General features: G+C 38.3%; 53 protein-coding genes (2 of these 53 running past the window's edge). 24 read left to right on the top strand and 29 right to left on the bottom strand.

Annotated elements, in window-relative coordinates:
- The 9 genes from J4Q03_RS10050 to J4Q03_RS10010 all read left to right on the top strand — a co-directional run.
- Positions 1-1,950 carry the 3' portion of a prolyl oligopeptidase family serine peptidase gene (locus J4Q03_RS10050; protein ID WP_426048052.1) on the top strand. Its footprint begins 153 nt before the window's first position, so only the last 1,950 of its 2,103 coding nucleotides appear in the window; its start codon lies beyond the left edge, outside the window; its stop codon occupies positions 1,948-1,950.
- A 134-nt stretch (positions 1,951-2,084) separates the two neighbouring features.
- Positions 2,085-5,039: a reprolysin-like metallopeptidase gene (locus J4Q03_RS10045; protein WP_426048051.1), complete on the top strand. Its 2,955-nt coding sequence runs from the start codon at positions 2,085-2,087 to the stop codon at positions 5,037-5,039.
- A gap of 138 nt (positions 5,040-5,177) precedes the next feature.
- Positions 5,178-7,295 (top strand): methylmalonyl-CoA mutase, encoded by a 2,118-nt coding sequence (gene scpA / locus J4Q03_RS10040; RefSeq protein ID WP_426048050.1) that lies wholly within the window; start codon positions 5,178-5,180, stop codon positions 7,293-7,295.
- A gap of 56 nt (positions 7,296-7,351) precedes the next feature.
- Positions 7,352-7,852: a hypothetical protein gene (locus J4Q03_RS10035; RefSeq protein WP_426048049.1), complete on the top strand. Its 501-nt coding sequence runs from the start codon at positions 7,352-7,354 to the stop codon at positions 7,850-7,852.
- Positions 7,853-8,317: 465 nt separating this feature from the next.
- Positions 8,318-9,709, top strand: a complete 1,392-nt coding sequence (locus tag J4Q03_RS10030) for an RtcB family protein (protein ID WP_426048048.1) — start codon at positions 8,318-8,320, stop codon at positions 9,707-9,709.
- Positions 9,710-9,899: 190 nt separating this feature from the next.
- Positions 9,900-10,448: a nucleotidyltransferase domain-containing protein gene (locus J4Q03_RS10025; protein ID WP_426048047.1), complete on the top strand. Its 549-nt coding sequence runs from the start codon at positions 9,900-9,902 to the stop codon at positions 10,446-10,448.
- A 4-nt stretch (positions 10,449-10,452) separates the two neighbouring features.
- Positions 10,453-11,136: a peptide chain release factor H gene (gene prfH, locus J4Q03_RS10020; protein ID WP_426048046.1), complete on the top strand. Its 684-nt coding sequence runs from the start codon at positions 10,453-10,455 to the stop codon at positions 11,134-11,136.
- Between the two features lie 404 nt (positions 11,137-11,540).
- Positions 11,541-14,129, top strand: a complete 2,589-nt coding sequence (locus tag J4Q03_RS10015) for a T9SS-dependent M36 family metallopeptidase (protein ID WP_426048045.1) — start codon at positions 11,541-11,543, stop codon at positions 14,127-14,129.
- Between the two features lie 59 nt (positions 14,130-14,188).
- Positions 14,189-15,181: an enolase C-terminal domain-like protein gene (locus J4Q03_RS10010; protein ID WP_426048044.1), complete on the top strand. Its 993-nt coding sequence runs from the start codon at positions 14,189-14,191 to the stop codon at positions 15,179-15,181.
- Between the two features lie 69 nt (positions 15,182-15,250).
- On the opposite strand, the gene J4Q03_RS10005 is transcribed toward J4Q03_RS10010, so the two are convergent.
- Both J4Q03_RS10005 and J4Q03_RS10000 read right to left on the bottom strand, forming a co-directional pair.
- Positions 15,251-15,538 (bottom strand): c-type cytochrome, encoded by a 288-nt coding sequence (locus J4Q03_RS10005; RefSeq protein WP_426048043.1) that lies wholly within the window; start codon positions 15,536-15,538, stop codon positions 15,251-15,253.
- Positions 15,539-15,559: 21 nt separating this feature from the next.
- Positions 15,560-15,850: a c-type cytochrome gene (locus J4Q03_RS10000; protein ID WP_426048042.1), complete on the bottom strand. Its 291-nt coding sequence runs from the start codon at positions 15,848-15,850 to the stop codon at positions 15,560-15,562.
- Between the two features lie 141 nt (positions 15,851-15,991).
- On the opposite strand from J4Q03_RS10000, the gene meaB reads away from it, so the two are divergent.
- Complete coding sequence (gene meaB, locus J4Q03_RS09995; protein ID WP_426048041.1) at positions 15,992-16,975, top strand: methylmalonyl Co-A mutase-associated GTPase MeaB; 984 nt, start codon at positions 15,992-15,994, stop codon at positions 16,973-16,975.
- Here meaB and J4Q03_RS09990 read toward each other — a convergent pair.
- Positions 16,972-17,523: a DUF4251 domain-containing protein gene (locus J4Q03_RS09990; protein WP_426048040.1), complete on the bottom strand. Its 552-nt coding sequence runs from the start codon at positions 17,521-17,523 to the stop codon at positions 16,972-16,974. The two genes, meaB and J4Q03_RS09990, sit on opposite strands and share 4 nt — an antisense overlap.
- Before the next feature lie 109 nt (positions 17,524-17,632).
- Between J4Q03_RS09990 and J4Q03_RS09985 the strand changes: the two genes are divergently transcribed.
- Together J4Q03_RS09985 and J4Q03_RS09980 are read left to right on the top strand one after the other, a co-directional pair.
- Complete coding sequence (locus tag J4Q03_RS09985; RefSeq protein WP_426048039.1) at positions 17,633-18,439, top strand: M48 family metallopeptidase; 807 nt, start codon at positions 17,633-17,635, stop codon at positions 18,437-18,439.
- 93 nt (positions 18,440-18,532) lie between these two features.
- Complete coding sequence (locus tag J4Q03_RS09980; protein WP_306841510.1) at positions 18,533-18,841, top strand: hypothetical protein; 309 nt, start codon at positions 18,533-18,535, stop codon at positions 18,839-18,841.
- A gap of 35 nt (positions 18,842-18,876) precedes the next feature.
- Here J4Q03_RS09980 and J4Q03_RS09975 read toward each other — a convergent pair whose 3' ends face one another.
- From J4Q03_RS09975 to J4Q03_RS09920, 12 genes are all read right to left on the bottom strand, one after another.
- Positions 18,877-19,491 carry an outer membrane beta-barrel protein gene (locus tag J4Q03_RS09975; RefSeq protein WP_426048038.1) on the bottom strand — a complete coding sequence of 205 codons (615 nt, stop codon included), beginning with the start codon at positions 19,489-19,491 and terminating at the stop codon, positions 18,877-18,879.
- Positions 19,475-20,290, bottom strand: coding sequence for an ABC transporter ATP-binding protein (locus tag J4Q03_RS09970; RefSeq protein WP_116015028.1), 816 nt, complete (start codon positions 20,288-20,290; stop codon positions 19,475-19,477). The genes J4Q03_RS09975 and J4Q03_RS09970 overlap by 17 nt, the downstream gene beginning before the upstream one ends.
- On the bottom strand, positions 20,290-21,042 hold the full coding sequence (locus J4Q03_RS09965) for an MlaE family ABC transporter permease (protein WP_111958471.1): 753 nt from the start codon (positions 21,040-21,042) through the stop codon (positions 20,290-20,292). Before J4Q03_RS09965 ends, J4Q03_RS09970 begins: the two co-directional genes overlap by 1 nt.
- Before the next feature lie 117 nt (positions 21,043-21,159).
- A complete protein-coding gene (locus J4Q03_RS09960; protein WP_426048037.1) occupies positions 21,160-22,530 on the bottom strand; it encodes an exopolysaccharide biosynthesis polyprenyl glycosylphosphotransferase in 1,371 nt (456 codons plus the stop codon).
- Positions 22,531-22,575: 45 nt separating this feature from the next.
- The gene (locus J4Q03_RS09955) at positions 22,576-23,205 is read right to left on the bottom strand and encodes a 7-carboxy-7-deazaguanine synthase QueE (protein ID WP_426048036.1); all 630 of its coding nucleotides are present in this window, start codon (positions 23,203-23,205) and stop codon (positions 22,576-22,578) included.
- A gap of 7 nt (positions 23,206-23,212) precedes the next feature.
- Positions 23,213-24,097 (bottom strand): bifunctional 5,10-methylenetetrahydrofolate dehydrogenase/5,10-methenyltetrahydrofolate cyclohydrolase, encoded by an 885-nt coding sequence (locus J4Q03_RS09950; protein WP_426048035.1) that lies wholly within the window; start codon positions 24,095-24,097, stop codon positions 23,213-23,215.
- A gap of 20 nt (positions 24,098-24,117) precedes the next feature.
- Positions 24,118-24,942: a class I SAM-dependent methyltransferase gene (locus tag J4Q03_RS09945; RefSeq protein WP_426048034.1), complete on the bottom strand. Its 825-nt coding sequence runs from the start codon at positions 24,940-24,942 to the stop codon at positions 24,118-24,120.
- A 3-nt stretch (positions 24,943-24,945) separates the two neighbouring features.
- Positions 24,946-26,586 carry a glucose-6-phosphate isomerase gene (pgi, locus tag J4Q03_RS09940; RefSeq protein WP_426048033.1) on the bottom strand — a complete coding sequence of 547 codons (1,641 nt, stop codon included), beginning with the start codon at positions 26,584-26,586 and terminating at the stop codon, positions 24,946-24,948.
- A 203-nt stretch (positions 26,587-26,789) separates the two neighbouring features.
- Positions 26,790-27,398, bottom strand: a complete 609-nt coding sequence (locus J4Q03_RS09935; protein WP_426048032.1) for a hypothetical protein — start codon at positions 27,396-27,398, stop codon at positions 26,790-26,792.
- The gene (locus J4Q03_RS09930) at positions 27,388-27,822 is read right to left on the bottom strand and encodes an RNA polymerase sigma factor (RefSeq protein WP_426048118.1); all 435 of its coding nucleotides are present in this window, start codon (positions 27,820-27,822) and stop codon (positions 27,388-27,390) included. Before J4Q03_RS09930 ends, J4Q03_RS09935 begins: the two co-directional genes overlap by 11 nt.
- A gap of 100 nt (positions 27,823-27,922) precedes the next feature.
- Positions 27,923-28,792, bottom strand: a complete 870-nt coding sequence (locus J4Q03_RS09925; RefSeq protein ID WP_426048031.1) for a TraB/GumN family protein — start codon at positions 28,790-28,792, stop codon at positions 27,923-27,925.
- Positions 28,793-28,952: 160 nt separating this feature from the next.
- Entirely contained in the window at positions 28,953-29,858 is a 906-nt protein-coding gene (locus J4Q03_RS09920; RefSeq protein ID WP_426048030.1) for a DUF4349 domain-containing protein, read from the bottom strand.
- Between the two features lie 205 nt (positions 29,859-30,063).
- Here J4Q03_RS09920 and J4Q03_RS09915 point away from each other — a divergent pair, with 205 nt between their 5' ends.
- Positions 30,064-31,422: an acyl-CoA dehydrogenase family protein gene (locus J4Q03_RS09915; protein WP_426048029.1), complete on the top strand. Its 1,359-nt coding sequence runs from the start codon at positions 30,064-30,066 to the stop codon at positions 31,420-31,422.
- Positions 31,423-31,481: 59 nt separating this feature from the next.
- Here the strand turns inward: J4Q03_RS09915 and J4Q03_RS09910 are convergent, their stop codons facing one another.
- Positions 31,482-31,859: a MauE/DoxX family redox-associated membrane protein gene (locus J4Q03_RS09910; protein ID WP_426048028.1), complete on the bottom strand. Its 378-nt coding sequence runs from the start codon at positions 31,857-31,859 to the stop codon at positions 31,482-31,484.
- A gap of 156 nt (positions 31,860-32,015) precedes the next feature.
- Between J4Q03_RS09910 and J4Q03_RS09905 the strand changes: the two genes are divergently transcribed.
- Complete coding sequence (locus tag J4Q03_RS09905; protein WP_426048027.1) at positions 32,016-32,261, top strand: bacteriocin-like protein; 246 nt, start codon at positions 32,016-32,018, stop codon at positions 32,259-32,261.
- Between the two features lie 120 nt (positions 32,262-32,381).
- Here J4Q03_RS09905 and J4Q03_RS09900 read toward each other — a convergent pair whose 3' ends face one another.
- The gene (locus tag J4Q03_RS09900; RefSeq protein ID WP_426048026.1) at positions 32,382-33,494 is read right to left on the bottom strand and encodes an AI-2E family transporter; all 1,113 of its coding nucleotides are present in this window, start codon (positions 33,492-33,494) and stop codon (positions 32,382-32,384) included.
- Positions 33,495-33,888: 394 nt separating this feature from the next.
- The gene (lon, locus tag J4Q03_RS09895) at positions 33,889-36,294 is read right to left on the bottom strand and encodes an endopeptidase La (protein ID WP_426048025.1); all 2,406 of its coding nucleotides are present in this window, start codon (positions 36,292-36,294) and stop codon (positions 33,889-33,891) included.
- A gap of 260 nt (positions 36,295-36,554) precedes the next feature.
- Between lon and J4Q03_RS09890 the strand changes: the two genes are divergently transcribed.
- From J4Q03_RS09890 to J4Q03_RS09865, 6 genes are all read left to right on the top strand, one after another.
- Positions 36,555-38,708 carry a peptidylprolyl isomerase gene (locus J4Q03_RS09890; protein ID WP_426048024.1) on the top strand — a complete coding sequence of 718 codons (2,154 nt, stop codon included), beginning with the start codon at positions 36,555-36,557 and terminating at the stop codon, positions 38,706-38,708.
- Between the two features lie 127 nt (positions 38,709-38,835).
- A complete protein-coding gene (locus J4Q03_RS09885; RefSeq protein WP_426048023.1) occupies positions 38,836-39,786 on the top strand; it encodes an MlaD family protein in 951 nt (316 codons plus the stop codon).
- Between the two features lie 7 nt (positions 39,787-39,793).
- On the top strand, positions 39,794-41,134 hold the full coding sequence (locus J4Q03_RS09880; RefSeq protein ID WP_426048022.1) for a 4Fe-4S dicluster domain-containing protein: 1,341 nt from the start codon (positions 39,794-39,796) through the stop codon (positions 41,132-41,134).
- An 11-nt stretch (positions 41,135-41,145) separates the two neighbouring features.
- Positions 41,146-41,769, top strand: coding sequence for a hypothetical protein (locus tag J4Q03_RS09875; protein WP_426048021.1), 624 nt, complete (start codon positions 41,146-41,148; stop codon positions 41,767-41,769).
- Positions 41,759-42,538 carry a (Fe-S)-binding protein gene (locus tag J4Q03_RS09870; protein ID WP_426048020.1) on the top strand — a complete coding sequence of 260 codons (780 nt, stop codon included), beginning with the start codon at positions 41,759-41,761 and terminating at the stop codon, positions 42,536-42,538. Before J4Q03_RS09875 ends, J4Q03_RS09870 begins: the two co-directional genes overlap by 11 nt.
- A 101-nt stretch (positions 42,539-42,639) precedes the next feature.
- On the top strand, positions 42,640-43,128 hold the full coding sequence (locus tag J4Q03_RS09865; protein WP_426048019.1) for a hypothetical protein: 489 nt from the start codon (positions 42,640-42,642) through the stop codon (positions 43,126-43,128).
- 33 nt (positions 43,129-43,161) lie between these two features.
- On the opposite strand, the gene J4Q03_RS09860 is transcribed toward J4Q03_RS09865, so the two are convergent.
- Positions 43,162-43,971: a class I SAM-dependent methyltransferase gene (locus J4Q03_RS09860; protein ID WP_426048018.1), complete on the bottom strand. Its 810-nt coding sequence runs from the start codon at positions 43,969-43,971 to the stop codon at positions 43,162-43,164.
- A 54-nt stretch (positions 43,972-44,025) separates the two neighbouring features.
- On the opposite strand from J4Q03_RS09860, the gene J4Q03_RS09855 reads away from it, so the two are divergent.
- The 4 genes from J4Q03_RS09855 (at position 44,026) to serS (ending at position 48,274) form a co-directional block, all read left to right on the top strand.
- A complete protein-coding gene (locus J4Q03_RS09855; protein ID WP_426048017.1) occupies positions 44,026-45,162 on the top strand; it encodes a glycosyltransferase family 4 protein in 1,137 nt (378 codons plus the stop codon).
- Positions 45,159-46,403 carry an oligosaccharide flippase family protein gene (locus tag J4Q03_RS09850; RefSeq protein ID WP_426048016.1) on the top strand — a complete coding sequence of 415 codons (1,245 nt, stop codon included), beginning with the start codon at positions 45,159-45,161 and terminating at the stop codon, positions 46,401-46,403. Before J4Q03_RS09855 ends, J4Q03_RS09850 begins: the two co-directional genes overlap by 4 nt.
- A gap of 26 nt (positions 46,404-46,429) precedes the next feature.
- On the top strand, positions 46,430-46,939 hold the full coding sequence (locus J4Q03_RS09845; protein WP_426048015.1) for a hypothetical protein: 510 nt from the start codon (positions 46,430-46,432) through the stop codon (positions 46,937-46,939).
- 66 nt (positions 46,940-47,005) lie between these two features.
- A complete protein-coding gene (gene serS, locus J4Q03_RS09840) occupies positions 47,006-48,274 on the top strand; it encodes a serine--tRNA ligase (RefSeq protein ID WP_426048014.1) in 1,269 nt (422 codons plus the stop codon).
- 72 nt (positions 48,275-48,346) lie between these two features.
- Here the strand turns inward: serS and J4Q03_RS09835 are convergent, their stop codons facing one another.
- From J4Q03_RS09835 to J4Q03_RS09790, 10 genes are all read right to left on the bottom strand, one after another.
- On the bottom strand, positions 48,347-49,123 hold the full coding sequence (locus J4Q03_RS09835) for a hypothetical protein (RefSeq protein ID WP_426048013.1): 777 nt from the start codon (positions 49,121-49,123) through the stop codon (positions 48,347-48,349).
- 79 nt (positions 49,124-49,202) lie between these two features.
- The gene (locus tag J4Q03_RS09830; protein ID WP_426048012.1) at positions 49,203-49,943 is read right to left on the bottom strand and encodes a hypothetical protein; all 741 of its coding nucleotides are present in this window, start codon (positions 49,941-49,943) and stop codon (positions 49,203-49,205) included.
- A gap of 17 nt (positions 49,944-49,960) precedes the next feature.
- Positions 49,961-50,716: a sulfite exporter TauE/SafE family protein gene (locus tag J4Q03_RS09825; protein ID WP_426048011.1), complete on the bottom strand. Its 756-nt coding sequence runs from the start codon at positions 50,714-50,716 to the stop codon at positions 49,961-49,963.
- Positions 50,707-51,159: a FixH family protein gene (locus J4Q03_RS09820; protein ID WP_426048010.1), complete on the bottom strand. Its 453-nt coding sequence runs from the start codon at positions 51,157-51,159 to the stop codon at positions 50,707-50,709. Before J4Q03_RS09820 ends, J4Q03_RS09825 begins: the two co-directional genes overlap by 10 nt.
- 61 nt (positions 51,160-51,220) lie before the next feature.
- On the bottom strand, positions 51,221-52,675 hold the full coding sequence (gene ccoG, locus J4Q03_RS09815; protein WP_426048009.1) for a cytochrome c oxidase accessory protein CcoG: 1,455 nt from the start codon (positions 52,673-52,675) through the stop codon (positions 51,221-51,223).
- A 97-nt stretch (positions 52,676-52,772) separates the two neighbouring features.
- On the bottom strand, positions 52,773-53,654 hold the full coding sequence (locus J4Q03_RS09810) for a cbb3-type cytochrome c oxidase N-terminal domain-containing protein (RefSeq protein ID WP_426048008.1): 882 nt from the start codon (positions 53,652-53,654) through the stop codon (positions 52,773-52,775).
- Positions 53,655-53,664: 10 nt separating this feature from the next.
- Positions 53,665-53,865 carry a cbb3-type cytochrome oxidase subunit 3 gene (locus J4Q03_RS09805; protein ID WP_062652071.1) on the bottom strand — a complete coding sequence of 67 codons (201 nt, stop codon included), beginning with the start codon at positions 53,863-53,865 and terminating at the stop codon, positions 53,665-53,667.
- Between the two features lie 16 nt (positions 53,866-53,881).
- On the bottom strand, positions 53,882-56,143 hold the full coding sequence (ccoN, locus tag J4Q03_RS09800) for a cytochrome-c oxidase, cbb3-type subunit I (protein ID WP_426048007.1): 2,262 nt from the start codon (positions 56,141-56,143) through the stop codon (positions 53,882-53,884).
- Between the two features lie 5 nt (positions 56,144-56,148).
- Complete coding sequence (gene ccoS, locus J4Q03_RS09795; protein WP_116013027.1) at positions 56,149-56,376, bottom strand: cbb3-type cytochrome oxidase assembly protein CcoS; 228 nt, start codon at positions 56,374-56,376, stop codon at positions 56,149-56,151.
- Positions 56,377-56,485: 109 nt separating this feature from the next.
- Positions 56,486-57,671, bottom strand: partial view of a heavy metal translocating P-type ATPase gene (locus J4Q03_RS09790; protein ID WP_426048006.1) — the 3' end only. Its footprint extends 1,190 nt past the window's final position; 1,186 of the gene's 2,376 nt are visible here — the last part of the coding sequence; its start codon lies beyond the right edge, outside the window — the gene reads right to left on this strand; it ends in the stop codon at positions 56,486-56,488.

Below are 57,671 nucleotides of genomic sequence, written 5' to 3'. Positions count from 1 at the left end.
GATTCTGATGCGACAAAGAAATGGGTAGATGATGAAGTATCCTACAGCCAGAATTATCTTTCAAAGATTCCGTTCAGAAATAAAATCAAGGAGCAGCTGACAGAGATCTGGAACTATGAGAAAATTTCAGCCCCTTTCAAAGAAGGAGACTATACCTACTATTATAAAAATGATGGCCTTCAGGCACAATCTATTCTATACAGAACAAACAATAAGACTAAAGCCACGGAAATATTCCTGGATCCTAATAAATTTTCAGAAAAAGGAACCACTTCATTATCCAATCTGTCATTCAACAAAAAAGGCAACCTGGCAGCATACTCCATTTCTGAAGGAGGAAGTGACTGGAATAAGATTATTATCATAGACGCCATTACCAAAAAACAGATTGATGAAACCTTGGTAGATGTAAAATTCAGCGGAATTTCATGGCAGGGTGATGACGGTTTCTACTATTCAAGCTATGATAAACCAAAAGAGGGAACAGTACTTTCCGGAATGACCGATAAACATAAGGTGTATTTCCATAAATTAGGAACGAAGCAGTCTGAAGACCAGCTGATTTTCGGAGGAGATAAAACTCCCCGAAGATATCTTGGAGCCGGAGTTTCCGAAGACCAAAGATATCTCATTATTTCTGCAGCCAATGCAACCAATGGAAACGAATTGTACATCAAGGATTTAAAGAAAGGCGGCGATTTTGTGCAGATCAATAAAGGATTTGATATTAATGTGAACATTGTGGATACCCAGGGAGACGATCTTTTTATCTTTACCGATAAAGATGCTCCGAATATGCGTCTTGTAAAAACCAGCATCACCAATCCTTCACCTGAAACCTGGAAAGACGTTATTCCGCAGACGGAAAATGTTCTAGGAATCTCTACAGGAGGAGGATACTTCTTTGCAACCTATATGATTGATGCTATTGATCAGGTAAAACAGTTTGATAAAACAGGGAAGCTGATCAGAGAAATTCAACTTCCCGGAAAAGGAAATATAAGTGGTTTTGGAGGTAAAGAAGAGGAAAAAGAGCTTTATTTCTCTTTCAGCAATTATATTACACCGGGAACTACATATAAACTTAATGCAGATTCCGGGAAATCAGAAGTGTATCAGAAACCGAAAGTGAAGTTCAAACCTGAGGATTACGTTTCAGAGCAGGTATTCTATACCTCAAAAGACGGAACCAAAATTCCTATGATGATCAATTATAAAAAAGGAACAAAACTTGACGGTAAAAATCCTACAATTCTATATTCTTACGGAGGCTTCAACATCAGCCTTCAGCCTTCATTCTCTGTAGTCAATGCGATCTGGATGGAAAACGGAGGAATCTATGCAGTCCCGAATATCCGTGGGGGTGGTGAATATGGTAAAAAGTGGCATGATGCAGGAACAAAAACACAGAAGAAGAATGTTTTTGAAGACTTCATTGCAGCAGGAGAATACTTACAGAGCAAAGGTTACACTTCAAAAGAATATATGGCATTATCCGGAAGATCAAATGGAGGGCTGCTTGTAGGGGCAACAATGACCATGCGCCCTGATCTTGCAAAAGTAGCTTTCCCGGGAGTAGGAGTTCTGGATATGCTGAGATACAATAAGTTCACGGCAGGAGCAGGCTGGTCTTATGACTACGGAACTGCAGAAGACAGCAAGGAGATGTTTGAATATCTTAAATCTTATTCTCCGGTACACAACGTGAAAAAAGGAACTTGTTATCCTTCTACAATGATCATTACAAGTGATCATGATGACAGAGTGGTTCCGGCACACTCTTTCAAGTTCGGAGCAGAACTTCAGGAAAAGCAGAGTTGTAAAAACCCAATTTTATTAAGAATTGAGAAAAATGCAGGTCATGGTGCCGGAAGAGCAACCGATCAGGTGATCAGCGAAAATGCGGATCTTATTTCTTTTGCCTTATATGAAATGGGTATAAATAAATAATCCGTTATTAGTAAAAAAATAAAAAAATGGCTGATTTAATTAAAATTAGCCATTTTTTTAAGGCTGTTATGCGGTAAATTGTTATTTTTGCTTTGGATATTTAAAATTTATTAATTCTATTATTATAGATCATTATGAAAAAAAGAATTTTACTAGTTTGTGCATTGGCGGGTAGTTTAGCCAGCTTAAATGCACAGAGGTGGGTGCCTGCCACACAAAAAACTTCTGAAATAAGAAAAGAAGTTGAAGTTCAATACTCTTACAAAGTAGATCTTGCTTCGCTTAGAAACATTCTAAAAGATGCAGTAGAAACAGGTAAGGATGCAAAGCCGGTTATTGTTTCTCTTCCTACGGCTGAAGGAAAAATTGAGAAGTTTGCAGTATACAGCAATCCTGTGATGGAAAAATCTATGGCGGAAAGATACCAGCTGGGATCATACGTAGGGGTAGGGGTTGATGACCCTTCCAAATATGTGAGATTCAGTACTGCTCCCACAGAAATGCAGTCTATGATTATCAAGGATGGCAAATTCCAGTTCATTGAGCCTATCACTACAGACAAACAGACTTATGGAGTGTTCTATAAGACAAAAAGAACGGCAAGTGATAATGGATTCGAATGTACTACGGAAGAAAAAGATATTAAAGATATCAAATTACTGGAAGCTAACGGAAAAAAAAACCTTTCTAATGTAGGAATTACAAACAGGCCAGCAATTACAAAATACAGAACATATAGGCTGGCATTATCTGTAACCGGGGAATATACTCAGGTGGCTGGTGGAACTGTTCCAAACGCAGTTATCAGAATGAATAATACAATGACTCGTGTAAACGGGGTTTTTGAAAAAGATTTTGGAATACAATTAATAATTCAGGATCTTCCGGCTATCATTTATACGGATGCAGCTACAGACCCATATACTGGGAATTTAAATTTACAATTGCAGCAAACACTAACATCTGTAGTTGGGAACACTAACTATGATATCGGACATGTATTTAATGCTGCAGGAGGAAATGGAAATGCTGGAGGGATAGGTATTATTTGTACCAATCCGGCAAATAATAATTCTTTGGCAAAAGGTTCAGCTTTTACACAAAACACAAATCCAACAGGAGATTTGTTTGACATTGACTATGTAGCTCACGAAATGGGACACCAGCTTGGTGGAAACCACACATTCTCCCATTCATCTGAAAATTCAGGAGTCAATATAGAACCGGGCGGGGGAACTACCATCATGGCATATGCGGGAATTACAGGAGATAATGTACAGCTTAATTCCGATGCTTACTTCCATTATTCATCAATCAATCAGATTCTTAATACTCTGGATGCTAAGACCACTTGTGGGGTTTCAGAAAATATTACAACCAATACTGCACCTGTTATTTCACCTCTTACGCCAAGAACTATTCCCAAAGGAACAGCTTACTATCTTGATGCATCCGCAACAGATGCACAGAGCGATCCGTTTACCTACACGTGGGAGCAATATGACAGTGTGGGAGCAAGCAACACCATTTCCGGAGACAGCGGTTGGGGATACAACACCGAAGGAAGTATTGCAAGATCATATTTCGGAACAGTAGGAGGAAGAAGATATTTCCCAAGTTTTACTACAGTAATGGACGGAAAACTTACTGATAAGGCAAATTGGGAAACCGTGTCTTATATTCCAAGAATATTAAAATACGCTGTAACATTGAGGGATGCAAACCCTGTAAGACCAATGGTTTCTTCTTTGGAAACTACAGTAACGGTAGGAAACGATGGACCATTTAAATTTAATGGGCTTACCACTGCTTCAGTCTTGTATAATAATGCATCAAACACCATTCAATGGGATCCAGCCAATACAACAGCTGCTCCTTATAATGTAGCGAATGTAAAAATAGATTATACCGCTGATAACGGCGTTACATGGACCGATCTGGCAGCTTCAGTACCAAATAGTGGGAGCTATATAGTTCAGATGCCTGCAAGTTTAACAGGAGCTGTTAAATTAAGAATATCTGCATTGGGTAATATATTTTATGCGGTATCTCCGGCAATAACTGTGGGGGCAGCGCCGACATCAACTTCAGCTGCGCCAACAGGAGTTTCCGCAATAGATTCTGAGGTATTCAAAACTACGGCAAGAGTATCCTGGAACAGCGTACCGGGAGCAGCTACTTATTCTGTAAATTATAGAAAAGCAGGAACTACAAACTGGTCCAATACAACAAGTACAGTGAATTCTGTAGCTTTGACAGGCTTGGAAGATGAAACAAACTTTGAAGTACAGGTGGCGGCTGTAGTAAACAGCGTTCCTGGCGCTTTCTCAACGAATTATACCTTCAAAACAAAAGGATTAAAAACAGGAATAGATTACTGTTTACTAAACACAGGTATCAACCAGTTGGGAACTATTGCCCGTGTTCAGCTTTCCAATGTTAACTATCAAGACGGAACTTTCAGATCATACAAAGATGTAAGTGAAAATGCAGCACAAGTTGTCAACCTTACAAAAGGAACTCAATACACTATTTCCGTATTGGCAGGAAGTTCTTCCGGTTATGGTCAGTATCCGTTTACTGTAAATGCCTGGATCGACTACAACAGAAATGGTATTTTTGAAGCCACTGAAAAAGTAATGACCTCCAATTCTGTAGCTGGAACAAGAATAGAAACAGCAAGTTTCACTGTTCCGACAACAGCTTACAGTGGTGATAAATTATTGAGAATGAGAGTGGCCGGAAATTTCAACGGAGCCTTGGCCAATGCTTGTGGAAATACCAACCAGGCAGGAAGTGTAATGGATCTTTCAGTGAAAATTACTAGTGGATTAGCGGTAAATGATGTGAACAATCCAAAAAGTTCAGAAGTTTCTATTTATCCAAACCCTGCAGATACTTTCGTGGAAGTTAAGAACCTGAAAGGGCAAGCAGATTACAGCATTTTCAGTGCAGACGGAAGATTAGTTCAGCAAGGCCAGACTGATGGTAACAACAGAATTAATGTTGCATCACTGACCAAAGGAATGTATGTGATCACTCTTAAAGATGACAAAAACACGTACAATACTAAACTTATCAAAAAATAATAAGTAAGTATATCCATAACTGAGGCCGGGCATTTGTCCGGCCTTTTTTATAGCTTAAAAATCACATCAACTGTACGTTAACATAAGTTTCATGTTTCGTTCAAAAAAATTAACTTTACGCAGACAAAAATTATTGGAATGCGAAAGACAATTTCTGTGAAAACTCCGGATTTTAATATAGAGCCTCAGCAAAGAGAGATCTATAATTTTGAAAAAGACGGATTAGAGTTAAAATCATCTTACACCTCAGAAGATGTTAAAAATAAATCTTTAACACAGACTTCTCCGGGAACTGCACCCTATCTCAGAGGCCCGTATTCCACTATGTACGTACAAAAACCCTGGACGGTAAGACAGTATGCAGGTTTCTCTACCGCAGAAGAATCCAATGCGTTTTACAGACGAAACCTTGCAGCAGGACAGAAGGGACTATCCGTTGCTTTTGATCTGGCAACACACAGAGGATATGATTCCGATCATTCAAGAGTCGTTGGAGATGTTGGAAAAGCCGGAGTAGCGATCGATTCTGTGGAAGATATGAAGATTCTTTTCAACGAAATTCCATTAGATCAGATCTCGGTATCCATGACGATGAACGGAGCTGTACTTCCTATTTTGTCTTTCTATATTGTGGCTGCCGAAGAACAGGGTGTGAAGCAGGAATTACTTTCAGGAACCATTCAGAACGATATTCTGAAAGAATTCATGGTAAGAAATACGTACATCTATCCGCCGGCACCTTCCATGAAGATCATTGCAGATATTTTTGAATATACTGCTCAGAATATTCCAAAATTCAACTCTATTTCCATTTCAGGATACCACATGCAGGAAGCGGGTGCCACTCCGGTACTGGAAATGGCTTACACGCTGGCAGATGGTCTGGAATATGTAAGAACAGGGATTAAAGCCGGAATGAATGTAGATGATTTTGCCCCGAGACTTTCATTTTTCTGGGCAATAGGAATGAATCACTTCATGGAAATTGCAAAAATGCGTGCTGCAAGATATATCTGGGCTACCCTTTTAAAACAGTTCAATCCACAAAACGTAAAATCCTTAGCATTAAGAACCCATTCACAGACTTCCGGTTGGTCGCTTACAGAGCAGGAACCTTTTAATAATATTACAAGAACCGCCATTGAAGCCCTTTCTTCAGCTTTAGGCGGAACCCAGTCGCTGCATACCAACGCACTGGATGAGGCCATTGCCCTTCCTACAGATTATTCAGCGAAAATTGCAAGAAATACACAGATTATCCTTCAGCAGGAAAGCGGTATCTGTGATGTTGTAGATCCTATGGGTGGAAGCAATCTTGTGGAGAGCCTTACCCAGCAGATGATTGAAGAAGCAATGAAATACATCGATGAGGTAGAGCAGGAAGGAGGAATGACAAAAGCCATTGAAGCCGGAATCCCAAAAATGAGGATTGAAGAAGCAGCCGCTAAAAAACAGGCTAAAATCGACAGTGGTGAAGAATTTATCATTGGAGTAAATTCATTCAGAACATCCTTAAAACAGGACGGGATAGAAATTCTGGATATTGATAATACTGAGGTCCGCAGAAAGCAGATTGAAAGACTCGAAAAAATAAAAACAGAAAGAAACCCTGAAGCCGTTACAGAAATCCTGAATGATATCCGTGAAAGCGCAAAGACAGGAAAAGGAAATCTTCTGGCATTATGTATAGAAGCAGCAAGAAGAAGAGTGACCCTTGGTGAAATGAGTGACGCCATGGAAGAAACTTTCGGAAGATATAAAGCCAATATCAGAACAATCTCTGGAGTATATGCTATGAATGCAGGGAAAAACGAATATTTTGAAAAAGCTCTTCAACTGACTCAGAAATTTGAAGAGGAAGAAGGCCGCCGCCCAAGACTGATGGTTGCTAAAATGGGACAGGACGGTCACGACAGAGGAGCAAAGGTAGTCGCTACCGCATTCGCTGATATGGGATTTGATGTGGATGTGGCCCCATTGTTCCAGACTCCTGAGGAAGTAGCAAAGCAGGCCGTAGAAAATGATATACACATCCTTGGAGTTTCCTCTTTGGCAGCCGGGCACAAAACCCTCGTTCCACAGGTGGTGGAAGAGCTTAAAAAACTGGGGGCAGATGATGTTACCATTGTGGTAGGAGGAGTTATCCCCCAGCAGGATTACGAATTCCTGTATGCCAACGGAGCCGATTTTATCTTTGGCCCGGGAACCAATCTTCCGAAATGTGCAGTAGAAATCTTAGATAAATTTTTAAATTAACATTTTTTATAGAATTACTGCATAGCTTTTGTATAGTTTAAGTGAAAAATTTCATTATGGCTTATACAGTAGTTTCAGTATTTCCGGTGACTGTAGATACAGAGGAAATTAAAAAGAATTTAAAAGAAAAAGGTTTTGATGAAGCAAATATTATTGTTTCAAAATCTAGAGTAGAAAGCGGATTGTCGACTGATCATTATCAGGAGGATGAACAAACAAAAAGTTTTTTTGAATACGTTTTTGCCCACGATGCAGAAATGCTTGATGCTTACCGCAAACACAGTATTGGCAGAAGCAATGTTATTGTGTATGCAGATGACCTGCAGCAGGCTAAAGTGGCCAAAACAGTTCTAAATGAACACGGCGCACTCGAAGTTTATCGCAAACCGTCAGAAGCCCGGGACAGTATTCCTGAAGGAATGTCGGAACAGGAATATAACGGAATCATCGCCAAAGCAAGGCATAATATTTATTTTCTTGGATCAGAAAGAGTCTATCATTCCAATGAAGTTAAGGGAATGGACGACGAGATGGACAGCTTAGGATCAAAAGATTAATCTCCCCAATAAAGCAAAGCCTGAATATAAAATTATTCAGGTTTTTTTTGTTTAAAAATTTGAATATTCAGAAAAATTAATATATTTGCACCTGAAAATCAAGTTTAACCTATTAAAAAACAACGAAGCAATGTTCAAAACGAATCAAAATTCTTCAGCTGGAGTACCGCTTATGGTGGTAAGGCTTCGTGGTTTGGTATACTCTTAGAATAATAGTACAACGAAATATCAAAACCCGGAGTCGTAAAGATTTCGGGTTTTTTATTGCGCAATATTTAAAACTCCAGTTTCCCCGAAATCTTTTTTCAATATAGGGAAGAACATAATCATTGAACCTTTTAGGATTCAAATGTATTCTTCATCATTACAAATGATTCAACTAATATTTTAGTTGATAAAAAAGAACATACACAGATCAAAATCTTGAATCTTGTGTCTGGCATCTTATGTCTTAAAAATAAAACAATGGGAAATTTAAAACTAAAAGGAAAAGATATATTAAAACTCGGGTATCCGAATAATCAAAGCGTTAATGTGGCTTTGGAGGTCATGAAAAGAAATTTTGCAACGAAGAATATTCACCATGTAAAATCTATTTTGAAAGAAATCCTCCTTAATCCGGAAGGCTTTGAAAAAGACCTGACTTTCGGGCAGATCGCAGAATCACTGCTTTCATCCAGAAAAACAGAAAAAAGAATGCTCAATACACAGCGTGCGTCCTTTCAGATCTTTGGAAACAATATCTCCGAAGAAGCAAAAAACCAGCTGTATACGGCTTTAAAACTGCCTATTTCAACTCAGGGAGCTTTAATGCCCGACGCACACAGCGGTTACGGGCTTCCGATAGGTGGTGTTCTGGCTGTAGAAAACGCGGTTATTCCCTATGGAGTAGGGATGGATATCGGCTGCAGAATGAGCCTCAGTATTTTGGATATACCCGTTTCATATCTTGACGGAGCAAAGGATAAATATGAAAAAGCTCTTGGCGAACACACCAAATTCGGGATGTACGAAACCCATAAATCTCATATTGATCATGAAATCTTTGAGCGGGATACTTTTGATATGATCCCGGTTTTGAGGAGATTAAAAGGAAAAGCTGTTAAACAGATGGGTTCTTCAGGCGGAGGAAATCATTTTGTGGAATTCGGAGAAGTGGAGATCACGGAAGAAGATGACCAGATTGGTCTTCCGAAAGGAAAATATCTGGGAATTTTATCTCACAGCGGTTCCAGAGGCCTAGGAGCAGAGATTGCACAATACTACTCAAGAGTTGCTGCAGATCAGTGTCCGCTGCCGAAAGAAGCTCAGCAGTTTGCCTGGCTGGATCTGAATACCCATCTCGGTCTGGAATACTGGACGGCAATGAATCTTGCCGGAGATTACGCTTCTGCCTGCCACGACGATATCCACAGAAGATTGATAAAAGCTGTTGGCGGAAGAGTAAAAGCAAGAATTGAGAACCATCACAATTTTGCATGGAAAGAAGTTCATAACGGAAAAGAGGTGATTGTTCACAGAAAAGGTGCAACACCTGCCAACGTAGATGAACTGGGGATGATTCCCGGATCCATGACGGCAAAAGGTTTTATCGTCCGTGGAAAAGGAAATCCTGATTCTTTGAACTCAGCATCACACGGAGCCGGAAGAGCCCATTCGAGAGGAGAGTGCAGAAGTCTTTTTACTCAGAATGACATCAAAAAAGAACTGACGCTGAAGAAAGTCACTCTGATGGGCGGGAATACAGAAGAAGCGCCAATGGCTTATAAAGATATTCACGAAGTAATGAATGCACAGAGCGAATTGGTAGATATCCTCGGAACATTTCAACCGCGAATTGTGAGAATGGATAAGTAAGTTGTTGGTTTATAGTTATCAGTTGAGAGAATTTTACTATTAGTTATAAACCTGCAATATTCCAACCTTATAGGTTTTGAAAACCTATAAGGTTTAAAAAAAATAATAATAAGGTTGGTGTTTATAGTTGGCAGATCAAAAAAATTGTACTGTCAATTATAAACCATCAACTCTCAACAAAAAACAAAAAATGGGAGCACCTCATAACATAAAAAGATACGGAGAAGTCTGGCCGGAATTCAGAATCCTGTACGGACTTGAAATTTTGAATAAGTTAAAGCATAAAGTCATCATATCAGGAGGCTGGGCCTGGCATTTCATGTCAGAAACAGGACATACGGAATACAAACATGCACACGACCACAAGGATATTGATGTTTTTGTAACAAAAGAAAATGCAGCAGAAGCGGTAATGATTCTTCAGCAGGAAGGTTTTCAGAAAGTATGGACCCGGTATGATCATCTTCAGAGTACAGAAAACTTCCGCAGGTATGAGAAAACAGCAGAACTGGAAAATGGTAAATCTCACAGAATTACCATAGATTTCTTTGAAAGGAATGATCTGGAAACTATTGAGATCAATGGTTTTACAGTAGTGAAACCTGAACTTTTACTGACTTTTTACAGAAACATTCATTCCAGCGATAAATGCTGGGCTGTAATGGCTGCTAAAGAATTATTGAACAAAGGAATTGATCCTGTTGGTCATCCGAAATTAAGTGAAATCCCTAAAGTATAGTTAAATGGAAAAACTTATACAGATAACCTCAGGAAGAGGACCTTTAGAATGCCAGTGGGTAACTGCCAAAGTTCTGAAGGTTTTCCTTGAGGAAATTAAAAACAATACAATAGAGTATGAAATCATTCACCGCGAAAACGGAGATGAAAATCTGACTTTGAAATCTGTAACCATCCTTTTAAAAGCAAAAGAACTGAATATATTTTTAAAAACATGGTTAGGAAGCATATGCTGGACAGGAAAAAGTACGTTCAGGAAGCTTCATAAAAGGAGCAACTGGTTTATTGGTGTTTTCGAGCTGGAAGGCCTGGAGAAAATCAATTTCAATGAAAAAGATATTCAGTTCCAGACTACAAGAAGCCAGGGAAGCGGCGGACAAAATGTGAATAAAGTAAATACAGCTGTCCGTGCCACTCATTTGCCAACCGGAGAAAGTGTATTTGCACAGGATTCCCGGTCACAGCTGGAGAATAAAAAGCTGGCTATTATGCGGCTGAAAGAAAAAGTAACCGGATTGTATATCAGACAGCTTGAAAAGAGAATGCAGGATACCTGGAACAATCATCTGCAGGTGCAGAGAGGAAATCCGGTCCGTACATTTTCCGGAACAGACTTTAAAAAGAACTATCAGGATAAATCATTTAAGAAACAGAGAAATGTCCTGAAAAAAGAATTAAAAAAACGATAAAAATGACCTTAACTAAAAGTAAATATTATTTTGAAGCACTGGATAATTGCAGACAGTCTTTGTTTGTTTGGAAAAATATACAGCAATAAGGTTTATGGGAGTATCAGCGAGCTCTTGAAGACCGGAAGATTCATTAATATTAAAAATTTACATGAGTTTGAAAGAAAAAGGGGACCAATAAGTCTCCTTTTTTTGATGAAAAATATTGTTTTGAGAAAGATTGATGAAAAAATATCTCTTCGTTAAGTGTAATTTATGAAACGAAAATTTAAAATAGATAAATAAAAATAATCAGAATAGGGGTGAAATAAAATATTTAGGGGCTTTTTTAAGTTTAATAATTTTCATAATTATTTAGTTTTTAGTAGTTTATATATTTACTATGAATTTAAAGAAAATTATAAATGAAAAAGAAAAATTATTTATTACCGTTTTCTGTCGCTGTGTTTTTTGCTTTTGAAAATGTTTGTGCACAAAGTTCCAAAGAATTTATTCAGGAATATTATAACAAGAACGGCCAAATAGCGCAAAAAAATACTGCTGAAAATAAATCAGGATTTATTATCTTAAATGAAAATATTTCCAAAAGTTTGAGGGCCAGCATTGTAGATGTTCAGCAAACCTATAAGGGTCTCAGAGTTTACGATGCTTTAGGAAAAGTTATTATTCGGGGAAATAAGATTATTTCTGAGAAAAATGAATTTAAAAGGAATATTGTTGTTGACGACCATAAAAATGTCACTGCAAAATTTTCGGAAGATCTTATCAGGAGTAATCTCGGCCTGAAAGATATTACTGAAATAAGTTACTCGTCTGATGTCTATTTTGAGAATAATGGAGCCTACGTGCTTTCAAAAGAATTATTTATTTCTGACAAAAACTCTCCTGATGTTTGGCATGTAATAGCAGACGCAGTCACCGGTGAAATACTCACTAAAGATAATATGACAGTCAGCTGTAGTTTTGAGGATAATGGTCACGACGATAAACGTTCTCAAGAACCGGCGATGTCCCACATGGCATATACGTCTAGTGAAAAAGAGGAAAAGATAAATACACTCGGGAAATTAGCACCGGACAATGCATCTTATCATGTGTTTCCATTACCGGTAGAAGCTCCTACATTTGGACCTCGTTCTATCATCAGTAACCCTTGGGATCTGGTAGCCTCTCCTGAAGGCTGGCATTCCAATGGAACAAACAGCTATACCATAACAAGGGGAAATAACGTTTACGCCTATTCCGATCAGAGTGATACCAATGCACCGGGATATTCTCCGGATGGTGGAAGTTCCCGTACCTTCGATTTTCCTTTTGCCGATGGGAGATATGATAATCCTTTTACCTATAAAGAGGCCGCCATCACGAATTTATTCTACATGAATAATAAACTACATGATATCTTCTATAAATTTGGCTTTACAGAATCAGCAAGAAACTTTCAAACCAATAACTTCGGTAAGGGGGGAATAGAAGGTGATGCGGTAAATGCAGAAGCTTTTGACGGAGGCGGTCTGAATAATGCTAATTTTAGTTCCGGTTATGAAAAGATTGTTAATGGGCAGGCTCAGGTGCGGGCTCCTAGAATGCAGATGTATCTTTATAAAAGAGAACAAACGGATGCAGATCCAATTGTAAGATATCAATATAATTCTCCTGCTTCCATTGTAAACAGGCCAAAAGTACAAACTGAAGGAGCTTCATTTGGTTCCCTCTACGGTCCGCCGGTGACGGGAGACCTTGCTGTTCCTGTACCTGCTGATGCATGTACAGTTCCTACTCTTGGAAGCCTTACCAATAAAATTGCCTTGGTTAAAGGGATTACTACAGCTTCTTGTGATTCCAGTCTTAAAGTGCTGAACGCTCAAAAGGCGGGAGCTGTTGGTGTAATTATGTATAGGCCTAGTTCCGATACACCTTCAGCTATGTCCACAGGGGATTATGGAGATCAGATCACTATTCCTGCCATCAATATTGGAAAGACAGAAGGTTTGTTCCTTGTTGGTGAGCTTGGTAACGGCAATACTATTAATGCAACTCTGAATTTTGATTATAACGGTTTCAGGAATGCCTGCTTCAATAACGGTACGATTGCTCATGAGTATGGACATGGTGTGTCAAATCGCCTGACAGGACAAGGATATAGCTGTCTTTCCTCTAGCAATAGTATAGAACAGATGGGAGAAGGATGGTCAGATTATTTTGCACTGATGACTACAGCAAGACCTGGAGATAGCTCTTCGCTGCCCAGAGGGAATTCAACATATCTTAAGAACCAGCCTACCACAGGAGGAGGCAATAGGCTTGCAAAATACTCTCCGGATTTTTCAGTTAATGATTATACCTATGGAAGAACAAATATTAATACAGAGACTCATGCGATCGGGTTTGTCTGGGCAACTATGCTATGGGATCTTACCTGGAAGTATATTGAGAAATATGGCTATAACAGCGATGTGCTGGCAAGTACCATCTCCGGAAATGCAAAAGCTCTTCAGCTTGTTATTGATGGGCTTAAACTGCAGCCATGCAGCCCAACATTTATTGACGGGCGAGATGCTATTCTCCAGGCAGATGCTGTCGGGAACGCAGGAGCAGATAAATGTATGATATGGAGTGCTTTTGCAAGAAGAGGATTAGGGGTACATGCATCTGCTGGCACTAAAACGGTTGGTAATGATCAGATAGAAGATTTTAGTGTTCCGGCGGAATGTAACTCAGCCTTAGCTGCCCGGGGGATTAAAACAGCAGATCGTAAATTTATTATATTCCCTAACCCGACTTATGACGAATTCTTTGTGGGGAATTTAGAGACTTCTTCTAAAGATGTTCAGATCAAAATGTTTGATATGTCTGGAAAATTAGTCTTCTCTGACAACAGAGATTCCCAATCTAAAAAAGCGGTTTCTACCAAAGGATTCCCAAAAGCGGTCTATATGGTACACATCAAACAGGGTGAAAAAGTTCAGACTGAAAAACTGATAGTAAGATAAACGATACTGTTTAATCAATATAAAGGGCCTGTAAAGGTCCTTTTTTGTAGCTTTAATATATGAAACTCAATTTTGAACTTAAAACACTTCAGCTAAAAGAAACTTTCTCAATCGCCTATGGGAATTATGACACAAGAGAAGCATTGCTGGTAGAGTTATCTTATTTAAACTGTAAAGGATATGGTGAATGTGTTGCTATAGATTACTATCATATTGATCTGAAAAACTTTATTTTCAGATTGAAAGAGCTGCAGTCTTTAATTGAGAAGCAGAATGTCACCCATCCCAAAGACTTTTTCCGATTTCTTTCAAGGCTGGATCTGCATCCGTTTTTAATGTCTGCCTTAGATTGCGCCTATTGGGATCTTTTCGGAAAACTTGAAAACAAAAGCTTTACCGAATTAAATTATATTCCTTCCGGGAACTTAACCGAAAGCTCCATTACTATTTCAGTAGCAGATATTGAAGATCAGATCAGGAAAATAGAAAAAAGCAGCTGGAACAGATTCAAAGTAAAATGTAAAGGACTGAATACAGACAATATCGAAAAGCTGCTGAGGCTGAACCGCAATATCGCTTTAGATTCCAATGCCAGTTTTACAGATCAGGACTGTCTCTGGCTTCAGGAAAATGAAAAGATAGGCCAGTTTTCTTACCTGGAACAGCCACGGCCGATTGATCAGTATAAAGCTTTAAGAAAAGAAGGTTTTGCCAATTGGATGGCAGACGAAGATTCCCAGGACCTCAATTCCCTGGAAGAGCTTCTGCCTTATTATAAAAGTGTCAATATCAAACTGATGAAATGCGGAGGACTCAGTCCGGCATTGGAAATGATCAGAAAAGCAAAAGAACTGGGTTATAAAATTATGATAGGCTGTATGACGGAATCCACGGTTGGAATCTCCGCTGGTTGCATATTGGCAGGCCTTGCTGATTTTGCTGACCTTGATGGTGCAAACCTTATTTCCAATGACTATGCCTCTGGAAATTTTGTTGAAAACGGGAAAATAATCCTATCCGGAGAACCCGGATTGGGTATCACGTTAAAATAAGCAATAGATGAGGGAAAAAAATATTTTAAACCCTCAAACCCTAAACCTCTTTAACTCTCCAACACAAACCTACTTCTTATTCACAGAAATCAGATAATCATACACCATCTGATGCTGATCATCACTTAATTTCGCTTTTGGAGCCATTCTGCTTAGCGTTTTAATCCACCCCTGATCATCATGCTTAGTCGGATCCGGAAGTTTGTGGCATTTGGAACAGGAATTTTCAAAAATAGTTTTTCCCTGGACCAGCTGCTCAGATGCGGTGTATTTTGGACCGGTTACAGCAACGCTTTTAGGCCCGCATGATACCATAAAGGCGGCACCTGCGATCATACTTAAGATTACTTTTTTCATACCCATATTCTGATTTAGTGATTATTTTTTGACAGAAACAATATAATCGTATACCCACTGATGCTGCTCGTCAGTCAGTTTCGCTTTCGGAGCCATTGAGTTCATGATTCCTACCCACTGCACAGACGTATGTGCTGTGGGATCCGGGAGTTTATGGCATCTTCCGCACGCATTTTCAAAGATTGTTTTTCCCTGAGCTATTTGTTCCGCACTAGAAACGGCAGGTCCTATAGGTCCGGCTGTAGAAGCTTTTGGTGTACAGGAAGCCAGTAACAGGCAGGTAAATAATGCAGCAGCGGATATTTTTTTCATGTTTCTTGAATTTTGATTTGTAACAAATGTAGGAATTTCAGCTTCCCGTTAATGAAGCAACCCTTAGTTTTAATTTAGAAGAAATAAAATTAATGCCCGTTTGTATGGGAGTTTGAAGGTTATTTTTATATTTTTGAATCAATGAAATTTTCTACAGAAGAACTAATGGAAGGAATACAGTCAGGAAATAAACGCCTGATCGCAAAAGCTATTACATTAGTAGAAAGTAAAAAAGCCGAACACAGGACCCAGGCAGAAGAGCTTCTGAAGAAAATAATGCCTTTCACGGGAAATTCCATAAGAGTAGGAATCACCGGAGTTCCCGGTGCAGGAAAGTCTACATTCATTGAAAATTTCGGAAGGCTTGCTATTGCCAACGGTAAAAAAGTTGCTGTTCTAGCCATTGACCCCAGCTCTTCCATTAATAAAGGAAGTATTTTGGGCGACAAAACCCGAATGGAAGAACTGGCGAAAGAAGAAAATGCCTTTATCCGTCCTTCCCCGAGCTCCGGATTCCTTGGCGGAGTTGCCAATACCACCTTTGAAACCATGATGATCTGCGAAGCGGCAGGATACGATTATATTTTGATTGAAACAGTTGGAGTAGGACAGTCCGAGGTGCTTGTAGCCGATATCACCGATGTGTTTTTATTCCTGAAAATCATTGGCGGAGGAGACGAGCTTCAGGGGATTAAACGGGGCATCATGGAAATGGTGGATCTTATATTTATCAATAAAGTAGAAAAGGATAATCTTCAAAAAGCAAAAAATACAAGGCTGGAACTGAAACGAGCACTGGATTTTATCCCTCCCAAAGAAAAAGGCTGGAAAATCCCGGTATTGTTAGGTTCTGCCCTTTACAATGAAGGTTTGGGAGAAATATACACCAAGATCGATGAATTCATCGATCTGAAAAAGAAAACCGCACGCTTTACCGAGGTCCGCACCCAGCAGGCAGAAAAACGCTTTGAATATTGGGTTCAGGAATATATCCTGGCTATGATGAAAAGAAGCGATTCTGTAGAAGCAGCTTATGTACTGCACAAAAAAAATGCTTCAGAAATGGTTTCTAATCCCAGTACTGAAGCAAAACTATTTGTCGAAAATTTTTTATCTAAAGACTAAAGTTTCTCCTTTTCTTTTGGAGTTTCCTCGTTCTTAGAAACATAGCCGTCATAAGTAATCGGCTGTCTGTCATTACTCCTCATAGAAACAAACGCCTTACCGCTTTTAAAAACTTCTATAATAATCTCATCAACATTTCTTGCATCATTAGGCCTAATTTTTAAAGTCCAGTTTCCTTTTTTATTCTGGGACTTATTGACAGTGAAATCTTTGGAGGTAAAGCGGTAGCTGTTTTTATCTCTATCTCCAAATGTAGGATTAAATACTCTTCCAAAATAAGGAAGTATAACCTCCAAATTGTTTTTATTGATTATAATGCTATAGTCTCCGTTAAGTTCTAAAATCCTCATTGATGTAGAATTGGGTATTGAATTCATAACATTGATAACATCATAGTTAGTAGGATTTGCTCTTTGTGCATGAAAAGTAAATTCCTGAGAATCTACAAGTGCATCAACTGTTTTGGAATCTAATACAGCCTGTGAGGAACAGCTTTGAAAGAAAAAAAGAAGTCCAAAAATAAATATAAGTGAAATATACTTTTTCATAACCGTAATAATTGTTAAATTTAAATAGCAAATTGTATGCAAATATATCCCTTCTGAATCATTTTGGAATAAAAATTGTAAATGTTCAATTATTAACACTCAAACAACTATGAAATTTACACATCTATTAGGAATAGGAGCCGTTGCTTTGTCGGCTGTAGCATGTACTACTAATCCAATTACGGGCAGGTCTTCATTACAGATAGCCAATAATTCGGAAATATTAACAATGTCTGCTCAGGAATATAAAACGACATTGTCTAAGTCTAAGATTATTGCAGGTACTTCAGATGCAAAAAGAATAGGGAGTGTAGGAAGCAGAATAAAAAGTGCAGCAGAAAGATATTATCAGAGCATAGGACGGTCTGCCGATCTTGCTAATTATAACTGGGAATTCAATCTTATACAAAGCAATGAGCTTAATGCATGGTGTATGCCAGGCGGAAAAGTTGCTGTTTATACAGGGATTCTTCCTGTAACAAAAAATGACAATGGTCTGGCTGTAGTGATGGGACACGAAGTTTCACACGCTTTAGCAGGACATGGTAATGAAAGAATTTCTCAGGCTATGGTGGCACAGTACGGAGGTTCTATTCTGGGTGGAACCATTTCCAACTCACAATGGGCAGGTATTTTCGAAAAAGTATATCCTATCGGATCGCAGGTAGCCCTTCTGAAATACGGTAGAAATCAGGAATCAGAGGCAGATCAGATGGGACTGTATCTGATGTCTATGGCAGGTTATGACCCAAGAGAGGCAATCCCTTTCTGGAACAGAATGGAAGGGGCAGCATCAGGCTCAAGACAGCCTGAATTCCTGTCAACTCACCCGAATCCGGAAACAAGGATTTCAGATATCAACAAAAACCTTCCCAAGGCTTTAGAATACTATAAAGCGGCCGGAGGGAAAATATAATTGTTTCAGAATTTAATCTTGTATAGAGCCTTATTTAATTTTTCACTAAATTTGGTAAGGCTTTTTCAATATAAACCACTAAACACAATATTTATGAAAAGTTTATCAATTACCGGGCTTATACTGCTGGCCGTATCAGCATTACTTTTTTATCTGACTACTGATTTTACGGTAGGAGGAATTACCATCTCACATATGATGGGCGTAATGGCCGGCGTAGGAATTGGTCTTATTATTGGCGGAATGGTAGGGTATGTAAGCAAAGGAAGCGCAATAAAGGCTGAAGAGAAGAAAAGAGAATTCAAAAGGCTACAGCAAGAAAAAGAAGATCTGGAAAAACAGGCGGCAGATATTGCCAGACGCGAAGCGGAACTTCAACAAAATCAAAACCCCCAAATTTAATATTTGAGGGTTTTTTATAGTGTTATTTTCAAAAATTATTTAAACTTATAACCTACGCCTACTAAAAAGAGATTAGGCCTGTTGTCATACCTGATTTCCGATCCGGAAACTTTATTGATGAAATTTCTTTCATCTTTGCTGAATGCTCCTTCATAACGTGCATTAATGATCAGCTTTTTAATTTCAAGCTGTGCACCGAACTGGTATCCTACCGTGAAATCACTTTTAACGTTTTCTTTAAAATCGTTGTAGGTATTGTCCTTGCTTAAATTATAACTGGCTACCGGTCCTACAAAAACACCCAGCATATCACCTAAAAGATTATACCCTAAAAGAACAGGCATATCAATACGGTTGCTTTTCACATCAAAAGTAGTATTCTCTGTAGTGAATTCATTTTTGAAATGAGTGTAGTATAATTCCGGCATTACATAAAGTGCAGTCGGAAGTCCTATCTTCAAAGAAAGTCCCACATTGAATCCTGCATTGTTTTTTCCTGTTCCCTCAATGGCTTCATTTACCGTTCCTTTAATGTTTTTCCAGGAAGGAGAGCCTGTCGGGAATATTAAGTTGGCTTTTCCTGCCAGAGAAATCTGTGCGGAAGCGAACATTGAAAACCCGATTAACGCTATACTAAGTACCTTTTTCATTATCATCTATTTTAGAGATTGTATTTTCAATCGTTTTATTATTTTCAAGTAAATATTCTCTCAGTTCTTTAAACAGTTCTGAAGAATAAACGAAGTCAATAAGATTTTTATTGCCCGCAGTAATGAGAACGTCTTTGTTTCCTTCCCATTCTTTGATCCCCAGTCTCAGGTATACAATTTTCTCACCAATCGTCATCACGGAATTCATATCGTGCGTATTGATAATGGTTGTCGTATTATATTCTTTGGTGATTTCAAGAAGGAGATCATCAATGACATTGGAAGTATAAGGGTCAAGACCGGAGTTCGGTTCATCACAGAACAGATATTTAGGGTTGTTCACGATTGCTCTAGCAATGGCAACACGTTTCTGCATTCCCCCGGAAATTTCAGACGGGAATTTTCTGCCAGCCTTATCAAGATGCACCCTGCCGATTACCTCAAATACTCTTTTCTTTTTCTCTCTGAAAGTAAGATTGGTAAACATATCCAGTGGAAACATGATATTTTCTTCCACCGTAAGGGAGTCAAAAAGTGCACTGCCCTGGAATACGGTTCCGATTTCTGAGCGCAGGTGCTGCTTTTCTTCCCGTGTCATGACGTTGATATCTCTGCCGTCAAAAAGGATTTCTCCCGATGAAGGCTGATAAACATTCAGTAAGCTTTTCAGGAAAACAGTTTTTCCGGAGCCACTCTGCCCAATGATCAGGTTTACCTTTCCTTTGTCAAAAGAAGTTGAAATTCCCTTCAGTACTTCAACCTCGTCAAAACTCTTCTTAAGATCTTTTACCTCAATCATCAGCTTAATATTAATTGGGTTAAAATTAATTCCGAAATGATAATGAATACCATGGTCCATACTACCGCCTGTGTACTGGCTCTACCTACTTCCAGCGATCCTCCTTTTACATTATATCCGAAATAAGAAGGGACAGTAGCAATAATAAAAGCAAATACTGTGGTTTTTACAAACGCATAATACACAAATAAGTTCGGCATATACATCTGGATACCTACTATATAATCATTTTCTGTCCAGTTTCCTGTCAGGATACCTGCCAGATAACCGCCGCCGATACCGAATACAATACTGATGGCAATAAGCAAAGGATTGAAAATGACACAGGCGAAAATTTTTGGCAATATCAGGAAATTCGGAGAGTTTACCCCCATGATATCCAGTGCGTCGATCTGTTCGGAAACCCTCATGGTTCCTATACTTGATGCAATATATGATCCTACTTTACCTGCCAGGATAAGGCTGATAATGGTCGGTGAAAATTCCAGTACCAAAACAGCTTTTGTGGCATAACCCACGAATGATGGTGGAATAGGAAAAGAGGAAGAATCAAAATTATTGAACATCTGGATAGCCACTACGGCTCCCACAAATATAGAAGTGAAGATCACAAGCCCAAAAGAATTGACGCCAAGATCATTAATTTCTCTCATGAACAGCTTCCAGAAAACCCTCATTTTCTGGGGCTTCTGCAGGGATTTACCCAGAAGGATAATGTATTCTCCTATTGCTGTAAAAAACTTTTTTAACATGCTGCTAAATTAGACTTTTTTTATTTAATTAAGGCTAGACCTCCGTTGGCACCTGAGGACTATTTAACCTTAGAAGCAAATATGATTCCTCAATTTTAGTCTTCGCCTTTGTTTAACTTATTTTGCGTTTTTGTCGCCGCCGATCACCAATAAAACGGTCTTTAAAATAATGATCAGATCCAAAATAAAACTCCAGTTTCTTACGTAAAATGTGTCTGCAAGAATCCTTTTTTTCATTTCTACCTCCACGTCTCCATAATCTCCTCGCAGCCCGCTTACCTGGGCAAGACCTGTGATACCCGGTGATACCATGCTTCTTAAGCTGTATCTTCCTATCTTAGGCTTATAAAAATTGTCGACAGCCAGCATATGCGGACGTGGCCCCACAATAGACATTTCTCCTTTCAGTACATTGATAAACTGAGGAAGCTCATCAAGGCTGGTTTCCCTAAGGAATTTTCCGATTTTTGTGATCCGGGCATCATTTTTTTCCGTAGTTTTTGTTGCAGATTCATCATTAACGATCATGGTTCTGAATTTGAGACAGGAGAATACTTCTTCATGGAAACCATATCTTTTCTGAACAAAAAAAACAGGTCCTTTAGACGTTACTTTGATGAGAACTGCAATAATCGGAAACAGCCAGGAGCCTATTAAAATTAATATAATGATAGAAAAAGCGATATCAAAAACCCTTTTAACCAGAAAATTGGAATAATAATCCAAAGGGTATTTTGCCTGGCTGAGAACAGGCTGTGTCTGAATATATCCAAGATCATACAGGAAAAAATCGCTCTGTGTAATGCTCGGAATTAATGAGACATGAACTTTATTTTCTTCAGCCATTTTGAAGATCTCGGTTTCAAGACTTTCGGTAAAATGGTTTTCTGTAGACAGGAATAGTGTGTGTATTCCGTTTTTTTTCCAAAACTGGACAAGTTCGTTTGGGCTTATATCAGAACTCTCGTACTCAAATATTCTATATCCGTAATCTTTTCTGTCCTGAAATATATTTTTCAAAATTTCTGTAGAACCTGTTTCTCCCAAAAACATGACATTTCTATAATTGATCCCGAGTGACCGGAAATATTTTATGATAAAATAAATGGTCGATTTCGAAAGAAAAATAAAGAAAAAAAGATAGAAGGAAAGCCAGTAAATATCTGAATTGAAAAATACATTTTTACTTACTTTCCCAATAAGCAGAACGCCGAGTATAAAAAACAGAAAATGGATAAGGAGACGTTCCAGAAACAAAGTATAGGTAAGGTTTCTCTGAATATTATAAATTTTTGTCCTGCCGCTTAGAAGCATCCAGAACAAAAAAAGCAATACAAGGGAAAAAATATTCTGGTACCAGGTTTCCTCATGATATCTTAAACTTTCGTTCCTGCTTATGAAAAAGAATATGAAAATAGATGCAATAACCAAAAGGTCAAGCAAAACAATAATCGATTTTAGGTATCTAGAGTATCGAATTCTCTGCATCTATCAGTATTTATAACGGATACGAAGAGCTAAAGTACGTATTTTTTATGGGATATTCAGATATTTATGAGTCTGAACCGAAGCCTGCCATTCCGGATGGGCTAAAATAAAATCGGTGATTTTCGGGTACATCTCATCACGCTTGCTCCATTCGCTCTGCATATACAATCTGCAGTTTTTGGACACCTTTGCTGCCTGTTCCTGAGCAAATGAAAAGTCATGCTGATTGAAAATGATTACTTTAAGTTCACTTGCTTTCTCATAGATATCTTCTTTCGGAAGTCCTGTTTTCTTAGGCGAAAGGGTAATCCAGTCTATCTGCCCGCTCAGCGGATAAGCCCCTGAGGTCTCAATATGGATGGTGCATCCCAATTCTTTTAATTTGGACGTTAAGATATCTAAATTCCACATCAACGGTTCTCCGCCGGTTAAAACAATTGTCTTACAGTGTTTGGCTGCAGTTTCTGCAATTTCCTCTGCGTTCATCAATGGATGAAGGTTGGGATCCCAGCTTTCTTTTACATCACACCAGTGGCACCCGACGTCGCAACCTCCCAATCTGATGAAATAGGATGCTTTTCCGGTGTGTGCCCCTTCTCCCTGTAAAGTGTAAAAATGCTCCATTACCGGGAGCATTCTACCTTCTTTTAATAAAATATCTTCTTCTTTGTTCATTGTAAAATTAGTCGTTATAGACCGAAGTTTTATAAGCGATGATGGTGTTTTTCATCAGCATGGCTCTCGTCATAGGGCCTACTCCGCCAGGTACCGGTGTAATCCAGCTTGCTTTGGCCGCACAGCTGTCAAAATCTACATCACCTGCAAGGTAGTATCCTTTTGGAGAGTCATCATCTACTCTTGTGATACCCACATCCACAATTACTGCACCGTCTTTGATCATATCTCCTTTTAAGAAATGAGGATCACCTAATGCGGTAATAACGATATCTGCTTTTTTTGTATATTCTTCGATGTCTTTTGTGTAAGAGTGTGTTAAAGTCACGGTAGAGTTACCCGGGAAATCTTTTCTTCCCATCAGGATGCTCATAGGTCTTCCTACGATCTTGCTCCTTCCGATAATAACACAGTCTTTTCCTTTAGTTTCAATATTATATCTTTCCAACAGGGTTAGAATCCCGAAAGGAGTGGCCGGAAGGAAAGTGTCCATTTCCAAAGCCATTTTTCCGAAATTTTCAGGATGGAAACCGTCTACATCTTTTCTTGGATCAATCGCCAGAATGATTTTTTCCTGATCGATCTGGTCCGGTAAAGGAAGCTGTACGATGAAACCGTCTACCTCTTTGGATTTATTTAATTCATCAATTTTCTCCAGCAATTCAGACTCTGAAACGGTGCTTGGGAACTTTAAAAGAGAAGAGCGGAATCCTACTTCCTCACAGTCTTTTACTTTGCTGTTCACATAGGCTTTGCTTGCCCCGTTATTGCCTACAAGAATAGCCACCAAATGTGGTGCTCTCCTTTTGCTTTCAAGGATCTTTTCCACTTCAACCTTGATTTCTGCCTTTATTTCTTTGGATACTTTAAGTCCGTCAAGAATTTCTGCCATTTTTACTTTTTTTACTTTATTTAGATTTTATTGAATACAACAATATCCTGGAATTCATCGGCACTTTCCTTTTCTACATTAGTTCTCCAGAATCCTTCTTTTATCGTGGTTACTTTTAATCCTGCTTCTGCTGCCATCTCATTCAGCAAGGGAATGCTTACTGCAATATTGGCTGCAGTCACTTTATCATCCATAAGCCTGTAGCCTTCATACTGATGTGGAAACGGCATTGTGCCGAATTCTTTTTTAGTTTCATCATACAGAAAGAATGTGGCCAGACACTGTCCGTTGTTTTTCAGCACCCTGCTGATTTCGTTAAGATATCTCTTGATCTCAGGAATCTGCATATGCGTGAAAACTGAGAACAGGAATGCTTTGTCAAATTGAGCATCCTCATAAGGAAATGTAAAACTTTCTGCTTTTTGGGTGAAAGTATTATACAGGTCATTATAAATCGGGGTAAACTTGAATTTAAAATTCGGATGTTTTTTACCGATATGTTTATTACACCAGTTGATTCCCTTTTCTACAGCATCAAAACCATCGTATGTTCCTTTATCAATGATTCCGGTAAGGGCTACTGCCGTTCTTCCGATCCCGCATCCCACATCCAGAACATGATCTGTATTTTGTAATCCGATATATTTTTTAAGCGCATTTACCTGGCGGATTCCGTGCGGAATAAAGTCGCTGCCGCCTACATAAATATCTCCTTTTTTAGGTTCATTTTTAGATCTTTTTCCGGTAATCCCATTGTAAAGATCAATCGGGAAATAATAGACCTTTCTCCCCAAAAGCCTGAGGCCGGGAGGAAGCTTATAATAATATGACCGTAACGCAGACATCTGCTATCTGTTTCCTTTATAATAATTAATCAATCCATTCGTAGAGCTGTCGTGGGAGCTGACTGCCTCACTGTTTTCAAGTTCAGGAAGGATCTTATTGGCTAAAACTTTTCCTAATTCTACCCCAAATTGGTCGAAGCTGAAAATATTCCAGATCACGCCTTGTACAAAGATTTTATGCTCGTACATGGCAATGAGCTGTCCTAATGAAAAAGGAGTTAATTCATTGAATAATATTGAGTTAGTAGGTGTGTTTCCGTGGAAGACCTTGTAGTTGAGTAACTTATCAATTTCTTCATCGGATTTTCCTGCACTTATTAATTCTTGTTCTACTTCCTCTTCAGATTTTCCGAAAGCAAGTGCTTCAGTCTGGGCGAAAAAGTTGGCTAGAAGTTTCGGCTGATGATCAGAAACGGCATTACTGCTTTTCACGTAAGCGATAAAATCTGCAGGAATAAGTTCAGTTCCCTGGTGAATTAACTGGTAGAAGGCATGCTGTCCGTTTGTTCCAGGTTCGCCCCAGATAATAGGTCCGGTTTCATATTCTACAAATTCTCCGTTTCTGTCTACACATTTTCCGTTACTTTCCATATCTCCCTGCTGAAGATAAGCAGCAAATCGGTCCAGATATTGTGAATAGGGAAGGATCGCGTAGCTTGTCGCCGCATAAAAATTACGGTACCAGATGCCTAAAAGTCCCATTAAAACCGGAACGTTTTCAGAGAAATCTGCAGTCTGGAAATGTTGATCCGTATCATGAGCTCCTTTTAAAAGCTGCTCAAAATTGTCATAGCCTACTGCTAGGACAATACTCAGACCGATAGCACTCCAGAGAGAATATCTTCCGCCTACCCAGTCCCAGAATTCGAAGATGTTTTCTTCTGCAATTCCGAAATTTTTAACTGCCTCAACGTTAGTGGATAAAGCCACAAAATGCTTGGCAACATCTTCTTCTTTTCCGGCTTTCAGGAACCAGTCTTTTGCAGAATTGGCATTCGTCATTGTTTCCTGAGTGGTAAAAGTCTTGGAAGCAATGATGAACAATGTGGTTTCAGGATTCAGGGTTTTAACAGTTTCGGCAATATGATTCCCGTCAACATTGGAAACGAAATGTACGTTTAATCTTGTTTTAAAATGCTTTAAAGCTGAACAAACCATCACCGGGCCAAGATCTGAGCCTCCGATTCCGATATTCACAACATCGGTAATTTCTTTTCCGCTGAAACCTTTGTGTTCCCCTGAAATAATTTTCTCAGAGAAAGCTTTCATATGGTCAAGAACTCTTCTGATCTGAGGTTTGATATTTTCACCGTCTACGATGATTTCTTTATCCGAGAAATCCCTTAACGCTGTATGTAAAACTGCTCTTCCTTCTGTTTCATTGATCTTATCACCAGAAAACATCTTGGAAATAGCATCTTTCAGCTGGCATTCATTCGCCAGTTGCAGCAGAAGTTCTTTTGTTCTTGAATCGATCAGGTTTTTAGAATAATCAAAAAGGAAGTTGTCTTTCTGTAGAGAAAACTCTTTAAAACGGTCAGGATTGTATTGGAAAAGGCTTCTCAAATCAAAGTCATTTCCTGCAAAATGTTCGTCAAGAGCTTTCCAGCTGGTCGTTTGTATAGGATTTATTTTTGATAGCATATTTTAGAAATTATATAGGTTCAGGAAACAAAAGGCTGAATCAAATGTTTAAAATCCATATCATTTTATTTCTGATGTGCAAATTTAAGGAAAAATAAAACCTCAGATAAATTTGAGCGTGATAAATAACAATTTTTTAAAAGGAAACCTCAGAACAGGTCTGAGGTTTCATGGTTATTGTGTGTAAAGATGGATAAGAAAAATTAATCGTCCGTTTCGTTAAGTATATTTTCCAAACGTTTAGCTTGGCGTCCGTATAAATATTTAGTCCATAAGACAATGCTGGCTACAATCGCCACTGTCCCGAGAAGTACAATTATGATCAGTGCCTGCTGATAAGAGTCTGCAAAACTTCCCAGAGATATCCCTTTTTTCTGGAATGTATTATAAAATACCAGGCCTAATGTAATCATAAAGTGGGGAAGAAGCAGGAATCCGAATGACTGGTATCTCTCCATATTCAGTTTCAGTTCATGATATATTTTCCAGAGGCTGTTTTTTGTATTTCCGGTATAGAGTTCGGTCTGTTTATAAAATTTATAGAATCCGTACAGATAATAAGAGGATATGACAACCAGGATGGCATAAGACGTATAATAAATAACGTATTGAGAAGGTGGAAAATCCAGCAGCTGTGGAAAGAATGCGAACAGAAGAACGGAAATAATCTGAAATGGAAATTCTGCTTTCATGCTTTTCTGGATTTTTTCAATAGGATGTTTGCTTTTCTTTAGCTGTTCTATGGTGTTGGGAATATGAACGTTTTCACCGTCTTCATTATTCCACTGTTCTTTTAATTGATCAAAATTCATAGCCTGATTTTTTTATGATTTGCTGTATTTTTTCTTTGGTTCTGTTGAGTTTTACGCGGGCATTACCTTCACTTAGTCCCAGATTGTCTCCGATTTCTTTGTGAGACATTCCTTCCATGAAATAGAATATGATGGCCTTTTCAAGCGCCTTCAGTTCCTGGACCGCGGAGTAAAAGACTTCCAGCTGCCGGTCTTTTGAAGGGTTATAGTCTTCATTCTGAACTTCAAAATGATGTGGGACTTCTGTATGGTTGTTGGTCCGCATTTTTTCCTTTTTCAAATAAGTAATGGCGGTATTAATCGCGACCCGGTACATCCACGTAGAGAATTCACTGTTACCTTTGAAATTCTGGTAAGATTTCCAGAGCTGGATAAGAATTTCCTGCTGGAGATCTTCCCGGTCTTCCAAAGAGTCGGCATAGATCCGGGAGGCTTTATATAAAATGCCTTTGTGTTGGTTGACGAGCTTTAAAAAAGCGGTTTCAGTCTGACTGCTCACAATAATTTCATGGTTTGATTATACGTTACAGGCTTAATACCGGTTGTACAGTATATCCTTTGGATCTTAAAAGTTTGATGATTCCGTTTTCACCCATAAGATGAGCACTTCCTACTGCAAAGAAAGAACTTTCTTTTTTCATTATTTCAGGCATTTTTTCTGCCCAGTTTTTGTTTCGGTCCGTCAGCATAGCTTTTTCCTGTTCGGCATTCATTATTTTATCATTTCTGAAGGACGTGTAGACAGTCTGTACATCTTCTTTTTTAAAGGCAGTAACCATTTCCTTGAATAGAATTCCATATTCTTTTCCCATCTTTAATTGCCCTATCACGGCTTTCAGATCATAGGCCTTATTAATGGATGCCATCTGGTCTTCCACCTTTTCAAGCCCATATACTTTCTTTTTGTTTTTTAGGGCATTCTGGAGAAGTTCTATTTCATATGATTTTATTTCAGTTTGAGGACATGGCAAAGCTTTCAGGGCAATAAGAGCATATAGACCTTGTGAACTGGAATTATCCATTTTTTTTAAATCCGTTCCGTAGTCGGCAAGGATTTTATCCAGCTCTTTCGCTTCTTCAGGACTAAGCTGATCTGATATTTTTTTATCAGTCTGATACATTTTCTGCATAGCTGTTATTTCAGCCGGATCAGTATAATTAATCTCCATCACAAACTGATTAGATTTTTCAAGAGCTTTCATTACTTTCGGTTTAATCTCAAAATCCTGGCTGCACATGACATGAAATGTTCCTGCAATGTAAGAAGGTTTTGTGAGTCCATTCCCTGAAACTTCCCAGACTGTACTGTTTTCTGCTTTCTTGTTCTGTGCATTTGCCGTGATAAAGGTTGCCGATAATAATGCTGCGAACCCAAGTTTTACTAAATTTTTCATATGATTAGGTTTTAATTTCTTATTCTTTAAACAGTAGGTACGGGCAGTATGATGATCGTTACAGTTTTTTTTTTGAAAAATAAAAAACCTCCCGGAAAAGGAGGCCTGTAAAATCTAAAATTATGATGATAACCAATTGGTTAGGATTTTTTTACTATTCTTAAATTTTTGTATGTTCCGGCTTTGTTAATTTTCTTTTTCTCAAAAAGTAGACAACTGCACCCAATATTAACAAGAGCGGCCATATCGTGATAAGTCCTACCGCGATCTTTTGAATCAGGTAAAATCCTTCTACAAATGCATTTTTAGCGTCATAAATAAAATTGAACTTGTATTTATTGTCAATGTTTCTGGTATTGGTTACCGCAATCTCTGCAATACGGAGCTTAGGCTCCTTGATGTAAATATCTACGGTGCTGTATTTAATATTGTCGGTAGTGTCCATATTGGCAAGCTGCTGCAGGTTTCCTTCCGCCATATTATCGTTGTCCAGCTTTACTTTGTCTTTATTGGTTTTCAGTTGTTCAATGTTTTCACCCGTCTTTTTAATTCTTTTACCTTCCATTTCTGCATACCTGATGTTGGAGGTTACATCTTCAGCATTGATAATTCTGGAATTAAGGAAGAGTTTTTTATCATTGATGATCACAAGAAGCTCACCTAGTTTTTCTGCAGGAACACGTACCTGCATCGTATTTTCCGTCTGATACTTTTTTATCAGCATGGCATCGTCACTGGAAGTGTTATATGTATCCTCAGACATTATATTGCTGTGAAGATTGCTGTGGGTAACAAATCCTCCAAGGTCCTGAACCGATTTTTCAATGGAGATCGTTGCTTCATATACGTCTTTTACTTCCATATTCACGTCTGCTGTTTTGATGAACCGTTTATCTTTAACAGTCATGGTTGCTGCAGATGAAACACTGTCTGATATAGCTACAGCTGCAGAATCCGCTACGGCATAGTCTGCACTTTCGTCAGAAGACACTTCTCCTTTTTTACATGAATAAATGCCTAATAAAAGTACTGCCGATAATGATAGTTTAATGTAAGTCGTTTTCATAGCATTGATTTTTGTGGGTTTTCTTAGGTCAAAGTTCAGCCAGGATCCTTTGTAATATTTGAAAATCCGGCGTAAAAAGTTTGTAAAGAAATATTTCTATTTAATAATTTGAAAATGAGTGTTTTGTAAAATAAATAGAAAGAGAGTAGTTTGTTTTCGGAGCAGTTTTTGCTTAACTTTTACAAATCAATCTCAAAATATTACTATGTCAAATCCCTTTTCCAAAATAAGAAACGCGATAGAATTATTCAGATCCATAGATTTTGACCAGCTGAATGCTATTTCTCAAAAAGTTGATCTCCCGAAGCTGATGCAGAATTTCTCCAAACTGGATGATAAACAGCTGAACGGAATGATGAAAATGCTCGATCCCAATAAGAAAAAGAAAGAGCTTCCGCCAATTGATGGTGACTTCTATGATATTTACCATACACTGACTCCTGAGCAGCGTGAAATTCAGCTTAAAGTACGGGCATTCATGGAAAAAGAAGTGAAGCCTCTGGTAAATCATTATTGGCTGAGAGACGAATTTCCTTTTGAACTCATTCCGAAATTTCAGAAACTGAACATCTGTGGTGTCACTTATGAAGGATACGGCTGTCCGGGAATGCCCTTTCTGATGGAAGGGGTCATTGCTATGGAAATGGCTAGAATTGATGCTTCTATTGCTACATTCTTTGGAGTACAGTCGGGTCTTGCGATGGGATCTATTTATATCTGCGGATCAGAAGAGCAGAAGCAGAAGTGGCTTCCACAAATGCAGAAATTCGAAAAAATAGGAGCTTTTGGTCTTACAGAACCTGAAGTGGGTTCCGGAGCAGCAGGCGGTCTTACCGTGACCTGCAAAAAAACAGAAGAAGGCTGGATCCTTAATGGCCAGAAAAAATGGATCGGGAATGCAACATTTGCAGATTTGATCATCATCTGGGCAAGAGATCTGGACAGCGGTGAAGTGAAAGGTTTCATTGTTGAAAAAGACAATCCGGGCTATTCCGTAGAAAAGATTAAAGGAAAAATGGCATTAAGGATCGTTCAAAACGGACTGATCACTTTAAAAGACTGTGTGGTGACCGAGGAAAACCGTTTGCAGAAGGCAGATTCATTTAAAGATACCGGAAAAGTTCTGCGTATGACCCGTGCAGGAGTGGCATGGATGGCTACAGGCTGTGCAAGGGGAGCTTACGAAAGTGCATTACAGTATACCAGAACCAGAGAACAGTTCGGGAGACCTATTGCTTCATTTCAGATGATCCAGGGGCATCTGGTGGAAATGCTTTCCAATCTTACAGCCATGCAGACTATGGTCTTCCGGCTTTCGGAGATGCAGGATGAAGGGATTTTAAAAGACGAACATGCATCACTGGCCAAAGTTTTCTGTACTTTAAGAACCAGGGATATTGTTTCCAGAGCGAGAGAAGTGATGGGCGGAAACGGTATTCTTCTTGAATACGACGTGGCAAGGTTCGTGGCAGATGCCGAGGCCATTTATTCTTACGAAGGAACTAAAGAGATCAATTCATTGATTGTGGGAAGATCAATTACAGGATTCAGCGCCTTTGTATAAATCCTTATGTGAATGGTGAATAGTCAGCTAATTGACTATTCACCATTCGTAATAACTTCCTAACTAATCAAAGCTTTATATTTCTCCCTGTTGTCAATAATCATCCAAAGATTAATCAGAAACAGGACTCCTGCCATGGACATTCCCATGGTGGATTTGTCTATTGTGAACACGTGAACCACAATTCCCACCATTACGGGTAAAATAACAATGGCTCCTAATGCTCTTGTTTTTGGAAAAATGAATAATAACCCGCCAATAATTTCTACAATTCCCACCAGAGGCATCAGCCAGTGAATTTCTCCAAATGCTGCAAAAAGTTTCATTTGCTCAGGCGTTGGCTTTTCCATTGGCATATAATTAAAGAATTTGTTTAATCCGGCATTGATAAACATGAGCCCGAAAAGAAGGGCAAAGATAAATTTTACGATTTTCATGATTGATGATTTTATATCAAATGTAAAACAAAAATGGTATTCGTTCGGCTGTTTTTTATAAAATTTGTTAATGTTATAAATTTATCCCCATGTTTGGAATAATTTCTGATTTCATTTAATATATTTGCTCTACAAATCAAACTAAACAATCGTATTATGCTGAAAAATCTTCAAAAATTAAATCGTGAGAATTTAAAGAAAGTTCATGGCGGAGGAAGGTCTCCTATCTGTGATATAGGACCGGAAGGCTGTCCGTGTATAATTCCTCCCGGAGATCCTTGTTTAGGAGGCCCGGGTGGTGGCGGTGGCGGTGAGGACTTGGGATACTGTCCTGACAGCCAGACCTATATCCCGTGTAACCAGACTTGTCCTGACGGGAGGGACCCATTCTGTGCGCTATAAAATCAACTATAGAGGCTGTCTCAATTGAGACAGCTTTTTTTATTAGTCATAACAGACACTCAATAATAAGCATTATAATTCATTACTCATTACTCATTACCCATTGCTCATTGTTAACGGTCAGTCCATTTCCTTCAGTGTAATATTCTTAGAAATCTTATAGCTCTTTTTCTTTTTATGAGGCTTTTCTTCCTCTCCGAGCAGTTTGCCCCATGGTTTTAAGCCATCTACTCTTTCAAAAATAATTTTAATGATTGCAATAGCCGGAATACAGAGAAACATTCCTGCGATTCCCCAAAGATGCTCACCTAAAATAATTCCGATGAAAGAAAACAGAGCGTTGATCTTCACTTTTGAGCCTACAACAAACGGAAGTACAATGTTTCCGTCGATGATATGTATGGCAATATATCCGATGGCTACATACACACAGCTGGAAGGAGTACCGGTTGCAAAGGCAATAAAACATGATATTAAGAGAGAAATACATATTCCCAGGTAAGGGATTACATTTAATAAGCCCGTCAGAATAGCCAGGAGTATGGCATACTTTATTCCTAAAACAGTAAGGAGGATGGTGCAGAGAACCGAAACGATCAAAACCTGCAGACAAAGCCCGAAAATATATTTTTTCGTCATGACTCTGATCTCGTTAACCACTTCCTGCACACTTGCTTTATGTTTTTCGTTAAAAACGGTTACGATGAAGTTATTAAGAACCCTTCTGTAATTTAAAATAAAAATAAAGAACAGAGTGAAAAATACAATAAAGCCGAAACCGCTTGAAAATATTCCAAACGTAAAACCAAGAATTACCCCCGAAGAAGAAAGCAGTTTATTTAAGCCCTGATTAATATAGTCCAGCTGCTCATTTATCTTTACATTGAATGTTTTTGAAATCCAGTGCTGCAGATTACTGAAAACAGTCGTCACCTGATCCCTTAGGTGAGGAAGATCCTTACTGAAATCAGAAAGTTGTGACCCGAAAAAATAAATAAGTCCGGATAAAATAGCCAGCATGATAAAAACCGAAGTCATTGTTGAAATAGATCTCGGAAATCTTAACCTTCTTTCCATGAACGTGGCCGCCGGAAGAAAGAGCATGGCCATTAAAAAAGCTAAGAAGAAAGGGGCTAATATACTCTGTCCCAATGCTAACAGGTAGCCCAGGCCAATGATGGAAATAACGACAAGTGTAAGATTAACAAGAAAAGGGAGTCGAAGAAAATTCATAATTTTTCAAATCTGTTGCATAAAAATAAGAAAACCCATCTAATTATGGGATTCTTTTCGTTTAATTAACATAATTCTTTTTTAGCCGAAGATGCTTGATAATGTCGTGTGGTATGTCTTTCTTTAAATGCAACTCGGCTATTTTATTAATGCCAAAGATTTTCTGCTTTAGAAATCTCATGCAGATTTCTCAGATGGCACAGGTTTACTTATTCTGCTAAAGAAAAATCGTAGATTTTACAAAACTTAAGTGTTCTTCCTGTGTGCTATGTATATAACTTAAAATTACTTAAGTGTTAAAGAAACTTTTAAATCTTTTACGGTTAAATTAAAAAACGCGCCCCAGACAAAAATCTGAGACGCGTTTCCTTATTGAGAGTTGATATGTTCTGAATTATTTTTCGATCGCAAAGTCGACTACTTCCTCCATTCTGTTCACATAATGTACAGTGAGGTTTTTCAGATAATCTTTTTTGATCTCTTCTACATCTTTTCTGTTGGCTTCACAAAGAATTACCTCTTTTATTCCTGCTCTGGTTGCAGCAAGAAGCTTTTCTTTGATCCCTCCTACAGGAAGAACTTTTCCTCTTAGCGTAATTTCACCGGTCATTGCAAGATGAGGTTTTACTTTCTTGTTTTTAAATGACGAAACCATTGAGGTCAGCATGGCAATACCTGCAGAGGGTCCGTCTTTCGGGGTTGCCCCTTCCGGAACGTGAACGTGGATGTTTTTCTTATCCAGCTCTTCCTGCGCTATTCCGAGTTCGTCATGTTTGGCTTTGATATATTCCAGGGCAATGGTTGCAGATTCTTTCATGACCGTTCCTAAGTTTCCGGTCATGGTAAGACTTCCTTTTCCGTTGCTTAAAATACTTTCAATGTATAAAATATCTCCACCTACACTTGTCCATGCCAAGCCGGTTACTACACCCGGAACACCGGTAATTTCAGACAGGCTTTTCGGCCTTGGAACGCCTAGAATTTCATCTATCTTTTCAATGGTGATCTTTGGATCGTATTCTTTCATCAGCGCAGTCTGAAGCGCAACCCATCTTGCAATGGATGCAATCCTTTTTTCCAGGGTTCTTACACCGCTTTCGGAAGTGTGTGCTTCAATGATATGTTTAAGTTCAGGATTCCCAAGTTTGAATGATTTTCCATCCAATCCGTTTTCTTCCTGTTGCTTTTTGATCAGATGTCTCTTTGCAATCTCTGTCTTTTCTTCCATCGTATAGCCCGCAATCTGAATGATCTCGGTTCTGTCTAATAACGGCGTCTGAATGGTGGAAAGTGAGTTTGCCGTAGCAATGAACATCACCTTAGACAAATCGTAGCCCATCTCCAGGAAATTATCATAGAAAGATTTATTCTGTTCAGGGTCAAGAACTTCCAGAAGAGCAGAACTTGGATCACCGTGAAGTCCCTGAGCTATTTTATCAATTTCATCAAGAACAATAACCGGGTTGGAAGTGCCTGCTTTTTTGATAGATTGCAGGATTCTTCCCGCCATAGCTCCGATATATGTCTTTCTGTGTCCACGGATCTCACTTTCGTCGTGAAGTCCACCCAGAGATAATCTTACATATTTTCTTCCCAAAGCATCAGCAACCGATTTTCCTAAAGATGTTTTTCCTACTCCCGGAGGCCCTACAAGTAAAAGGATAGGAGATTTCATGTTGTTTTTTAGCTTTAAAACAGCCATGTGTTCCAGAATTCTTTTCTTAATGTCTTCCAGCCCGAAGTGAGCTTTATCCAAAGTTTTTTCAGCCTTTGCAATATCAAAAACATCTTTTGTATAGGTTTCCCACGGAAGATCCGTGAAGAAATCAAGATAATTTCTCTGAACGTTATAATCCGGAGAATTCGGATTCTGGCGCTGCAGCCTGCTGATCTCTTTCTGGAAATGATCTTCCACTTCCTGACTCCACTTTTTTCTTCTTGCTTTATTGATAAGATCTTCAACATCACTTTCCGGACCGCCTCCCAGCTCATCCTGAATAGTTCTTATCTGCTGATTCAGGAAATATTCTCTCTGCTGCTTGTCAAGATCTTTTGATGTTTTCTGATGGATCTGGTTTCTTAACTCCAGTTTTCGGAAATCCTCATGCATCATTTCATAGCACTTGTTGGCTCTTTCCATCAGGCTTTTCTCCTCAAGCAGCTTTTGCTTTTCTATAGAAGGAAAGCTTGCATTAGTACAGATGAAATTCAGAAGATCATCATTATTATTGATATTCTTGATGGCAAAATTAGCCGCATTCGGAATGTTAGGATCCAGTTCAATAATCTTTAAGGCCAGATCTTTGATGTTTTCAAGTAAAGCCTCATATTCTTCCTTGTTTTTCGGACGGGAATCTTTTAGTTTTGTGATTTCTGCTTTAAAATAAGGTTGGTTTTGTACGATTTTTTTTATTTTAAATCTGTGGAAACCCTTAGTAATAGCTGTAATATTGCCTTCTGGAAGTTTAATGATCTTAATGATCTTTGCTAGTGTACCGGTCTGATACATATCCCTTTCGGCAGGCTGCTCAAGATCTGAGTTTTTCTGGCTTACGATTCCAATGAACTCACCATTTTTCTGTGCTTCTTCAAGAAGCTGTATCGATGTTTTTCTTCCTGCAGTAATAGGAATTACCACATTTGGAAACATGACCATATTTCTTACGGGAAGTATAGGGAATATTCTCTGTTCGGAATTCTTATCAGTTTCCGAAAAGTCTGAAAGATTGATCTCTTCTGCTACAATGTCAAACCCATCGCTGATCATTTCCTCTAAACTAATATCTTCAAATTCTGTCATAGTTAATCAAATGACAAATTGTCATCTTCGTTTTAAATCGTTAAAATGATATTTTACAAAATGCGCTGAAAACGTGCAGCGTATTATAGTTCTCTAAATTGCACAATACCTATGCCATTTGTTTTTTGCTAAAAAATATGGTCAAAATTTCCTTTTTTTAATAATCTTTCATTTTAAAAATTAAAATAAAGGAGTTCTGCTTCTCTAATTTCTTAAAAATGTGTATTTTCGCAAACTGATAAAAAACTATAATATATAAAATGGCAATTTTAGGACAGATTAGGAGTAAGCCTTGGCTTTTGATGGGAGTGATCGCATTGGCGCTTTTAGCGTTTCTGGTAAACCCCGACAGCATCGACAAGGTTTTTGGAAAAAATCCTGATGTTTTAGGAAAAGTAAACGGTGAGAAAGTCACCCGCGAAGAGTTCAATGATCAGCTTTTCGTACTGCAGCAGCAGGCTGAGCAACAGGGCCGTCCAAAAACGGGACTTGAAGAGCAGGCTTGGCAGTTACTTGTACAATCTAAACTTATCAAGCAGCAGTTTGAGAAATTGGGATTTGAAATGACTGATGATTACTTCTGGAATCAGATCCAGTACGATCAGATGTTCGCCCAAAATCAACAGTTCTTTGATGAGAAAGGTAATTTTAAAACTCAAGAGCTTAAAAAAGAGATTGAAACATTAAAGAACACCAATCCTGAAGGCTACAACCAGTGGCTTAAAACCAGAAAAACTGTGGAATACAGATTGATGGCAAGACAGGTGTTTACTAATATTTCTGCAGGGATCACTACTGGTAAAAAAGAAGCTGAAGAGATGATGAAGCAGAGAGATCAGTTGGCTGACATTGATTTTGTAAAGATCGATTATGCTGCCTACCTTCAGAAAACAAAAATCAACGTTACTACGGCAGACCTTGAAAACTACATCAAGCAACACCCGGTAATGTTTAAAGTAGAACCTAGCAGAAATATCGGACTTGTATATTTCCCTTCTAAACCTAGCGCGGCAGATGATGCAGCGGCTCAGAAGGAAATCAATAAGCTTTTCTCAGGAGGTACTGATGCAAGCGGAGGAACAGAGAACTTCCAGAATACAAAGAACGACTCAATGTTCATTATGGCTAATTCTGATATGCCTTTCAACAACCAGTATGCAGCGCCTGCCCAATTGCCTCAAACGATTCAGGGGCAAATTACAACGGCTGCTATCGGACAGACTTTCGGGCCTTACAAAGAGCAGAATTTCTATGTGGTTTCAAAGCTTTTGGATAAGAAGACTTCAGATTCTACATTGTCAAGACATATCCTTATCGCTTTCAAAGGAAGCCCTGCAGGAGAAGGAGTAACAAGATCTAAAGAGCAGGCTAAGAAATTGGCAGACTCTATCGGAGCTATTGTGAAAGCAACACCTGCAAAATTTACAGAGTTTATCAAAATGTCTAATGACCCGAGCTCTGCAGCACAGGGAGGAAGCCTAGGATGGACTACCCCGGAAACTCCTTTTGTTCCGGAATTCCTTACTTATTTGGCTAATAATCCTAAAGGTGCAACGGGTGTTGTAGAAACACAGTTCGGATATCATATCATCAATATTGAAGATAAAAAAGCAGGGGCAATGAGCTATAAAGTAGCTAACCTTGTAAAAGAAGTGAAACCTTCAGATGCTACAGAAGCTGAATCTGATAAAAAAGCAAGAAGATTCATTCAGCAGATTCAGGGGAAATCTTTCAACGATTTCGTGAATATTGCCAAAAAAGGAAACTATCAGTTCTCCAACCCGAAATCAGCCAAAAGATTTGACGGACAGCTTCAGGGACTTGGTACTGATAAAGACGGAGAAATCTTAGCTTGGGCTTTCGATAAGAAAAGAAGTAAAGGAGATACAGAATTCTTTACTGTAGAAGGTACGGGAGATAAAATCGTAGCCTACCTTAACGGAAAACAGGAAGCAGGTCTTGCAGATCCTGAATCTGTAAGAGATCAGATTGAAGTGATCGTTAAAAATAAATTGGCAGCTAAACAAATCTCTGATAAAATTGCCGGAGCTAAGGCTTCAGGCTTAGATCAGATTGCAAAAATGTTTGGTTCAACAAAACAAGCGGCTCAGGTTAATATGCTTAACCCTTCAGTAGCCGGTGCTATGGAACCTAAAGTTGCCGGTGCAGCTTTTGGGGTTGCAAAAGGTAAACTTTCTAACCCTATTGAAGGTGGAACGGGAGTTTATGTACTGATCAAAAAATCAGAAACAGTAAACAAGCAGCCGGGTGACCTTAAGCAGTTTACAGAATCTATTACCCAGAGAAGTGCAAGCATGTTCGGACAGGCTTGGATGAAAAGTCTTCAGGATAATGCAGATATCGAAGATTACAGAATCGAAATCTGGAACAAGCTGGGAAATCAGCAACAGTAAGAAATTAATTTTTACAGATATAAAAGCGGCAGAATTTTCTGCCGCTTTTTTGTATTTAACGCAGAACAATAAAGAAAAAGATTAATTTAAAATGTGTTATATTTGCTCATTAGAAAAAATTTAGCAAGTGAAGTTCAGTAAAGAATTAAAAGCTGGTGTGATTGCACTTTTAGCTATTGTAGGCTTTGTGTTGTTGTTTCAATTCATGAAAGGCAGAAGTCTTTTTACTACCGATAATATATTTTACGCAAAATACGATAATGTGGAAGGGCTGGCACAGTCATCCGCGGTTTCCATTAATGGTCTGAAAGTAGGTCAGGTCGATAAGATCATTCCTAGAACGGCAAAAGACGGAAAGATCAGTTTTGTAGTGAAAATTACGGTAGATGACAAGTTCGAGTTTTCCAAAAATTCAACCCTTGAAATCTTTGAACCCGGCCTGATGTCAGGAAAAGAAATGAGAGTGAATCTTATGTACGGAGGGCAGACTGCAAAAGACGGAGATACGTTACTAGGTACTTTCAAGCTGGGAACTTTGGGAAGTCTTTCTTCTCAGGTGGGTCCTGTTAAAGATCAGTTACAGACTGTTCTGCATAGGGTAGACTCTTTGATGTCGAATGCAAACCAGGTGGTCAATGCACAAAACAGAGAAGAGATCAGAGCCCTGCTTACCAATCTTAATAAGACGGTAGGTGCTCTACAAACTACAGCAGGAAGTGTAAATACTCTTGTAGGAAACAATGATCCTAAACTTCAGAAAGTACTGGATGACGCAAGCCTTACCATGCAGAGTGGGAAGGTGACATTAGATAAATACGGTAACCTTGCAGAAAGCATTGATACTAAAAAACTGAATGCAACAATTGCCAGTTTGGATGCTACCGTAGGAAAACTTAATCAGGTAATAGCAGGAGTCGACAACGGACAGGGAAGCTTAGGAAAGCTAATGAAGGATGAGCAGCTGTACAACAATCTGAACTCTGCCTCTACTAACCTGAATTCATTGATTGAAGACATGAAAGCAAACCCTAAGAGATACATCAATTTCTCGGTTTTCGGTAAGAACAATAAAGACTAATCACCTTATGCAGTACATCGATAACATTATTTTTCTGATCTTATTAGTTGCCGGATTCGGGCTGTTTGCCAAAAGCCTGCAAAAGATTTACAGAAATATCAGGTTAGGAAGAGAAATCAACAGAAGCGACAGGAAAGCCGAGCGCTGGGAAACCATGGCCCGAGTGGCAATGGGCCAGAGCAAAATGGTAAAACGTCCTGTAGCAGGTATTCTTCACCTTTTTGTATATGTTGGGTTTGTTATTATCAATATTGAATTAATAGAAATTATTGTTGACGGAATCTTTGGAACTCACCGGTTCTTAGCTTCCATTTTTGGAGATAGTTTCTACAACTTCTTTACAGCGACATTAGAAATACTGGCTCTTTTAGTCATCATTGGAGTCGTTGTTTTCTTTATCAGAAGAAATTTCTATGGCGTTAAAAGGCTTAATATGAAAGAGCTTTTTGGCTGGCCTAAAAACGATGCCAACTGGATTCTGATCATAGAATTCGCTTTAATGGTAGCCTTCTTCAGCATGAATGCTTCAGAATCTGTTTTACAGGCGAGAAATGCAGAAGGTTTTCATCATATAGGTTCTTTCCCCATCAGTCAGATGCTTTTTGTTCCCATCCTGGAAGTATTTAGCTTTGACAATGGTTTCTTGGTTTTTGTTGAAAGAAGTGCATGGTGGTTTCATTTTGTGGGGATTCTTTTCTTCATGAATTATCTTTATTATTCAAAACATCTTCATATCATTCTAGCGTTCCCAAGCACATGGTTTGCAAACCTTGATAAAAAAGGGAAATTCAATAATCTTGATTCCGTAACCAAAGAAATCAAGCTGATGATGGACCCTAACGCAGATCCCTATGCTGCACCGGCAGAAGGAGAAACAGCAGATGCTCCGTCTAAATTTGGAGCAGAAGATATATTTGATCTTGACCAGGTACAATTGCTTAATGCATACTCCTGTACAGAGTGTGGAAGATGTACCGCTGTATGTCCTGCCAATATCACAGGTAAAAAACTTTCTCCGAGACTGATCCTGATGAAAACAAGGGACAGACTCGAAGAGGTAGGCAGAAATATAGATAAAAACGGAAAATTCGAAGACGACGGCAAGAAGCTTCTGAATGATTATATTACCAAAGAAGAACTTTGGGCGTGTACTACTTGTAACGCCTGTACAGAAGCTTGTCCAGTGTTGCTGGATCCGCTTTCTATTATTTTCGAAATGAGAAGATTCCTTGTTATGGAGCAGTCTGCTGCACCTCAGGAACTGAATCTGATGATGACAAATGTAGAAAACAATGCCGCTCCTTGGCAGTATAACCAGGCAGACCGTCTGAACTGGGCTAATGACTAAACTCGGAAAAGATGAAAAAACTATTCTTTGTCTTTGTCATTCTGCTTTCAGGTCTTGCGCTGGCCCAGAATGCTGATCAGAAAAAAATCCTTGAAGATTCACAATCATTCATGTCCATGTTTCAAAAAAGAAACTATGACGGAATGCTGGATCTTACCCATCCCGGCATTTTTGAAAAAGTAGACAGGCAGACCATGACCAAAACTTTCAAAATGCTGCTTGAAGGAAACGATGAATTTAAAATAGAGATCCTGGATCCAAATAAGAATACTTTTAGCGTTTCTGATATTTTCACCACAAAGGAAAATACAAAATATGCTTTCACGACTTATCCGATGAAGATGAAAATGACTTTTCTGAAAGAGAAGTTTGATGAAAGTAAAAAGAAAACTGTGATCAGCATGATGGCAGTTCAGGGAATGGATGCTAAATTTTTAGATGACAGCTCACTGGAAATGAGTAAGCAGGCCATGATCATCGCTCTGAACGACAAGGGTACAGGAAATACATGGAAATATCTGAACTATGATGAGGCCAATCCCCTGTATGTGTCTGTAGTTCCGGTAGAAGTGATGAAAAAGGCAAAGGAATACTACGCTGATTTTTTAATTAAACAAAAAGAAAATGCAAATTAAAACAATGGCAGAATATGCTGCCGAAGGAAAGTCCCCGGAAGTTTTATTTTGGGTTGGCTGTGCCGGAAGTTTTGACGACCGCGCCAAAAAAATTACAAAAGCATTTTGCAAGATATTAAACAAAATAGAAGTTGAATTTGCAGTTCTGGGACCAGAAGAAAGCTGTACCGGAGATCCCGCAAAAAGAGCAGGAAACGAATTTGTTTTTCAGATGATGGCCCTTACCAATATTGAGGTCCTGAATGCCTATGAAGTGAAAAAGATTGTAACTGCCTGCCCTCACTGCTTCAATACGCTGAAAAATGAATATCCAAGCTTGGGAGGTCACTATGAAGTAGTTCACCATACCCAATTCCTTAAGACATTACTGGAAGAAGGAAGGCTGAAAATAGAAGGAGGTGCTTTTAAAGGAAAGAAGATCACTTTCCATGATCCCTGCTATCTTGGAAGAGCTAATAATGAATATGAGGCTCCAAGAATCCTTCTAGAGAAGCTGGATGCAGAGCTTGTGGAAATGAAGCGATGCAAGACCAACGGTCTGTGTTGTGGAGCAGGAGGTGCACAGATGTTCAAAGAGCCTGAAAAAGGAAATAAAGACATCAATATCGAAAGAACGGAAGAAGCCTTGTCTTTTGAGCCAAAAGTCATTGCTACAGGATGTCCTTTCTGTAACACGATGATGACGGACGGTGTCAAACATTTTAACAAAAATACAGAAGTAGCTGTAAAAGATATTGTAGAACTTCTTGCAGAAGCTGAAGATCTGTAAAATTACATAAAAAGAAAGGTAAAACTCAGGCTTGTGTCTGGGTTTTTCTTTATCATAAACTCAGGAATATTTCTTAATTTTATACTTTAAATTGACAGGATATGAAAATTGATGAATCCAGCATAGTAGAAACCAGCGACTACAGAGTTATTATATACCCGGCATCCAGACCTTTTGAAACCAAAGAGGCTAAAGCCATCACTGAAAAACTTTTCGATTTCCTGGCGAGCTGGGCGGCACATGGAAAACCACTTTCTTCATCTTTTAAGATTGAAAAAAATCAGTTTATCGTGGTGTGCGTGGATGAAGAGAAAGAAATGGCTTCAGGCTGCAGTATTGATGCCTTAGGAAAGATCATGCGCGAAATCGATGAAGAATACCAACTTGGACTTTTCGACAGAATGAAAGCGAGTTTTGTACAGGACGGACAGATAAAGACACTGAAGCTTCAGGATTTTAAATCTCAGCTGAGAAGTGGTGAACTGCCAAAAGATATTCAGGTTTTTGACTTCTCTAAAAATACATACCTGGACTTTTTAAGCCACTTTTTACTGCCATTGGAAAAAAGCTGGGCTGCAGGTATTGCTTAAAGGGTAGCAGGTAATCAGTCAGAATTAGGTTGATTAGTTCGAAAAAGACTGCTGTTTGATGTCAATCTGAAAGAGTCTTTCGGGAATATTCATTTCATCAAAAACTGAAGTGGGTAATTTGTCTTTTATAAAAATAGCACACATTGTATTTTTTGGGTGATAAAGATATGGGTGATTTTCTTTTCCCGTGCCGTCTAATATCGCTCTGAAAACTTCATAACGAATATTTTGAGGGTTGTATGCGTAATCATGCCAAACGACAATAGAATGTTCATGAGTCAAATGCTCGAAAACTTTTTTAGTGTCATGAAGAACCATTTCATAACTGTGATCGCCATCAATAAAAATTAAATCGTATTTTTTATTAAGTGAACTGAACTCAAAGTTTTTGGTATTAGCATCCAGATGAAGAATTTTTGGGTTTTTGCCTGAAAGTATTCCATGTTGTTCCACATACCTGGGATTCCAGCCCATCTCCTGCATCTCCTTTTTAGACAGGTTAATGGTTGTACAATCATCAATCTGTTTGGCAACATTGTGTACGCTTTCTCCGCGCCAGGTTCCTATTTCCAGATAAGAATTAACCTCTTTTCTTCCTGCAATAGTGGTAAGTAGCTGTAAATCTGTTATTAATGAGCTGCCATCCAGCAAGAAACTTTCAATTGTTCCGGTAACTTCGTGATTCAGATCTTTTACATCTACTTGGGGTAAAGCTATAATCCGGGGGTAATATTTTTTAAATTTATTTTCAGCCTCAATTTTACTGTTCAGAATAAGATTAACCAGACTCGGATTTTTGAGAATTATTCGGATAAAAGATAGAAATTTATTAATTTTAACCATTATTTTGAAAGTTCAGTTAATTGAGTTTTCACAAAGATACATCTAAATAAAATTTTGAAAAGAAAAAAAATACTGTTTATTTCCTCATGGTTTCCCAATAGAATTGAGCCTACAAATGGAAACTTTGTTCAGCGCCATGCGGAAGCGGTTGCAAAAATTCATGATGTTGAAATACTGCATGCAATTGGTGATTTTAACCAAGAACAGGAGTATTTGGAAGATGATCAGATAATAAATGGTATTAGAACGTGTATTGTTTACTATAAGAATTCAAAAAATCCTGCTCAAAATTTTTTAAGGAGAATGAAAGCTTACAGAATGGGTTTTTCTAAGATGCAGATGCCGGATTTAGTTCATGCCAATGTGATGCACAATTCTATGCTTTTTGCTGTTTATCTTAAAAGAAAATTTAAAATACCGTTTGTAATCACTGAACATTGGACGGCCTTGAGAGAAGTTAATCATCATCATACTCCTTTTATTACAAAATATATTGCAAAACTTATTGGAAATACTGCCGACAAAGTTCTGCCTGTAAGCAACGACTTAAAAAAAAGTTTAAAAAAAATTGGAATAAAGACTACAATAACAGTTATTCCAAATGTTGTTGACACTAAACTTTTTAAACCAGGAAAAGAATCATCTACTGACTTTACATTTATTCATGTCTCTAATTTAATTCCGAGAAAAAATTCCGAAAAAATACTAAAAGTAGCATTAAAACTCTTGTTGAAGGGGTATCAATTTAATTTGCAGCTGGGAGGTGACGGTGATATTGATAAATTGAAAGAGGAAGTAAGAAATGCAAAAGCTGAAAACAGAATTGAAATTTTCGGGATACAAACTATATCTCAGATAGCAGAGCGAATGCAGAAGTCTGATTGTTTCATTCTTTTTAGTGATGATGAAAATCAGCCTTGCGTTATTGCGGAAGCATTTGCCAGCGGTTTACAAGTAATATCAACAAATGTTGGAGGTATCAGCGAATTCTTCCCTGAAGATGCTGGAATTTTACTTGAAAAAGTAGATGAAAATCAGTTATTTTCAGCAATGCGTGTAATTTTAGAAGGGAAGAGAAAGGATAATATGTTTTCTGTCTCTCAATATGCAAAAGATACATTTTCAGAAGAAATTATTGCACAGAAGTTTTCCGAAGTTTATGATGACGTTTGTAAAAATTCAAACTCATGAAAAGCCTGAAAGATTTTCTAAGGAGTTTTTTTGATAATCATGGACATTACGTTTTCTTATCTTTTCTGATTGCTAAAATTTGTGGTTTCGCTGGTACTTTGCTGGTTATCAGATTGCTTCCTGAAAATGAATTTGGAGTCTTAAGTATCGTTATTTCTGTTCTCACTATTTTTCTTCCATTCACGGGTTTTGGAAGCGGGCAGGCTTTAATGAGATTTGGATCTATTTCATCTGATGAACATGAAAAACGAAAAATATCTTCCTATTTTTTCTTTAAAGGAATTCTATTTGAAATCTTACTAACTGTATTATTTCTGAGTGTGGCCTTTTTTTATTTTAATAAATATGAAGACATTTTCCTCATTTTTGTTTTCTGTGCAGTTAGATTGGGTGGCTTTTATTTTGTTAACCATATTCAGGTTTTTTATCGTATTACGGGAAAGAACCGAACGTTTGCAAAAATTAATAATGTTGTCAATATTGGAGGGTTACTTTTAATTCTTGTTCTCACTTATTTCTTTAAGCTTTATGGCTACCTGATCGCAATTGCCGTTACTCCCTATCTTTCATTATTTTGGCTTACAAAAGATATTTACTCATTTCGTCAATTTATTCCTAAGAATTACAGAGAAATGTGGAAATACGGTGGATTTACGGCTGCAACCTCTCTTATTTCAGATACCATGTTCTCCTTAGACATTCTTTTACTTGGCTTTTTAATGAATGAAAGTGCTGTTGCCAATTACCGTGTTGCCATTCTGATACCCTCCAATATCACATTTTTAGCCATCAGTTTTTTACAAAGCGATTTTCCGTTACTCTCTAAAAACTATCAGAATAAGGCGTTTTTAACGTCTTACATAATTAATTTCCACAAAGTATTTATACCTGTTTGTATTGGTATATTTATTTTCTTTATATTTTTTAATCAATATATCTTAAAATATTTTTTCGGAACTGCTTATATTGATAATTCGGATTTACTGATGGTTTTATTAATAGGATTCAATGTAGGAATGCTGACCAGAAATCTTTATGGTAATCTTCTTCCGGCAGTCGGGAAAATTGAGATTAATACCTGGGTTGGAATAGCTTCTCTTATTTTCCTCGCAGTGGCTGCTTATTTATTAATGCCCATCTATGGAGTCTTAGGAATGGGGATTGCCATGACGGCTACCATACTCATATCAGGATTTTCTTATCTTATTTTTTTCTTTTTGTATCTTAAGAAACTTCCTTAATTACAAATCTTTATTACCTTTGTCTTATGAAGAATTCAGTTTTTCGATTATTATTTGTGCTTTTTGCATTGGTTAGCTGCGGAAGCGATGACGATTCTTTACAGAGAATTGATCAGATCATGAACATCTATATCAAGAACAGTGCAGGACAAGATCTGCTGAATGCCAAAAAGGCAGGGTCTTACACCAGTTTTTCTGTGAATGATGTGAATGGAACAACAGATTTGGCTCCAGTGTCTGTTCCTCTTAAAATGACAACAGATTCCTTATATTATTTTGAATATATTCAAGGCGCTAAAAGAATTATAAAAGACTCTATAAGCCCTGAAAATAGAACATACAAATCGAATCTGACTTTTTCACTTAACAGAATTGTGGATAATCAGACGGTTACCGTTACTGATGCCGTTGAAATCCGTTACCGATGGACGCCATCAGTATTCCAGGTTTCTGAGGTTCTTTACAATAATCAGGTTGTATTTACCAAAGCTGCAGATGCACCCAATGCTATAAATACCATTACTATCATAAAATAATTTAAATTTGCAAAACTGTTAGCTTAGTATTTTAAGTTAATATCTAATATTTAACATCTAAATAAAATGTTACAAGTCAATTTTTTGCGCGACAATAAAGAACGCGTTTTAGAAGGTCTGAAAAAAAGACAATTCAAGAATCTTGGGTTGGTAGACGACGCTGTTGCTACTGACGACGAAAGAAAAAGAATCCAGTTTGAATTAGATTCCCAGCTTTCCGAGATCAACAAAATTTCCAAGGAAATTGGACTTTTGATGAAAGAAGGAAAGAAAGAAGAAGCGGAGTCTGCAAAATCTAAAACAGCACAATTCAAAGAGTCGAGTAAAGAACTGCAGTCCCAATTAGATGCAACAGAAAAAGCTTTACTGGATATTTTATACCAGATTCCAAATATTCCGTTTGAATTAGTAAAAAGCGGATCTTCTGCAGAAGACAACGAGAATATCTTCCAGTCTCACGATGTAGAAGGGCTTGGAGAAGGTGCTATCCCTCACTGGGAGCTTGCCAAGAAATATAACCTGATCGATTTTGAACTTGGGGTGAAAATCGCAGGTGCCGGCTTCCCTGTTTATTTGGGTAAAGGGGCAAGACTTCAGAGAGCTCTCGTTCAGTATTTCTTAGATAAAAACGTTGAAAAAGGGTATATGGAGGTCAACCCTCCTCACGTTGTGAATGAGGCTTCAGGTTACGGAACAGGACAGCTTCCTGATAAAGAAGGGCAGATGTACCACATTGGTCTGGATGATCTTTATTTAATTCCTACAGCAGAAGTTCCTGTAACGAATCTTTATCGGGATGTTCTGTTAGAAGAAAGAGATCTTCCGATTAAAAATACAGCTTTCTCTCAGTGCTACAGAAGAGAAGCGGGAAGTTACGGAGCTCATGTAAGAGGTCTGAACCGTCTTCACCAGTTTGAAAAAGTAGAGATCGTAAGACTTGAAAAGCCAGAGAACTCTTATGCCGCGCTGGAAGAAATGGTAGAACATATTAAAGAGATCCTTACAGATCTTGAACTACCGTTCAGAGTGTTAAGACTTTGTGGCGGAGATATGGGTTTCACTTCAGCAATGACCTATGACTTTGAAGTATGGAGCGCAGCTCAGGAAATGTGGCTGGAAGTAAGCTCTGTTTCTAATTTTGAAACATTCCAGGCCAACCGTCTGAAATGCCGTTTCAAAACAGATGGAAAATCTCAGCTGGTGCATACCTTAAATGGTTCTGCAATGGCTCTTCCAAGAATTATGGCTGCATTACTGGAAAATAATCAGACAGAAGAAGGTATCAGAATTCCTAAGAAAATTGCAGAATATGCAAGATTTGACCTGATCAACTAGAATAGTATTTCTATATAATAAATAATCCCCTTTCAGCTTTGGAAGGGGATTATTATTTTTTGTTAATATGAATTACTCGGTAGTAATCACTACTTTTTTATCTTTATTGACTAAGTTTTTGCCATCTACAAGATCATTGGATCTTACGATGATCTCGACTGTTTTATTATCAACCTGTTTTACGAAATCATGTTTTCCTTCAATGCTTTTGATCGGTTTCTGAAACTTCAGGGTATTGGTAAAGGTAAGGTTGAACATTCTGAGCATTCCCGCCATTCCGGAAGCCATCTGTTTTCCGTAAACTTCAATAGAATCGCTTTTGGTTTTAGGAACTGTTTTTTCTTCTGACGCTTTTTCTTCCAGCATTTTCAGTATCCCATCAGAATTGAATTTTTTAGTGTTAATAATCAGGGATTTACCGTCCCATACTGCGATATCCTGTAAGGGTATTTTTTTCAGACGTTTATCGCTGGCTAAAAGCTGAGTGATTTCCGCGGGCATAAGCTTATCATATTTTAGAGAAAGACCAACGATTTCGTTTTTATCTTTATCCACTTTCATATAAACTTTTTTAAGCACTTTTGCCGAATCTTCGTTAAGCGTTACTTTTCCGTGCTTCTGAACCTTATAAAGACTTGTCCAGTCGGTAGGCAGCTTATCAAGATCACTCAGTTTCTTTGAATCTGTGCCCATCAAGCTCATCATACCCATTACACTTTTATCCATAAGAATATTAGACTGCATGCTGGTTGCGGCATCTTTATAATAGGTAGTTTCTGTATTGATAGAGCAGGACTGAAATATCATAAAAAGAACTACAGCCCATAATAACTTAATATGTTTGGTCATTGTTAAGAATTTTACTGTTTTCTAATGTATTACAAAACAGATACCAACCAAAAAAACGGGCTGAAATTTCAGCCCGTTTTTATTCTGTAACAATCACAATTTTTTTATCGGAATTTTTAAATTCAGCTTCTTTATCATATAGGGTTTTGAGATTGTAATCTATTTTAACGGTATAGTTATCGATCTGCTTTACCCAGTCGTGCTTTCCGGTAATAGATTTTATTTTGTTTTCAAACTTCAGAGTTGTTCCTATGCTCTTGAAAAACATCGCAATCATTCCTTCCACCTTTTCAGCTTCATCTTTTGAGGTTTTACTTCTGAGTGTCTCCTCAATATTTTTAAGATTGAAATTTTCTGTATTGATGGTCAGTGTCTTTCCGTCCCAATTATTGAAGATATTCTGATCCAAAGGAAGTTTTTCCTTTTTATTATAATCGCTCAGCATCTGATAATCTGTCTGCGTGAAGTGTTCCAGTTTTAAAGAAAGACCTGCCGGCTCGTTATTTTCTTTATTGGATTTCATAAAGATCTTTTTCATGAGCCTGATAGAATCCGGATCTTTAGTTTCCTGCTTTGCATCCTGTTTCTGAATGTCAAAAAGGCTTGTCCAGACCGTTGGAAGCTTATCCATTTCTCCAAATTCTTTTTTCTGCTGCAGAGAATCGGGAGTCATAGCCTTCATTTCCGAAATGAACTTTCTCATGTCGATATCTGTAACAGAAGTGGAGGCGGCATCTTTATGATAAACGATTTCGGAGTTAATAATACACGATTGCAGAACAAAAGCAGCTGCAATGAGTAAAAAAAATATTTTTTTCATGGAATTAGTTAGTTGTATTAGTGGCAGTTGGCCGAGCTGTGATCATGCCCTTCAATATGGCAGTTGCCGTTGTGATCTTTAGAAATGGTCATTGCTTCAGCTCTCGGTGAGATATAAGGAATTCCCAGTTCCAGACCTCTCAGTATGAATAGTCCTCCCAAAATAATCATAATAACAGGAACCGCTTTCAGAATTTTAACTCTAAAAGCCTGATTCATTAGATTTCCGGCTAAAACTACCGCAAACATGAATGGGAGGGTTCCAAGACCGAATAAAGCCATATATGAAGCTCCCTGCCATACTCCTCCTGCTGCCAGACTTGCTGTAAGAGCCATGTAAACCATGCCGCATGGAAGAAAGCCGTTAAGAAGCCCGGTTGTAAACCTTGATCGATAATCTGCTTTCTGCAGCAGTTTTCCTAAATTCAACTTTACTGAAAAGAGAAATTTAGAAAGAAAAGGAATCTTGGAGGCAAAATCTTTTCCACCAAAAGAAAACAGAGCCATAATAATCAGAAGAATTCCCGCAATGACCGTAAGATACTGCTGGAAGCCTGCCATTTCAAAACCTTCTCCTACAATTCCCAGAACGGCGCCTAATAAAGAATAGGTGAAGATCCTGCCAAACTGATAGGTTAAATTCTGAAGATAGAAATTGGTGGCCTGTTTCTTAGTCAATCCCATCGATAAGGCAATAGGTCCGCACATTCCGATACAGTGAAAACCGGAAGCAAATCCTAATGCAATTGCCGATAAAATAAGTCCTATTTCCATATCACATCATAATCCATTCTATAGTCTGCTTTGTCTTTTGTCCACATCAGTCTCAGAGTATAATTTCCAGGTTTCAATACCTGTCCCGGTATAAAGAAAGATTGAGTGGCATCAAGCTGTACAGATTTTTTTATGTCTAAATTCTGGTCGTCGGTTCTGTTTAAAACAAATTTTACCGTAGTATTTGTATTATTGTATTCTTTTGGAAAAGTAATTTTGATTCCGTTCTTTTCCTGGCTGTACACCGGTTTTTCCTGCAGATCGTCTGCTTTTTTCTTGGCATCAATGACATCCTGGTACTTAAGTTCCTCCTCGTAATAATTATCTGTTACCATTTCAGAATTCTTCTGCCCGTTCGGGAAAAGAAACAGCATGGATAATATAAAAGCAATGAATGCAAATAATGCAATGACTACACCGTGTCCCCAACTAAAGTTTTTCATTTCTTCCGGATTTTTTTATCTGTTTTAAACCTCATGATTTTAAATTATAGAGGCTTTTTAATTAAAATTGCAGTTTGAATGGTCCCTCAAAATACGTCTGGTAAGAATCTATAAGCTTACCTTTCATATCATAAACGCCAATGGTTATGTTCTGTTTTGAAAGTTTCATATCATTCTCTGGGAAGCTGATATTGATTGTTCCTTTTGAAATTTTATCCCGGTCTACCTGGATCTTGCTGGATGCACTGTAGGTAATCTCACCGTGAGCCGGCTCCAGAACTTTTATCGTTACTATCTTCTTGTCGTTGGTTTTATTAAGGAAGGTATAATTGTAAGTATTGGTAATCTTACCATCTCTTACAAAGAACGTACTTCCTGCAGGCTTAATGAATTTCGCCTCCATTTCTCCTCTGCTGTAAAGAAGGAATCCAAGGAATCCAACCAATAAAACAAGAACCACTGCAAAACCTTTCATTCTTCCTGTGAATTTGAATTCAGTCTGATTCTCGATCTCGTTTTCAGAGGCATATCTTATCAGGCCTTTCGGAAGTCCTACCTTTTCCATTACTTCATCACACGCGTCGATACATGCAGTACAGTTCACACATTCCAGCTGCTGTCCGTCTCTGATGTCAATTCCTGTAGGGCAGACCACCACACACTGATGGCAGTCGATACAGTCTCCTTTTCCTGCAGCCTTACGGTCTTCGCCTTTTCTCCATTTCGATCTGTTTTCTCCTCTTTTAAAGTCGTAGAAAACATTAATAGTATCTTTATCAATTAAAACACCCTGAAGCCTTCCGTATGGACAAACTAAAGTACAAACCTGTTCTCTGAACCATGCAAATACAAAGTAAAATGCCGCTGAAAAAAGAATCATGATGATAAAATTGGTAGGGTGGGCGAACGGCCCCTCTGATATGATTCTGAAAATCTCCTGATAACCAACGATGTACATTAGCATAAAGTGGGTGATAATCAGGGAAATAATCACATATACCGTCCATTTCAAGCTTCGCTTCCAGATCTTTTCGCTGTTCCACTCCTGTCTGTCCAGCTTCATCTGCCTGTTTCGGTCTCCTTCAATAAGATATTCAATTTTACGGAAGATAGATTCCATAAAAATTGTCTGAGGGCATATCCACCCGCAGAAAATTCTTCCGAACGCAATCGTAAAAATGATGATAAATATTAAGGATGCGATAGCACCTAAAGTAAGGATAAAAAAGTCCTGTGGATAGAAAGGCTGTCCGAAAATGAAAAACTCCCTATCGATAACATTAAACAAAAAGAATGGATTACCATTGATTTTGAGGAATGGTACTGTAAAATAAATAATTAATAAAGCATAACTTACAATATTTCTATAATTGGTGTATTTCCCTTTTGGTTTCCTTGGAAATACCCATTTTCTCTTACCGGATTGCTCCATTGTCCCGATAGAATCTCTGTAAGTTTCAGGATCCAGAACCTGGCCCTGTCCACCTCGTACTTCTATTTCTTCTATGTCTGACATTTGTAATATGTTTTAAAAAAGAAAAAACATAATTCGTTACTATTTTAATCTAATAACAAATTATGTTTTTTTCATATGTTTCTAATTTCTTTTAAAATTATTCTTTTTCCCAATGCGCTTCGGTTCCCTGAGGAGCAGCTCCTCCCTGAGCCTGCGTCACCGGCGGTTGTTCCTGATTGATGTGATATACATACGCTGCAATCTTTTCAATCTCCGCACCTGAAACTTCTCCGTTCTTACCGAATGCTCTCATTGAAGGGTTGGTAGGAGAACCGTTCCAGTCCATATGGAAAACGTTTTTAAATAAAGTTTTCTCCGGCTGGTTGATCCAGTAGTTGTCCGTAAGGTTTGGACCAATACCACCACTTCCGTCTTCTTTGTGACAAGATGCACAGTTGGTTTTGAATAGTTCTTTTCCTTCCGCGATATTGTCAGCAGAGTACTTCGCTGTTTCTATAGTTACAGGAGGCTGCTCAGATTCATATTTTGCAATGCTGGCCATCTGTTCTTTATATTCCTGTTCGTATTCGCTCAACGGATGTGCGAAGTCTGTGAAGGAATAAGCTGCGATATATACAATACAAAAAGCAGTCCCAAAATAGAATAAACCTATCCACCATTTTGGAAGCTGATTGTCCAATTCCATGATCCCATCGAAACCATGATCGATAAGGATATCTTTTTCTTCTGTAGCAGACTGTTTCTTGAAGGCACTTTCGTACATTCTTTTTAAGAAAGGCACTTTCTTTTCTGCCAGATAAGCTGCTTTTTCTTCCGGAGATAGTTTTTTGAACTTATTGTTTTCAATTAAATCTCCAATAGCACTGTGGATGTATGCCAAAATAGCACTGATCACAACAGTTCCCCAGAAGTAAGGTGAAGCTAGGAACGAGTAGCTCTGTACAAACAAATAATAAAAAACTATTAAAAGTCCAGTTATTATTAAGATGTTTACAACAACAGGTGTTCTTTGTTTCATAATAAATAGTTTAATTTTTTAAATTAAAATCGTCATCCTCGTCATCCCCAAGTGGAGCCTCTTCTTCCTCTTTGTAATATTTTTTAGGCCTGCTAAAAACATAGATTACCAGAGCTACGAAGAACAGCATAAAGAAAATCAGAGCCAGCGTCTGGTAGAGACCAGCGTTTTCTGTATTGGATAATATATCTTTAAAGTTCTGAGGAATCATGTGAACCTTTTAATGTTTAGTTAGTACTTGCTGTTTTTATTTCTGTAGTCTTAATATCTGTTCCTAATCTCTGAAGATAAGAAATAAGAGCTACAATCTCTTTTTTCTCCAATTCTCCCTGAGGTCTCTTGGCGTAAGCTACCTTAAGGTCATTCGCTTCCGAGAAGATGTCTTTTACGATCTTTGTTGCCTGGTTGTCTGCCCATTTATTTGCAGAATCTATTTCAGCTTTCGTATAAGGAACTTCAAACGTATTCTTCATCAGCTTCATTTTGTCTACCATTTTAGATCTGTCCAGGTTACTTGCAATTAGCCAAGGGTAACGAGGCATGATAGATCCTGCTGATGTAGATCTTGGGTTATACATGTGCTTGTAATGCCAAGAACTTGGGTTTTTACCTCCTTCTCTATGTAAATCCGGTCCAGTTCTCTTAGAACCCCATAGGAATGGTCTGTCATATACAAATTCTCCAGCTTTGGAATACTGTCCGTTCTTACCGTTGAATCTTGTAATCTCATCCCTGAAAGGTCTGATCATCTGGGAGTGGCAAGCATTACATCCTTCACGGATATAAATATCTCTACCCTCTAATTCAAGCGGTGAATATGGTTTTACTGCTGAAATTGTAGGTACACTTTTCTTAAGAGATAGTGTAGGGATAATTTCAACTGAACTACCGATGGAAATTGTCAGGAAAGATAAAATACCTAATAATACAGGCATTCTTTCAAGCCATAAGTGAGTCCCTTCACCTTCTTTACGTTTGTTTCCGATATTAGCCAACGCAGGTGCTTCAGCAGGAACTTCTTTCTGGAATGAACCTTTTCTTACTGTAGCGATTACGTTAACGATCATTAAGATGGCCCCGGAAATATAGAATATACCTCCTAAGAATCTCATCTTAAAATAAGGGATGATAGCAGTTACTGTATCCAACCAGTTTTTGTACATCAAAGTACCGTCCGGATTGAACTGTTTCCACATCAAACCTTGTGTAAATCCTGAAATATACATTGGTACTGCATAGAAAATAATTCCTAATGTTCCTAACCAGAAGTGCCAGTTAGCTAGTTTTACAGACCAAATTTTTGTTCTCCACATAATGGGTACCAAGTAATAGATAACCCCGAATGCCATGAAACCATTCCATCCAAGAGCTCCTAAGTGTACGTGACCGATAACCCAGTCTGTAAAGTGACCAATTTTGTTAATGTTTTTAGTTGCCAAAAGCGGACCTTCGAATGTTGCCATACCGTAGCATGTTACAGCTACTACGAAGAACTTAAGGATAGGGTTTTCCCTTACTTTATCCCAAGCTCCTCTCAGCGTAAGAAGTCCATTTAGCATCCCTCCCCAAGACGGGGCGATAAGCATGATAGAGAAACCTGTTCCCACAGCTTGAGCCCATGCCGGAAGAGCAGTATACTGAAGGTGGTGAGGACCAGCCCAGATATATACGAAAATTAATGACCAGAAGTGAATAATAGACAGTTTATAAGAGAAAACCGGTCTGTCTGCTGCCTTCGGAAGGAAGTAATACATCAAACCAAGAACCGGGGTCGTCAGTACGAATGCAACGGCATTGTGACCGTACCACCACTGTACAATAGCATCTTTTACCCCTGCATAAGCTGAATAAGATTTCCAGCCTGCGAAAGATAATGGAACTTCAAGGTTGTTGAAGATATGAAGCATAGCCACGGCAATCCATGTACCAATATAGAACCAGATAGCTACATAAAGGTGTCTTACTCTTCTTTTTGAAATCGTAAGGAACATGTTGATTCCGAAAACAATCCAGGAGAATGCAATCAATATGTCGATCGGCCATTCATGTTCAGCATATTCTTTGGAAGTATTGATCCCCATAAAGAATGTAACGAACGTAGCAACGATCATAAACTGCCAAGTCCAGAAATGCAACCATGATAATGTATCACTGTACATTCTTGTTTTTAATAATCTCTGTAATGAGTAATAAATACCGGTATAAACGATATTACATACAAATGCCCAAATTACAGTATTGGTATGAAGCATTCTGATTCTACCAAAACCAAATGCACCATGAGTGTTTATTAACCCTTGAATATTGCCTGATGCAAGACTTTTGATGGTTGTATCATCTGTACCGAATATAAATTCCGGCAATTCCGGGTAGAAAAGCATTAATGCCGCCGTAAGCCCGAACGTAAATCCTATAAGACCGAAAACTAAGGTCGCATAAAGGAACGCACGGACAATACTGTTGTCATAACTAAACTTTTGTGTTTCCATATCAACTATTCACTTTTTTCTTCAATTTTATTATTCTCTCCTATTTTTTTCTCGTCTTTATCTTTGTTGCCCTTTTCATCCTTTTCCTTGATTTCTCCATTATCAAAAAGGATTCTGACAGCGGGGGATTCATCATCCTCAAACTGTCCTTTTCGGGCATACACTATAAATACGACCAAGAAAATCGCAGCCAAAGAAACACTGCAGAGGATCATTAAATATAGAATATCCATTGGACAACAAAATTAACCTATTTTCGGGGTTCAAATTTAGTGAAAAATAATGACATTCATCACGAAATGCGGATTTCAGCTAATTTAAAATCAGTCTAAATAAGGGCTTCTACGCCTGTTTTTTGAAATGTTTCCGGCCCAAAATCCAGGTGGAAAGAGTAGTGAATGCCACCACAGTAATAGAGCTGATTGGCATGATGATTGCTGCGAAGAGCGGATGCATCTGGCCTGTAACTGCGTAACTTAAACCAACAATATTGTATAGAAAACTGATTATGAATGTCATTTTTACAATGGTAATCGATCCTTTGCAGACATTGAGGTACTTGTCTAGTGTAACTACTTTGTCGCCGTTCATAATCACATCGGAAGAAGGAGTAAAGCTGTTGGTATCATCTGCAATAGCGATCCCTACATTACTTTGCTTCAGTGCTCCGGCGTCATTCAGGCCATCTCCCAGCATAGCTACTTTCATGTTCTGGTCCTGAAGATTTTTGATGTAATTAAGCTTGTCTTCCGGGCTTTGGTTGAACGCCATTCCATGATAATTAGGGATAAGTTCTTTAAGCTGGTTTTCCTCGGAGGAGTTGTCGCCGCTCAGGATGAATATTTTGTAATCGGTGAGCTTTGTAAACAGCTCTCTTAATTTCGGACGGTATTCATTCTTAAAGATGAATTTACCTAAAAACTCGCCGTTTTTGCTTATATATACCGCTGTTTCAAGGTTTCGGGGTTCCTGGTCGTTATAGCGGGCAGAGCCTATTTTATAAACATTTCCTCTTACACTGGCTTCATATCCTTTTCCTGAAATCTCACGGAAGCTTTCAACGGGGAAGTAGTTGTCGTTAACTTCAATGAATTCATACAGGGATTTAGAAAGCGGATGATTGGAGTTCTTTAGTAATGTTTTGATATTCAGGCTGTCAAACTCATTAATTTCAGAGCCTTCATATCTGATGTTTGATTTTTTTCTGTGTGTGATGGTCCCTGTTTTGTCAAAAACAATGGTATCCAGTTTGGCTATTTTTTCAATCGTCAGAGTATCTTTTACATAAAACTTGTTGCGCCCCAGGATCCTCATAATATGTCCAAAAGTAAACGGTGCAGATAATGCAAGGGCACAAGGACAGGCAATAATAAGAATTGCCGAAATAACCTGGAACATTGTATTCAGGTCAATGAAAGACCAGTAAATTCCTGAGATCACCGCGATACCTAAAATGATGAATGTGAAATATTTACTGACGTTATTGGTCAGCGTGTCAAGTCCGGTTTCGTGTTTCTTAAAAGCTTCC

It is taken from the genome of Chryseobacterium sp. NFX27 (genome assembly GCF_049887855.1).
Classification (GTDB): domain Bacteria; phylum Bacteroidota; class Bacteroidia; order Flavobacteriales; family Weeksellaceae; genus Chryseobacterium.
The sequence above is the reverse complement of the archived record's forward strand: the minus strand, read 5'-3'. Positions and strand labels throughout refer to the sequence as shown.

Excerpts from the sequence above, each read along its gene's own strand:
- J4Q03_RS10045 (WP_426048051.1), top strand. The coding sequence starts at position 2,085 with ATGAAAAAAAGAATTTTACTAGTTTGTGCATTGGCGGGTAGTTTAGCC.
- scpA (WP_426048050.1), top strand. The coding sequence starts at position 5,178 with ATGCGAAAGACAATTTCTGTGAAAACTCCGGATTTTAATATAGAGCCT.
- J4Q03_RS10035 (WP_426048049.1), top strand. The coding sequence starts at position 7,352 with ATGGCTTATACAGTAGTTTCAGTATTTCCGGTGACTGTAGATACAGAG.
- J4Q03_RS10030 (WP_426048048.1), top strand. The coding sequence starts at position 8,318 with ATGGGAAATTTAAAACTAAAAGGAAAAGATATATTAAAACTCGGGTAT.
- J4Q03_RS10025 (WP_426048047.1), top strand. The coding sequence starts at position 9,900 with ATGGGAGCACCTCATAACATAAAAAGATACGGAGAAGTCTGGCCGGAA.
- prfH (WP_426048046.1), top strand. The coding sequence starts at position 10,453 with ATGGAAAAACTTATACAGATAACCTCAGGAAGAGGACCTTTAGAATGC.
- J4Q03_RS10015 (WP_426048045.1), top strand. The coding sequence starts at position 11,541 with ATGAAAAAGAAAAATTATTTATTACCGTTTTCTGTCGCTGTGTTTTTT.
- J4Q03_RS10010 (WP_426048044.1), top strand. The coding sequence starts at position 14,189 with ATGAAACTCAATTTTGAACTTAAAACACTTCAGCTAAAAGAAACTTTC.
- J4Q03_RS10005 (WP_426048043.1), bottom strand. The coding sequence starts at position 15,538 with ATGAAAAAAGTAATCTTAAGTATGATCGCAGGTGCCGCCTTTATGGTA.
- J4Q03_RS10000 (WP_426048042.1), bottom strand. The coding sequence starts at position 15,850 with ATGAAAAAAATATCCGCTGCTGCATTATTTACCTGCCTGTTACTGGCT.
- meaB (WP_426048041.1), top strand. The coding sequence starts at position 15,992 with ATGAAATTTTCTACAGAAGAACTAATGGAAGGAATACAGTCAGGAAAT.
- J4Q03_RS09990 (WP_426048040.1), bottom strand. The coding sequence starts at position 17,523 with ATGAAAAAGTATATTTCACTTATATTTATTTTTGGACTTCTTTTTTTC.
- J4Q03_RS09985 (WP_426048039.1), top strand. The coding sequence starts at position 17,633 with ATGAAATTTACACATCTATTAGGAATAGGAGCCGTTGCTTTGTCGGCT.
- J4Q03_RS09980 (WP_306841510.1), top strand. The coding sequence starts at position 18,533 with ATGAAAAGTTTATCAATTACCGGGCTTATACTGCTGGCCGTATCAGCA.
- J4Q03_RS09975 (WP_426048038.1), bottom strand. The coding sequence starts at position 19,491 with ATGAAAAAGGTACTTAGTATAGCGTTAATCGGGTTTTCAATGTTCGCT.
- J4Q03_RS09970 (WP_116015028.1), bottom strand. The coding sequence starts at position 20,290 with ATGATTGAGGTAAAAGATCTTAAGAAGAGTTTTGACGAGGTTGAAGTA.
- J4Q03_RS09965 (WP_111958471.1), bottom strand. The coding sequence starts at position 21,042 with ATGTTAAAAAAGTTTTTTACAGCAATAGGAGAATACATTATCCTTCTG.
- J4Q03_RS09960 (WP_426048037.1), bottom strand. The coding sequence starts at position 22,530 with ATGCAGAGAATTCGATACTCTAGATACCTAAAATCGATTATTGTTTTG.
- J4Q03_RS09955 (WP_426048036.1), bottom strand. The coding sequence starts at position 23,205 with ATGAACAAAGAAGAAGATATTTTATTAAAAGAAGGTAGAATGCTCCCG.
- J4Q03_RS09950 (WP_426048035.1), bottom strand. The coding sequence starts at position 24,097 with ATGGCAGAAATTCTTGACGGACTTAAAGTATCCAAAGAAATAAAGGCA.
- J4Q03_RS09945 (WP_426048034.1), bottom strand. The coding sequence starts at position 24,942 with ATGTCTGCGTTACGGTCATATTATTATAAGCTTCCTCCCGGCCTCAGG.
- pgi (WP_426048033.1), bottom strand. The coding sequence starts at position 26,586 with ATGCTATCAAAAATAAATCCTATACAAACGACCAGCTGGAAAGCTCTT.
- J4Q03_RS09935 (WP_426048032.1), bottom strand. The coding sequence starts at position 27,398 with ATGAATTTTGATCAATTAAAAGAACAGTGGAATAATGAAGACGGTGAA.
- J4Q03_RS09925 (WP_426048031.1), bottom strand. The coding sequence starts at position 28,792 with ATGAAAAATTTAGTAAAACTTGGGTTCGCAGCATTATTATCGGCAACC.
- J4Q03_RS09920 (WP_426048030.1), bottom strand. The coding sequence starts at position 29,858 with ATGAAAACGACTTACATTAAACTATCATTATCGGCAGTACTTTTATTA.
- J4Q03_RS09915 (WP_426048029.1), top strand. The coding sequence starts at position 30,064 with ATGTCAAATCCCTTTTCCAAAATAAGAAACGCGATAGAATTATTCAGA.
- J4Q03_RS09910 (WP_426048028.1), bottom strand. The coding sequence starts at position 31,859 with ATGAAAATCGTAAAATTTATCTTTGCCCTTCTTTTCGGGCTCATGTTT.
- J4Q03_RS09905 (WP_426048027.1), top strand. The coding sequence starts at position 32,016 with ATGCTGAAAAATCTTCAAAAATTAAATCGTGAGAATTTAAAGAAAGTT.
- J4Q03_RS09900 (WP_426048026.1), bottom strand. The coding sequence starts at position 33,494 with ATGAATTTTCTTCGACTCCCTTTTCTTGTTAATCTTACACTTGTCGTT.
- lon (WP_426048025.1), bottom strand. The coding sequence starts at position 36,294 with ATGACAGAATTTGAAGATATTAGTTTAGAGGAAATGATCAGCGATGGG.
- J4Q03_RS09890 (WP_426048024.1), top strand. The coding sequence starts at position 36,555 with ATGGCAATTTTAGGACAGATTAGGAGTAAGCCTTGGCTTTTGATGGGA.
- J4Q03_RS09880 (WP_426048022.1), top strand. The coding sequence starts at position 39,794 with ATGCAGTACATCGATAACATTATTTTTCTGATCTTATTAGTTGCCGGA.
- J4Q03_RS09875 (WP_426048021.1), top strand. The coding sequence starts at position 41,146 with ATGAAAAAACTATTCTTTGTCTTTGTCATTCTGCTTTCAGGTCTTGCG.
- J4Q03_RS09870 (WP_426048020.1), top strand. The coding sequence starts at position 41,759 with ATGCAAATTAAAACAATGGCAGAATATGCTGCCGAAGGAAAGTCCCCG.
- J4Q03_RS09865 (WP_426048019.1), top strand. The coding sequence starts at position 42,640 with ATGAAAATTGATGAATCCAGCATAGTAGAAACCAGCGACTACAGAGTT.
- J4Q03_RS09860 (WP_426048018.1), bottom strand. The coding sequence starts at position 43,971 with ATGGTTAAAATTAATAAATTTCTATCTTTTATCCGAATAATTCTCAAA.
- J4Q03_RS09850 (WP_426048016.1), top strand. The coding sequence starts at position 45,159 with ATGAAAAGCCTGAAAGATTTTCTAAGGAGTTTTTTTGATAATCATGGA.
- J4Q03_RS09845 (WP_426048015.1), top strand. The coding sequence starts at position 46,430 with ATGAAGAATTCAGTTTTTCGATTATTATTTGTGCTTTTTGCATTGGTT.
- serS (WP_426048014.1), top strand. The coding sequence starts at position 47,006 with ATGTTACAAGTCAATTTTTTGCGCGACAATAAAGAACGCGTTTTAGAA.
- J4Q03_RS09835 (WP_426048013.1), bottom strand. The coding sequence starts at position 49,123 with ATGACCAAACATATTAAGTTATTATGGGCTGTAGTTCTTTTTATGATA.
- J4Q03_RS09830 (WP_426048012.1), bottom strand. The coding sequence starts at position 49,943 with ATGAAAAAAATATTTTTTTTACTCATTGCAGCTGCTTTTGTTCTGCAA.
- J4Q03_RS09825 (WP_426048011.1), bottom strand. The coding sequence starts at position 50,716 with ATGGAAATAGGACTTATTTTATCGGCAATTGCATTAGGATTTGCTTCC.
- J4Q03_RS09820 (WP_426048010.1), bottom strand. The coding sequence starts at position 51,159 with ATGAAAAACTTTAGTTGGGGACACGGTGTAGTCATTGCATTATTTGCA.
- ccoG (WP_426048009.1), bottom strand. The coding sequence starts at position 52,675 with ATGTCAGACATAGAAGAAATAGAAGTACGAGGTGGACAGGGCCAGGTT.
- J4Q03_RS09810 (WP_426048008.1), bottom strand. The coding sequence starts at position 53,654 with ATGAAACAAAGAACACCTGTTGTTGTAAACATCTTAATAATAACTGGA.
- J4Q03_RS09805 (WP_062652071.1), bottom strand. The coding sequence starts at position 53,865 with ATGATTCCTCAGAACTTTAAAGATATATTATCCAATACAGAAAACGCT.
- ccoN (WP_426048007.1), bottom strand. The coding sequence starts at position 56,143 with ATGGAAACACAAAAGTTTAGTTATGACAACAGTATTGTCCGTGCGTTC.
- ccoS (WP_116013027.1), bottom strand. The coding sequence starts at position 56,376 with ATGGATATTCTATATTTAATGATCCTCTGCAGTGTTTCTTTGGCTGCG.